The organism is Microbulbifer sp. ABM4_008, assembly GCF_056311705.1.
Genome location: NZ_CM149970.1, coordinates 2175415 through 2233085, shown reverse-complemented (window position 1 = coordinate 2233085; position 57671 = coordinate 2175415). Strand labels below are relative to the sequence as shown.

Genomic DNA, 57671 nt, shown 5'->3' with positions numbered 1-57671 from the left:
GCCGGGATTAACCAAAACCAATGCCTGCTGGTGGTGAACACCAACCGCTTCTTGCCGCCTGCCCCGCCAACCAGCGCGATCAATTAGCCAGCCCGCCGCCAGCTTCCAACCTTCACCGCTGGCATAAGCTACTAAATCGGGATGTTCCGATTTTAGGTTTTGGTAAATGTCCGCATTCACCACAGGGTTTTTGAAGAAGCTCCCCGCGTTGGGAATTTGATCGGGGAGCGGCAATTTACTGTTGCGAATATCGATAACCGCAGCGGCAATTTGCGCGGGTGTTAAGGAGCCACAATCCCATCCTTGCTGGTCAATAAATTGCTGCAGTGCCGGGTAAGCTACCTTGGGCTGCCAATCTTGCGCAAGGCGAAGATTAACCTGGGTAATAATAAATTGATCGCGCAACTGCCCTTTAAACACACTGTCCCGGTAATCAAACTCACAGTCCGACACGGAAAAGTTATGTAGTGCACCGGTAGAAATTTCCATGGCCTGCAAACTGTAAAAACAGTCGCGCAACTCTACACCATAGGCGCCTATATTTTGGATTGGGGCTGCACCCACTTTACCTGGAATCAGCGCGAGGTTTTCCAAGCCTCCAATACCCTGCTCGACAGTAGACATAACCAGCTGGTGCCACCCCTCGCCGGCCGCCGCCTCGATCGTACCGCCACAACCATTGGGAGCAATTGTTAGCCCTCGCAGCCCCACCTGAATGGCAAGCCCGGGAAAGTCTCCCGTTAATACGATATTACTGCCCCCACCCAACGGCAGAATCGGCAAACGCTTCTGCCGCGCAAAACTCAAAGCCTCACGCAATTCATCCAGGGTTTCCACACGCGCAAAGTAAGCGGTGTTTGCTGAAATTGCGAGAGTATTGTGGGGCTGTAAATCGATATTGGCTTCAATCATTAGGTTCTACATCAGGCCAGGGTTTCTCGCATACGCTGAAGATCCTGCTCAGTATCTACGCCACCGGGCACTTCTGCGCAGGCATCTGCTACGTGAATCTCTTGGTCGTGGTAAAGAAAACGCAGCTGCTCCAGAGCCTCGAACTTTTCTAGCGGGGCCATAGGCCAGGAGACAAACTGGCGCAATAGCGCAACACGGTAAGCATAGATACCAATATGGCGACGGGGTTCCAAGCCCTCTGGTAGTTCACTGCTATCCAACGCGAAGGCATCTCTGGGCCATGGGATTGGCGCTCGGGAAAAATACCTGGCCAACCCGGACTCTGTTGTCACTACCTTGACGACATTCGGGTTGCGAAAATCCTCCACTGAGGTGATGGGTTCCGCCAGGGTTGCAACTCCGGCTCGCTTTGTAGCTGCCAGGTTTTCAGCCACTTGATTTATTACCTCAGCGGGTATCAAGGGTTCATCGCCCTGCACATTAACCAAAATGCGGTCCTCTGCAAGGCCCAGGTTCTGAGCCACCTCCTGTAGTCGGTCAGTTCCCGAAGCATGCTCGGCAGATGTCATACACACCTCCGCGCCGAAGCCGTGGGCCACCTCTGCTACACGCATATCATCGGTGGCGATAACCACCCTCTCAGCATCGCTCTCACGGGCACGCAAATAAACATGCTCCACCATCGGCTTGCCACCGATATCAGCCAGGGGCTTGCCTGGCAGGCGGCTGGAACCATAACGCGCGGGAATAATCACATCAAAAGAAGAGTTATTTTTCATTTTCACTAAACTGTTGCAGGTGCTTGTGCACCTTTTGGTAAAAAAGATCTGGCAACTTGGCCCGCACCTCGAGCGCCCACCAGTGACTCTCCCAGAAATCGCGACATTTCACCGCATCTTTCATGGTCATGATCACGGGGGTTTCCCCATCGAAGTGCAGTTCCTGGGGGCTGAATTGATGATGATCGTCAAAAGGTTGCTCTGTCACCTCGAACCCCAGCGCTTGCAGTGAACGGAAAAACCGCTTGGGGTTACCGATCGCTGCCACCCCGTGGCAAGGCCCGACTTCAGGCCCTGACGGCAGGCGCAATGTGGAGGTTTGGTCGAGGTTAAACTGGTGCCAGCAGGAAGGCTCGAGCGTCATTTCAAACTCTAAAAGCCCTCCGCACTGATCCCTGACCTTGGCTTCTGGCTCTCCATTACTTACCAGCATGTCGACGCTTTGCAGGCGTGTCACCGGTTCCCTCAAAGGCCCTCTGGGCAGCATATGACCATTGCCCAAACCGCGATGACCATCAACCACACAAATTTCGTAGCTCCGCCACAAACTATAGTGCTGCAGCCCATCGTCAGACAAAATAACATCGCACTGGTGATAGTCGATCAGGGCCTGCGCCGCCTCGGTGCGATTGGGAGAAACCATCACCGGCACACCAGTGATCAAGTGCAGCATCAGCGGCTCATCCCCGGACTCCAGGGGGTGGGATTGGGCAGTCACCTGATAGGGATATTTTTCTGCGCGACCACCATAGCCACGGCTGATAATCCCCGGATTGCGACCCCGCTCCTTTAGCCAGCGAGCCAGCTCCGCCACCAATGGCGTTTTACCCGCACCGCCAACGGTGATGTTACCAATGACGATGACAGGAACTGATAAGGGCTCCGGTGGAGTGCGAGAACTCATTACCCGGCGCCGCTTGCTCACCCCCCCATAAAGTAATTCCAACGGGGTAAGCAGGGAGAGCGAGCGACCTTCACCCTTTTCGGGGTACCAGCGCTTGTTAAACCAGTCTTCCAGTGACATCCAGGTGCCCTACCCCATTGTTTGCTGCTGTAACAGAGATGCGTATCGACCACCCTGGGCGAGCAGCTCTGCGTGATTCCCGCTCTCTACAATTCGACCTTTCTCCATCACCAGAATGCGATCGGCATTCTCGATCGTACTCAGGCGATGGGCGATAACAAACGTAGTGCGGTTTTTCATGACTTCAGCCAGAGCCGCCTGAATATGGCGCTCCGATTCATTATCCAGTGCTGAGGTAGCCTCATCCAAGATCAGTATGGGCGCATCCTTAAGCAGGGCACGGGCAATAGACAAGCGCTGGCGCTGGCCGCCGGAGAGCATCTGCGCATTATCCCCCAGAACCGTATTCGCCCCCTCAGGTAGCTCTTCAATAAATTGAGCTGCATGTGCCTGCTCCATAGCACGCAGAACATTTTCCTTGGGTGCATGCTCTAATTCACCGTAGGCAATATTGCGATATACAGTGTCGTTAAACAGCACGATATTTTGGGAAACCATACTGATATGGCGGCGCAACTCTTTAAGAGGCACCTTGGAAATATCAGCCCCATCGACCAGGATACGTCCACCTGTCGGCTCGTAAAACCTAGCCAGCAGACTTACCAGCGTGCTCTTGCCGGAGCCAGATGCACCCACCAGGGCCACCGTTTCTCCCGGACTTACCGCGAAACTGATGTCGGAGAGTACTTTGGGTGCTGCCGGGTCATAGCTAAACTCAAGCCCTTCAAAAGCTACTGTGCCATTCACAGGCTTAGGTAGCTGAGCTTCACCATCCTGGGGCTCTCTGGGAGCATCCATTACTTCAAAGATACTCTCCGCTGCCGCAATACCCTTCTGGATATCGGCAAAAATTTCGGAAAGGCTGCGCACCGGCTTGGCCAGGGATGCAGCCGCACCAATATAGGCGGCAAAAACCCCAGCAGTCATGGACTCAACCATACCCGGTGCCAGAGCCAGCCAGACAATAGTTGCGGTAGACAAACCAACCAGTATCTGAATCACAGAAACACTGGCATTGTTTGCTACTACGAGCTTCATAAACTGCCGACGGTTATTGTCACTGGCAGAGAGGAAGCGGGATTTCTCGTAATCCTGCCCCCCATACATCCGCACCACTTGATAGCCATTGATCGCCTCCTGAGTGACATGGGTAACGTCGCCCATGGAATTCTGGATGCGATGGCTTAATTTGCGGAAACGCTTACCCACGATGCGCACAATAAAGGCGATCAAGGGGGCAAAAAGGAAGAAGGTTAAAGTCAGCTTCCAGTTCACCAGTAACAGGTAGGTCAAGAGACCGATTACCGTAAACGACTCGCGGAAGAGTACCTTCACCGCCTTGGTGATGGAGTTGGTTACCTGCTCAACATTGTATGAAACCTTTGAGATCAGGTAGGCGCCGGTATAGCGGTCAAAATAGGAGCTGGGGAGCTGGCCAATTCTCTCGAATAGCTGTGTTCGCAACTCATGGATCACTGCGCGGCCCACATAGGCTAAACCATAGCTGCCGACAAAATTGCCAATAGCCCTAAGGACAATAATCAGCAACATTGCGAGCGGTACAAGCCAACGAGCAGTCTCCTGGGGCATTACTCCGTCGGGGTAATAGGATGCTACAAACTTTGAGAGAAACCCGCGACTCTCTTGGATACCAGCTCCCACTGCATCGAGCAACAGCTCGGTCACAGCAATCAGGCTGACGCCCATGATCGAAAACAGGAAGAAGCCCAGTACCGCAACCCCGAAAATCGCCATGTGCGGGCGGGCATAAGTGAGCAATCGACGGTAAGTTTCCGCCCCATTTTGCGGTTTGCTGGGGGGCGCTTTTACTTTCTTCATACAGACCAATGAATGGACTCGCCCCACCTGGGGCGAGTGGGCACAGAAACCGAAGGTAAGTCAGCTCCCTACAGGGTTCCGCGCTAGTTTTCTTCCGGCTGCCGTGTAGTAATGCTTAGGTTGACAAAGCCTAGCTGTCCAGCGGCATCCATTGCCCGAACCACGGCTTGGTGATGAGCGGTGGCGTCGGCGGTTATCACAAGCGGGCGATTGTACTCGCCTGCGGAAACTTCCGACAGCGCAGATTTGAGGGTGTTGATCTTCTTATTGATCAAAGCTTGTCCATCTACTGAATAAGAACCATCAGCACTGATCAAAATCTCTACAGATTTTGGTTGATCAACAGACTGAGGACCTGCTGCTTCAGGCAGGTTCAGCTTAAGATGGCTTTCCTTGGTGAAGGTTGTAGACACCATAAAGAAAATCAACAGCAGGAATACCACATCGATAAGTGGTGTCAGGTTAACCCCTTCCTGCTCTGTGGCTTGGCGGCGGAATTGCATCGCTTGCTACCCCGCTCAGGCCGCATCTTCGATTTTACGATCGCTGTGCAGAGCATCCACAAGCTTGACAGCTTCCTGCTCCATTGCCACAACAATCGTGTCAACGCGACGCTGGAAGTATCTGTGCGCCATTAACGCTGGGATAGCGACAGTCAGGCCAGCGGCAGTAGTGATCAATGCCTGGCTAATACCACCGGCCAGTACGCCTGCATTACCGGTACCTTCCACCATAATCGCGGTAAAGACCTGGATCATACCGATCACAGTACCCAGCAAACCAATCAGCGGTGCTACGGCAGCAATCGTGCCCAGAGCACCCAGGAATCGCTCCAGTTCATGCACAACCTGGCTGGCAGTTTCCTCGATGCTATCTTTCATTACTTCGCGACCGTGGCGGGAATTGGACAGGCCCGCAGCAAAAATTTTTCCCAGTGGGCTGGAGTCGCGCAGCTCCTTCAATTTTTCCGCATTGACCTGGTTATTTTTAAGCCAGCCCCATACCTCACCTAATAAAGTACGTGGTGCAATATGCTGCGAGTGCAAAGTCCAGAAACGCTCGACACAAATAGCAATAACCGCTACAGAGCAAAACAGGATTGGCCACATCAGCAGGCCGCCGGATTTTATTATCTCAAACACTTTCTTAGCCCCAGAAAACCAGAGGGAATTTTTGGAAAATTATTACTGCGTCCTCGACGCAGAGCAGCACTTTATCACAGCTGGTGCCGGCGGCTAAGTCCTCCCACGCATCCTTATTCCCTGTTGTGACTCGCATACCAAAACCGTGGTGCCAAACGAGCCTGTAAAATTTGCGGCTCTTGATCTCCAGCTCGCCAGAAAAATTCTACCGCTCCGCTCTCCGCAGTACTGAAAATACTGGCACCGAAGTTTTGGTAGCGCTTCACAACATCGGTGTGAGGGTGGCCAAAGTGGTGACGGAAACCGGCACTAAATACAACCCGTTTAGGCCTGGCCCACTCGAGCAAAGCGGCCGATGAGGAAGAGCGGGAACCGTGATGAGGCGCAATCAGTACGTCAACAGCGGGAAATTGTGGATACATTTTAGACAGTTGATATTCAACCTTACGACTGATATCCCCAGTAAGCAGTAAACGCACCCCCTGCCATTCAGCCAAAATTACACAGCTGTGATCGTTCTCCTCACCATCCAGTAATTCCTCTCCCTGTGCCGTTAAGGAAGGCCATAACCATCGAAATGATATATCTCCCAGTTGCTCTTCCGTTCCTGCCCGACACTGCTCAGTAATCGTGGTTGCCGATAGTGGTAAATTGCTAGCTAAAATCCCTGGGGCATAGAGCTTTTTTGCTTCAATGTTTCTAAGTAAACCCGCCACGCCGCCGGCATGATCCCTATCTCCATGACTGACGATTAGTACATCGAGTTCACTACCCCCGCTACTCATCAAGTAGGGAGCCACTATCGAACCTCCCGCGCTCCAGCCCGAGGGGATTGAAGGCCCTGCGTCGTAAACAATACGACTTTTTCCAGTGCTGATAACTACTGACAACCCCTGACCAACATCCAGCACTGATAACTTCAAACGCTCATCTGCCGGCGCCAATGTAGAAAGCCAGGGCTGAGCAACTGGAAGAAAAAATAACCAGCCTAACTTGCGTCCTGGCAACCCTTTAGGCAGCAAAAGTAGCACCGCGCCAAGCCCAGCGATGACTATCACCAATGCAGTGGAGGCAATCGCAAAACCACGGAACCCCGGTATCGAATGATCGACAATATCGAGCGCAGTCATCAGCAGATCCAATTGCCAACCTGCAAACTGCAGCAGCCAAACACCCAGCTGAGTATCAATAAATACAGCACCTAACATAAGTGATGGCAAAATAGACAGGCCCATCCAGGGAATCGCTACAAGATTGACCAATACACCTGAAAGGCTAAAGCCAGAAAAATATATTATCGATGGGATAAACAGGCCAATTGCAATCAGCCACTGGCTTCGCAACAGCTGCCATAACGATAACTGGGAAAATCGGTGCTGCCATGAGGTTACAGCACCAGGGGCCTCAGCCTTCGGCCTCCATTGCGGCTCTCGACTTAAGCTAATTCGCCCACTGAACCCCAAAAGCAGACTGCCGACGGCCACAAAGGACAACCAAAAACCAGCACTGTAAAAAGCCAGTGGCTGCAGGGTAAGCACTATTGCCAGAGCCAATGAAAAAGCAAAACCCGCTCCCAGTCTGCGCCGCCAGTGCCAACCCAGTAATAGCACCCAGGTCATTACAAGCGCCCGTTGTGCGGATAGAGGAACGCCGGCGATCAAGGTATAAACAAGGCTCGCCACCAAGGCGAGTCCTATCGCAATACCAAAACGGCTGGTGCCCGTAAAAAGCCCAATCCCTTTTGCCAGTACGGTGCCCATCAACAAAATACAACCGGCCACCATGCCCACATGTAAGCCGGATATGGCAATAAGGTGGCCCGTACTTGTCCTTTTAAGCAGGTCGGTATCACCTTCGCTCAACTGACTGCGATCTCCTAGTAATAACGCCGCTATCAGGTCCGGTCGCTGGATCGGTAACTGACTAATTTGGGAGCGCAATTCATCCCTTAGCTCGATAATGCCATTCCCCTGCCCCAGCCACTGAGGAGGATAATCGCGGGGGCGAACATACCCTGTTGCCGTAATTCCCTCTCGCAAAAGCCAGCCTTCATAGTCGAATGTATGTGGATTAACGCTCCCCCTGGGAGTTCTCAATCGCACAGGCAATATCCATTGAGAGCCACCCCGCAGGCGAGCCAGAGCCTCATCGTCAACTCGATACCAGGTTAGGTTGAGAAGGCTTCCGATAGGTAGCTCTGGCGGTGCTAACTGGCCACCCTCTTCACCTAAAGAACTGGAAACAATATCCACAACTCGAGCGCGAAAACGCACCGTTTGTGATTCTGAACTAGCGCCAAACCCTCCCCCCTCAGTTAATTCAGGCAGCGAGACCAGGTTCAACTGAAGTACGAAGTCCGCACCATGTGCACCGAGGGGGAGCCGGCGATCCAGCGATGCTTCATGAGAGTGGAGTGCCCAGGTCGCACCAATAAAGGAGAGAAAGATCAGAGCAAGGGGGCGCCAGCGGCGTATTACCACCCAGGCAAACAAGGCTAGAGAGAGATACAGTGCCCACAGAGTGCTTTCAGCGGGTAATCGGGCAAGACATCCCACTGCGATAATAGATAGCGAATAGACCCAAAGATATGTGCTGGGCCCCATGTAGACGACAATGCCTCTCGCCTTAGCCAGCAGGCGAGAAAGCCCGTGAATTCGCCCCCCCAAATTCGATAACTCCATCCGCAGCGCCATCCCTTACACCGCCCTTTTTGTTCAACTATTGACCACCTCTACTCAAATCAACGATGATTGCGGCCCGCCGCTTGAAGCGCCTAAAACCTCACTACAACTAGCTTACCTGCCATTCGTAGCACCGACCAGTCACATATTTTTAAGAAAAATGCCATTTTTAACATGTTTGTAATATTCAAAACGCAGAATCCGCACCAAATCGAAAGGCAGCCAACTAGGACGACACGGAAGGCACCTTTCACCCAAAACCATAAACTGTGCGAGACGATTATGAATAAGACCGCTCTCTCTCTGGCCATCGTTGCCATGGTACCTGCTCTGGCCAACGCCCAAGATGAAGGCGATGTACTCGACTTTTACGGCAAAGCCAATGTCACTTTCCAGGCAGCCGACGAAGGTGACGATTCCGTCACTGACGTTCAGAGCAACGCTTCCCGCCTGGGCGTTAAGGGCGAAATCGCCCTGACTGAAGGCGTTAAAGGTATCTACCGTATGGAATACGAAGTAGATATGGACGGTGACGCTGACGATACTTTCTCCCAGCGCAACATCTACGCTGGCCTGGAAGGCGGCTTCGGCCAGGTAATCGCTGGTAAATTCGATACTCCCTTGAAGGTTGCCCAGAAGAAAGTTGACCTGTTCAACGACCTCGAAGGCGACATCAAGAGCCTGATCACCAACAGCGATAACCGCGAAGAAGACGCGCTTCAATACACTACCCCTTCTTTCGGTGGCTTCAAAGCTTCCGCTGCTTTCATCAGCAACAAAGAAGAAGTTATTGACGACGTAACGGGTGAAGAGCGCAACAACGGCGTATCCATGTCTGTCGCCTACGATAACAACGGGGTTTACCTGGCCTACGCTATGGACCAGGACGTTGAGGGTCAGGACGTTGACGTTCATCGTTTCGTGGCCCAGTACAACATCGGCCCCGTACAGGTAGGCGCCCTGTTCGAAGAGCAAGACGCTGACGCCGGCGACTCTGTTGATGGCTGGATGAGTTCTGTTGCTTACAAGCTGGACCAATGGACCCTGAAAGCCCAGTATGGCCAGTCTGACATCAAGGAAGAAGGCGGTGAGACTTTCAGCCTGGGCGCAGACTACAAATTCAACAGTGCAGCCAAAATTTTCGGCTTCTACACCGATGAAACTGCTGACGACGACTACGATCGCAGCTACGCCGGTGTTGGTGTTGAATACAAGTTCTAATCATTCCTGAGGTGCGGCGATCCAATTTGGGAAGTGCGACTCTGTCGCATTGGGAAGATTGAGCAGTGAAAAAGGCGGCCTATGGCCGCCTTTTTCACTCTGGAGTTTCCTGAGGAGCCTCTAAATAACCAATAGATCCATAAAGCGATTAACTGACAACTGCTTTAATCCATGAAGATCATTAATAGCTGCAAAAATTTTGTTAGCCCGCCCTTGTGGGAATCGCGTAGCTAAATTATTACGGAACTTATCTTCCAATAACGGAATCCCCTCCCGTCGGCGACGGCGGTGTCCCATCGGATATTCAACTTCAATCTTTTCTGATGCGTCACCACTTTTAAAGAATACTTGTACCGCACTGGCTATAGAACGCTTATCTGGGTCTAAATAATCTTTTGAGTAACCTTTATCTTCTATCACTTCAATCTTGTCCCGCAAGATATCGATCTCTTTGTGCTCACGATGAAAATCATCTTCATAAAAACCTGGCTGTAAATCACCAAAAATGAGCGCCACTGCAACAATATATTGCAAACAGTGATCACGATCTGCCGGATTATTTAATGGACCTGATTTAGTGATGATGCGAAGGGCTGATTCATGTGTGGTCACTACGACCTTAGTAATGTTATCGATACGGTCTACAACCTGTGGGTGTAAAATAATTGCCGCCTCACAAGCTGTTTGACCGTGAAACTCAGCCGGATAAGAAATTTTGAATAGGATATTCTCCATGACATAGGAGCCAAAACTTCTAGGGAACTGAAAACTGCGCTCTGAAGGTGGTTTCAATTGCTGCTCAGCATTCGTCTTGCTAAAAAGGACATCATAAAAACCCCATTGCTGTGCCGTAAGTACTCCGGGCACCCCCATTTCTCCACTTATCGCCAAATCAGCCAAGCGAACCCCACGGGAACTGGCATCACCTGCAGCCCAGGACTTGCGTGATCCAGTATTCGGGGAATGCCTATAGGTCCGCAAAGCTCCACCATCCGCCCACGCCTGAGACACCGCAGCCATTATTTCCTCCCGCCCAGCACCTTTAAGCCAGGCAGCCACAGCGGCAGAAGCAACCCGCACCAGTAGTACATGATCGAGCCCAACCCGGTTGAAACTGTTAGACAATGCCAAGACACCTTGAATTTCGTAGGCCTTGACCATTGCTTCGAGTACCGTGCCCATTTTTATTGGGCTTTCCCCCTTAGCTAATTGGCCTTGCGATAAGTAGTCACAAACAGCCAATATTGCCCCAAGATTGTCAGAGGGGTGCCCCCATTCAGCCGCCAACCAAGTGTCGTTATAATCGAGCCATCGAATTGTACAGCCGATATCCCATGCGGCTTTTATCGGGTCCAAGCGAAACCGGGTGCCAGGTACTCGGACCCCATTCGGCACCCAGGTCCCCTCCACCCAGGGCCCCAACAACTTTGTACATTCAGGAAAGCTCAGCGCCAAAAAGGCACACCCCAAGGAATCCATCAGGCTAAATCGAGCTGTTTCCCAGGCATCACTGGAACCCACTTTGAAATGAAGCACATAATCTGCAATATCCTGTATCACCTGATCGTAATCGGGGCGGATATTCTGAGCGGAGTCAGCAATCATGATTGAATAGCCCGTGAAAGTGTCGGAGGGCAAAACAGATGGAGTAAGGTTAGCTGCTCCCTAAACTTCAAATAGATAAACAAACGACCGAAGAATTCTATATTGTTAGGAATCTCTGAAAGCAGGAATCAACCCACTTGCAACGAACTAGCGACCCAATGAAAAAACTTCGATTCCTCAAAGAAACGGTATTATTCCGACAAGGGGATTCTGGTCCCCAGATTTATTTTATTCATGCCGGCTACGTCCTTATCCAAAAAGTGGACTACTGTGGCAACCTAGCCATTGTCGATCTCTATGGGCCCGGATCATGGTTTGGACCAGGTCTAACTGGGAAAAACCTGGACCTTCAAGCAACCGCCAAATCCGGCAGTGAACTGGAAGTTACTTCCGCTCAACATCTAAGCGCCATGATGGAGCGCCATTCACAGACCCACGATGGGCTGTTGCAACAACTAGCCACAAGGGAGTCTCAACTTCAGCAGCGTCTTTTCCTCCACATCACCGCCCCCTTACCGGTCCGGTTGGCCAACTTGTTAGCTCAGCTATTTAATTACCGGGGGCAAGCCTGTGGCCATGGACATCAACTCGACATCAAGTTGACCCAATCCGAATTGGCCGCCATGGCCGGTGGAAGCAGGCAAACGGTCAGCCAGCTCCTTAAACAATGGAAGTCTGATGGAGTTATCGACTATACGCGCCAATATATCTGCCTTCTCGATCAAACCGCGTTAAACAGCCTGGCAGAAAACCAAATATATGCGCCAGTGTCAGCCAGCTGACAGTTTTACCCTTCCCGCCTTCATATACTTTCCAGCAGCTGAAACCCGGGGATAGCTCTCCCACATCAACAGCAATGGAAAAGGATTATGCGCAGCGCCTACTTATTTACCTCTTTAGTTCTGACACTCGTATTGGGTATTTCTGCAAAGGCCGATGAAAACCTCAATTTAACCTATAAAAGTATGGTTGATAGCCAGGGGAATATTACTTTGCCGGATAATTACCGTCGGGAATGGGTCTTCCTGGGCTCCTATCAGGTAAAGTCCTCGAGTGGCGATGGATGGGATACTCATAATGTCTATACCCAACCCCAGGCAGTCGAAGGGTATCGCAAAAATGGGAAGTTTCCCGATGGGACAGTTTTGGTAAAGGATGTTAATAGCACCCAATCGGAGCCCTTAACCACAGGGTTGGCTTATTACTCCTCAGACCTTCAATTCACTTTTATGATGGTAAAGGACGATAAAAACCGCTTCCCAGAAAACCCGGCTTGGGCCGAAGGCTGGGGATGGGCTCTATTTAAGCCAGGAATAGCTAAAAGTGAAACCAAAACCTGGAAAGGCAGCGGGCTTAACAACTGTTTTGGATGCCACCTACCAGCCAAGAATAATGACTGGGTATACACACAAGGTTATCAACAGGTCCTACAGAACTAAAAAGTAAACAGCAAAAATCAGAGGTTAGAGGTCTATTATTCGGCTAGAGTAACAGCATAGATTCCCTCCATAACAGCTTATCACCCCCACCCCAGCGCTAATTGATTTATATCAATTAGCGCGATCTTGAATACCGTTAACATGCGGCCGCGTCCGACTATTCCACTATGAGTTTTTCCGTGTTTAAACCTGAGTTACTGTCCCCCGCAGGGACTTTAAAAAATATGCGATATGCGTTCGCCTATGGTGCCGATGCCGTTTATGCTGGCCAGCCCCGCTACAGCTTGCGTGTGCGCAATAATGAATTTAAAAATATTGAAACCCTGCGCCTAGGCATAGAAGAAGCACACCAGCAGGGAAAACAGTTCTATATCGCCTCTAATATCGCCGCTCACAACGACAAAGTTCGCAGTTACCTGCGGGACCTGGAAGAAATTGTCGAAATGGGGCCTGACGCCCTGATTATGTCCGACCCAGGTCTGATAATGATGGTAAGGGAGCGTTGGCCTGATCTGCCAGTTCACCTATCCGTACAGGCCAATGCGGTAAACTACGCAACCGTAAAGTTCTGGCATCGCCAGGGGTTATCTCGGGTGATACTTTCCCGGGAATTGTCCCTGGATGAGATTGAAGAAATTCGCCAGAAAGTGCCTGAGATGGAGTTGGAAGTCTTTGTCCACGGTGCACTCTGTATCGCCTACTCCGGGCGCTGCTTGCTGTCCGGTTATATGACCCATAGAGATGCCAATCAGGGCGCCTGCACCAACTCCTGCCGCTGGCAATACCAAGCTCATGAAGCCAAAGAGAATGAAGTTGGCGAATTGATTCATGTGCAAACCCAGGAACCTATCCAGGAGTCCACCCAGCAACCCACCTCCACCAGTGACAGTACTTCACAGGCCTTTTTATTACAGGAAGAAGGTCGCCCTGGCGAATATATGCCGGCCTATGAAGATGAGCACGGTACCTACATCATGAATTCCAAAGATCTGCGGGCCGTACAGCACGTCAAGCGCCTCACGGAAATGGGGGTTCACTCTTTAAAAATCGAAGGTCGCACCAAATCCCACTACTATGTAGCTCGTACAGCTCAGATCTATCGTCGCGCGATAGACGATGCAGCAGCAGGAAAAGACTTTGACATGAAGATGATGGACGAATTGGAAACCCTCTCGAACAGAGGCTACACGGAAGGTTTCTACCGTCGCCATCCACCAGCAGAATACCAGCAATATGAAAAGGGGTTGATATCAACTCCGGGCCAACAGTTCGTAGGCGAGCTTATTGACGGCAGTCCTGAGTATTTGACGATTGATGTAAAAAATCGCTTTGAACGCGGTGATCAATTGGAGTTAATGACTCCCAGCGGTAGCTTGTTCTTCCCCTTGGAGCAAATGGAGAATACGGAAGGCAAAGCGATCGATGTAGCTCCGGGATCCGGGCATATCGTGCAAATACCCCGACCAGAGGGGGTTGATGACGATCAACTTCAACAGGCGCTATTGGTCAAAGCTCTGGGATAACCCTCGGCCTGTAATTTGCACTATGGCTTATCAAGCTCTTCGTTTTGCAAATATATTTTGTTAAAGGTGTAGTGGTTTAGACAATCTACCGGATTCACTAAGCCACGACACCTTTATTCCCACTACATCTCCACAATTTTACTTGTGAACCTATCCTCAAAATGCATTGGGTAATCGTTAAACCTCTCAAGTTACTGCCCACCTCATAATATTCAAACCGTCCTGTATTTCCCCACCATTCACCGCAAGCAACTGGTTCTTGTACCAATTTTCCTGCATTTTCAGCCTCACCTACAACCCTTTTAAAGCCCTGAGTTTTGATCACAAAAATATGCTCGACAGTACTAATTACAAGATAAAAACCCGCCCTCCCTCGGAGTTCCAACAGGAATACACCCGTTTTAAATAGTTATGATTTTCCACCTCTAACTCGCCCCCGCATCAAGGTTTCACAGTAGAAAAGCGTGCAACGATTGCTTAACCAAGGAAATGCCGCAATATGGATATTATTAAACCTAAGAAACGCCCCCTGATTAAGCACCCTTTAATGCTAGGTGGTGCTGCTCTTGCTTTTGTGGCATTTACCAGCACCCTCTTGTTACTTCCTGACAGCGCCTACAAGGTTGAGCGGCAACAGCTGATGTTGGGTACCGTCCAACGGGGAGACCTGCAAGTTGTGGTAGATGGCTACGGTAGGCTGCGTTCAGACAAGCAGACTTTAATTACCGCCCTAACCGCAGCGAATGTTGAAAAAATCATGTTGCGTCCCGGTGCAGAAGTACAAAGTGATAGCATCATTATGCAGCTGAGTAATCCAGAGTTAATGCGCGACCTGGATGCAGCCGAAACCTCCCTGGAACAAGAGGAAGCTAATCTGCGCCGGCTTGTTCTGAACAACCAGCGCGATGTTCTCGCGGAGGAAGCCATACTCGCGGAACTGAACTCCAATTACCAAGTGATCAAGTTGCGTCGCGAAGCTGAGGACGAGCTGGTAAAAAGTGGAGTGGTTTCCCAGCTCACCTACCAAACCACCGTCTTACGCCAGGAACAGATGAAAAAACGTGTGGACCTGCAAAAACAGCGTATCAACCACCTTCGTAAAGTCGCTGTCGAATCAGAGCTAATCCAGCGCGAGCAAATCAACCAAGCCCAAACCCAACTGCAAAGTATCCAGCAACGAACAGACCGACTGACCGTACGCGCAGGCCTGGACGGCATACTGCAACGACTACCGGTAGAGCTGGGGCAAGGTGTCGATCCCGGGCAGGAGCTGGCGCTGATCGGCAGTGAGACTGATCTTCTCGCTTTGGTTCAAGTACCGCAATCCAAAGCAGAGCAACTGGAGGTTGGCCAACCCGCTGAAATTGATACCCGCAGAGAAAAAGTCGAAGGTATGGTAACCCGTATTACTCCTGAGGTTCGGGACGGCAATATTGAAGTGGAAATTGCTTTTAGCGCGGGCGCTCCAGAGTCTGCCAGGCCACAGCTCAACGTCGATGCCCGGATCTTCACTGCCACGATGGAAGATACGCTGTTCGTCGAGAGACCTATCAATGTGCAGAGGCACAGTGAGGCCAATCTGTTCCTGATTAACGAAAACGGGGAGGAAGCGGCACTCCAGCCCATCAGCTTCGGCGAGGAGTCGGGTCGATATATCCAGATCACCCAAGGCCTCAATGAAGCGGACCGCATCATCCTCTCGGATATGGCCAATTTTAATGAAGCTGAGCATATCCAGATTATTGACTAAAGCCTGAAACCCAAAGCGAGAACAGGGAGTTCGCTATGTCCAAGCCAATCCTTCATATGGCCGGGATCACTAAGGTGTTCAGCACCGAAGAAATGGAAACTCACGCCCTGCGAGGCGTTGACCTGAGTATTTACCAGGGGGAATTTGTATCTATCTGCGGCCCCTCGGGTTGCGGTAAATCCACACTTCTCTCGATTCTCGGCCTGCTGGACCTCCCCACCAGCGGCAGCTATCAAATTGAAGGTATTGAAGTCGCTCAATTGTCGCTGAGTGAGGCGGCGACTATTCGCAACGAGAAAGTAGGCTTTATCTTCCAATCCTTTAACCTGATTGATGAACTCTCTGTCTACGACAATATCGCCCTGCCCCTGCGATACCGCAGCAATCCCATTCTCAAGTCTGAAGCCGACAAAAAAGTGAAACACTGCCTGGAGAAGGTGGGGATGAGTCACCGGGCCTCTCACAAACCTAACCAGTTATCCGGTGGCCAACAGCAGCGAATCGCCATAGCCCGCGCGCTAGTTGGCAATCCATCCCTGCTACTGGTGGACGAGCCCACCGGCAACCTGGATTCCCACAATGGCGATGCAGTAATGGAAATGCTGCGGCAACTCAATAATGAAGGGACCACCCTGTGCATGGTGACCCATGACCCTCGTTATGCAGACATGGCCTGCCGCCAATTGCATCTGCTGGATGGAAAAATCTCAACGCCGCAGCCCATACTAGAGCCCCATGAGATGGCCCTATGATCACCACAAAGGACCTATCCATTGCCCTCCAGTCCCTCAACCGGGCGCGGAGCTACGCCACCACTATTATTCTGACCCTGGGTATCACCCTCGGCGCCCTGGTAACGCTATTTAATCTCAACTACCAACTGCTAGCCGCACCCCTACCCTACCCGGACGAAGATCGGCTGTATGTCGTGAATGGTAATCTCTACCAGAACAAGCAGCTACGGCTGGAAAACAACAGCCAATACCCCGCCCTGGTTGAAATCTATAAAAACGACAGTTTCTTCGAGTCCAGCGCCCTGGTGTACTTCTGGGAAGATGTGGTCCGCAATTTATCCGGATCACCACGGGTTAATGTTTCCTATGTCTCTCCAGAATATCTCCAGCTGGCTGGAACACCCCTGGCCTTGGGCAGACAATTCAATGCCGATGAAGGGCTCGACAGCCGAGTCCCTGTGGCGGTTATCAGCTATCAAACCTGGGAGCAGATGTTCCGGCGCAACCCAAATGTCTTGGAGCAAAGCCTGCAATTTGGGGAGGTGGACTTTCGCATTGTCGGCGTCACCGCCAAAGACTTCATTGAACCCCAAATCTATAAGCAGGGCCGGCAAACGGCGGTCTGGCTGCCCTGGGACTTTAACGATACACAAGTAGAGCGCAGAAATAATTGGAGAGGCTTCCTGCCTTTCCGCATGCTCACAGGAAAGCTGAAGCCGGGCATTGACCCCGCCAGTGCGGGGCATGAATTGAGCACATTAATGGATGCCCAGTATCAAACGGCCCTAGCGAGAAGGTCCTCTTCGGTAGAAAGGTCCGTTGAATACCGACTCACCCCCTTCGCCAATAAAATACTTGGCGACAGCGCCACGCGAACCTTAATGGTAATGGGCGGTACACTGGTGCTTCTGTTAATTGCCTGCGCCAATGTTACCAACCTGATTCTTTCTCGCGCAGCCAAACAACAACGCAATATGGCGATACAGGTCGCGTTGGGCGCACATAAAAAACATATCTTTTTGGCCCTGCTATGTGAAATCGGCCTACTTATGTTAGGGGCTGCATTACTTTCTCTACTTTTAGCCCTGGGATCGACGGAAGTATTAAAGGTGATGGCTACGGAACAAATTCCTCGCATTCAAGAGCTCACCTTAAACTGGCAGACACTGGTTTTTGCACTGTTGTGTGCCTTACTGCTCGCCCTGTTCTTCTCAGCCATAGTCAGTCGCCAGGTTAATTACCGCGCACTGAATCAAATGCTGCAGAGCAGCGGCAAAGGTTCTGGCGTACAGATCTCGCCTCTAATCCGCAAAATCCTCATCAGCAGCCAAGTGGCGATGACCAGTTTGCTTATCGTCGCCAGCTTGCAGATTTTCCTTCAAGCTAACCGACTGATTAACCAGCCCTTTGGCTTCCCCTTGGACAACGTTCAAGTGATGACTCTGAATATCGGCAATCTTAGGAGTGCCCCCACTGCCGAACGAGAGAGTTATCTGAAGGCCATCAGGCAAAGATTGCTGGAGCACCCTAAAGTACAAAATGCCAGCCTGAGCCTAAACACTCCTATCTCCATCAGCCGGCCACTCTGGACCACATCCCTGAGTCATTATGCCAGCCGACAAAACCCGGTGATGGCCAAGACCACAGTGGTCGACGAAAACTACCTTTCCATTTTGCGTATGCCTTTGATAGCTGGCCGCCATATCAATGCGGCTGAATTTTCCGATAACAATCGCATGATGCTCGTCAACGAAACCCTGGCCCAGCAACTGGAGCCGGATGGAGAAGTATTAGGCAATCGCTACTACTGGCGAGGTGACTTGCCCTACCAAGTGGTCGGTGTAGTACGCAACGCAAGCCTGCCCGGCAAAAAGGAACCCGCCCGCTTATTTGTGCGCGGTATCAACGTGAGCTATCCCCTACTCGTACTTAGACATAAGCCTCACCAACCGCTCAGCACCACAGAGATTAATCGGGAGTTTGCCGAAGTAAACAGGCAGTACAAAGTTTCTGAGCTATTCACCCTGGAGCAGGCGCGAGACCTACTCCTAAGCAATGACCGGGTCTCAGTTTGGGTAACCACCGCCCTGACATTACTGGCACTTAGCCTCGCTGCCATCGGTATCTTTGGAGTGCTCAGTTACAGTGTACAACTGCGGCGTACTGAGCTTGGCGTGCGCATGGCAATCGGCGCCCGCCCAGCGACGATTTTCTATCACACCCTGATCGATAGCCTGATTCCCGTCGTTATCGGTATCGCTGTAGCGACTTTGGTCCTCGTCCCTCTGGCGCTTTGGCTTGAGCAAAGCGAGTTCAGTATTGAAACCAGCCTATGGGGCTGGCTGCTACCACCATTGCTTATTATCGGCCTAACCGCCTCGGTGACCCTGCTTTCAGTATGGAAGATAATCAACAAGCCCGCGATTTACGCATTGCAAGGAACAGGATAATTACTTTCCACCTGTAGCCGCTGCTTGAGGTTGCGCGCTCATCGTGCAATCTTTACAGCAAATACAACAATAAGAAATGGAACAGCCAATGCAGCCTCAGCAGTGGTTATCAAACGGAAAGATTTTTGATTATCAAAACCACCAACTCTTCTATGTCGATAGCAACCCAAGCTGCCGACATAAACCAGTGCTGCTTTTGATTCACGGTTTTCCAACCAGTAGTTATGACTGGCAAAAGGTATGGGCCCAACTGACAGCGCACTATCGCTGTATTGCTATGGATATGCTGGGATTCGGTTACTCAGACAAACCCAAGCAGCATAACTACAGTATCCACGGGCAAGCTGATTTACATGAAGCTCTTCTGCAACATTTAAACATCAACAAGGTCCACCTGCTGGCCCATGACTATGGGGATACCGTTGCCCAGGAGTTACTCGCCAGAGCCAATAGCGGTGGTACCACGAGGTATGCCTCAGCATGCCTGCTAAACGGAGGTCTATTTCCAGAAACTCATCAAGCGCGTTTCGTACAAAAACTGCTGCTCTCTCCCGCAGGCTTCCTGATCAATAAACTGATGAATTACCGGCAGTTTTGCCGCAGCTTCAGTGCCATTTTCGGACCAGAGACACAACCCTCTGACAGAGAGTTGCGAGACTTGTGGCAAATTCTCCAATATAAGAATGGCAACCGGCTCCTTTATAAACTAATCAGCTATATGCGCGACAGGCGCCAACATCGTCAGCGCTGGGTCGACGCCCTAAAGCAATACCCCGGCCCCCTATTACTAATCAATGGCTCATTAGACCCAGTTTCAGGGAAGCATATGGTGGATCGATTTCGGCAACTGATAGATCGGCCAACGGATATTGTTGAGCTGGGAACGATTGGGCATTATCCGCAGTGGGAGGCTCCTGAAAATGTTGGGAATGAATATCTAAAATTCCTAAAAATACACCAGAACAACCCTTTCTTACTTTCTACACTATCGGAGTAAAGTAAACTACTAGGGTAATGAGAGCTAATCATAGTAGCAATGCCGACACACTAGCCACTAGTAGTAATAACTAAGACTGGAATCTTCCTGTTTTAATTTAGTAAATCACCCAATTACAGAGCACAAAAGTAGATAGAATGATCGAAAGGATAAACTACCAAGACCTTCCCCAAGCTGCAGGCCCTTATGTACACGCAACAAAGCACAACAACACCCTATACATATCTGGCCTTACAGCGTATGAAACCGAAGTACAATCTTCTAGCTTGATTGCTCAGACTACTGAAATACTTTCCCAGCTTTCAATAATCCTTGATTGCGAGGGACTGGTAAAAAATAATTTAGTCAAACTAACAATCTTTGTTCGCGATATTGGCAGTCTAACATCCATTCGAGAGCTACTTTTTCAATTTTACGAAGAAAGTTTACCCGCTTGTTCATTGGTGGAAGTTTCAAAACTAATACACCCAGATTTACTAGTAGAAATAGAAGCTATAGCAGCCCTTTAGCGATGAAACTTACAAAATTTCACAACATTTATCTTACACTTCACGCACGAAAAGCGAGACCCAACATTTGAGTATGAGACACTTAACGACAAAAGCCATTACTATTCTATATTGCATTTCGGCCCAATATTCTATTGCCAGTAATGAAGTAACAATACATAAAATACCAAAGGAGAAGGTTGCACAGGAAAATAAACTGCTCACTGATTTATTCACCCAAGACCAAAGCGCGCGCATTGCCCCCCACCGTGACATTGACTGGGAATCACTAAATCATGAAGACAAAACCCGGCGGATAAAAGTCTTAAAAATGCTTGAGAATGGGCATATTAGAACGTCAAAGGACTACTATCATGCAGCACTTATCTTCCAGCATGGTAATAAATCAGAAGATATAAGACTGGCCCATGCTCTTGCCACTATTGCAGCAACCCTGGCAGAGGATAAGAATAAAGCTAATTGGCTAAAAGCGGCCACTTGGGATCGCTTAATGATGAATCTTGGTCGGCCACAGTGGTACGGCACTCAGTTTGTTAAAGATGACTCTGGAAACTGGAGCCTTTATAACATTGATTCTGATATAGTCTCTGATCAGCAGCGAATAGATTGGTCCGTTCGTACACTAGAAGAATCAAAGGCCATGGAAAAGTCGCTAAATAGTAAAAAGAAAAGTTAGCATTGATAAAGCTTTACAGAGCCAGCCAGCGGGTATCTGGCTAGTCAGTTCACCACCAATCTCTGGCCAATGCTATCAAACATAGGGAGAGACAACAGTATGATACGAGCAGTTAAAGCTTCTGACTCTGCTGGGATTGCTAAAATCTACAATTACTATGTGGAGAATACCTGTATCACTTTTGAGGTAGAGCCAGTTTCTGCAGAAATTATCGCCGACCGAGTCGAAGAATGCTCAAAAAACAATCTTCCCTGGTTAGTTGCTGAGAATGAGGGCCGTTTAATTGGCTATTGTTATGCCAGTAAATGGAAAGGACGCTGTGCTTACCAGTATTCGGTGGAGGCTACCGTGTACTTGGACACGAACTATTCCTCTAAAGGCTGGGGCTCGAAGCTCTATAATGAACTGTTTAAACAGTTAAGTGAACTCAATGTCCACGCGGTAATCTGCGGTATAGCTCTACCAAATGCAGGCAGCGTAGCACTTCATGAGAAGTTTGGAATGGAAAAAGTTGCTCATTTCAAAGAGGTCGGCCGAAAATTTAACCAGTGGATAGATGTTGGTTATTGGCAGTGCTTACTCCCCTTAAGAAAGGAGAAAGCATGAAATAAGTACTTCATGAAGGAGTACATTTTAAGCAACTTTTATGTACCCACATTAACCCCACTAGGGAATTTTAACCTAAATTTTACCAAATCCTCTCTAATCTAGGGTCATAACTGCGCGCTTTTGCGCAGCAAGGGCTATTACATTGAGTAGCCGAGACTTTATTGAGGGCACTGATTCCCCCCCCCATTATACCAAAATAAAAGTGGACAACTTACTATAGAGAAAGTTGCAGCAATTACTGGATTGCTTTTAATTTAGCTCATATTCCATCAAAAGTTACTGGCCTATATGATCATTACACTTTTCACCCCGGAACCCTACCTCATTTAATGTAAGATAAAAGCTAAAACCCAGAAAAGGTACGGTAGCTAAAAACAAACATTCGACCACCATAAAACAATTAAATATATTCGCATAACGGATCCAGGTTAGGGTAAGATCACCAAAAGAGCCAAAAATATAGGTAATTATAATTAAGGGAGTGATATGATTTTTTCAACTACAGAAACAGTACCAGGAAGAGAAATATCGGAGGTACTGGATATCGTTACGGGCAACGTTGTTCAATCAAAACATATCGGCCGTGACTTAATGGCAGGTATAAAGAGTATTGTCGGTGGAGAGATACGAGGCTATACGGAAATGCTGACCGAAGCGAGAAACAAAGCTTTTCAAAGATTAAGTGACAGTGCCCGGCAAAAAGGCGCTGATGCCGTGGTAGGAATTCGTTTTACTACAAGTGCAATTATGGATGGCTCCTCAGAAATTCTTGTTTTTGGTACAGCTGTAAAACTAAAAAAATAGGTTGGAATGCCCCTAAAGTTCTACCGCAAACTGCCCCAGTTTTCTCCGCACCGCAGGAATAGAACTGGCGGCAGCGATTAACGCTCGAAATTCAAATCTTGCTTTCAGGGATTGTCCAGTGATCATTTTCCGGCCACGCTCAGTAACCTCAATAACCTTTTTATCTTCTTGGTGGCGCAAATCAGAGTAGCCTAGGAGCTGCCCCTCAGTGATCCGTTTTGCCAATTCGGCTGCATCAGCTATCCCAAGGTTCATACCACGACCTCCAACCGGAGAGTGGCAATGGGCAGCATCCCCAGCTAGATGTATCCTGCCCTTTGAGTAAGTTTCCGCTTGCCGAATTGAGATTTTAAAGGTTCCCTCCCGCCGAACCCTCTTAACATCCACCGCCATCGGAAATGCTTTAATTGCATTATCACAGCTAGCTACCAGACGGTGTCGGCCTTCTCCCAATGGCACGGCAACAGCGACCACGCCAGATTCCATTTTGACCAAGGTAAACTTTCTTTTAGGAGGCCAATCCCCTGTATCAACATCCGCGATTGACCACACTTCTTCCAAGTCAAATCCAGGATAACTGATACCTGCAGCTTCACGAACAGTACTGCGAATACCATCCGCTCCTACGACCAGGTCAAATTGCTCCTCTTCACCATTATCAAAAAAAGCCACTACCCCACTCTTTTCCTCGGTAAGGGTTTTGAGTTCTTTCCTATATTCAACTTCGACTCCCATACCAAATAAAACCTGAGCCATGAGAGCTTCAGTTCTGTCTTGAGGAAGTCCAAGAATGGCGGGGAAATAAGTCCGATCGGAATGAAGGGGGAACTCTAGTGCTAAATGCGTATTTAGGTAAATGCATGCGCTCTGAACAGCGATCCCCTCAGCAATCAACTTTTCAGAAACGCCAGAGTGAGAAAGCAACTCAAGGCTGCGAGAAGTAACTCCCACTGCTCGACTAAGGGTTGACGCGCTATCCCGGCGGTCCACAATTCTTGGCAGTAGCCCTCGCCGAGCAAGCTCGACCGCTGTTGTAAGGCCCGTGGGCCCAGCCCCAACAATCAGTACTTTCACAGGCTACCTCAAATAACCCCACCTAACAGTAAGATAGTACATATGAAAGAGTAAGGGTGACTAGCTGGTCTGAGGCTCTTCATAAAAAACCTCGGCCGCTATCTGTGATCTCTTCACAGCAATACCAGTCACCGCTTGGTGAGTACGTGCTTAAACTTGCGAAGTCGAAACCTCTAATATCTGGCAACGATCTACAGAAGACTCGTCTTGCCAATAAGTACCCACTGTTATATCGATATTTTTTATGTTTCAGCTCTTGGGTATAATTTCTAAATGATTACACCACTTTACGATGATGTACATGGACTCGCACTTGAGATAGTCAATAAATCCGCCTCTGGGGATAAAGCTGGGTGCCAAGACTCCCTCAACTCGCTAGAGAGACTATGCGCAAAATATGCCGGAGGCGAGCTAGACCATCCCCTACAGTGGGAGGCTCTGGGTGATTTTTCAGAAAGCTGTGAGGATGCAATACAGGCATACACCCAGGGACTTAACTGCTCCATAAAATTAGATCTCCCTTTGTATTCAGCTTCAATTGCCCTGGAAATGGCTGAATGTTTTTTGAGACTAAACAATCAAGATAAAGCCTTGAAATTTGCCCATAAAGCACGTATCTATTCTGTCAGTACAGAGGATTATGAACTACAAGAATCCATTAACAATTTCCTTAGAAATCTTATACAGGTTTAGTTTACCCTTAAAGACCATCCAAGCTGAGTTATCATAGTTAACTAAAACAATGATTCTAAGATCACTGATTACTTCTATATTAGTCAGCCTAAGTTACACTCTGGCTGCACATTACATTTACGATAACTCTTTTGGTGAAGGTGAAATTCTGAAGATCCAGGCCTCCATATTGATGTTTCAAGCTTTAGTCGTTTTCATACCTACATTCACTGCCTGCTTACTAATCACACTCTGGCTAAGCAAGATCAATAGAAAGACAAAATAAGACATTCTGTATGCCCCCAACTTCAAGCATCATGGCTACCGCTTCAAAAATCAGCCTTTGCCTTATAGCAAGTTCAATAGCAACTCTTATTTCCATTATGGAGTACTGGCGAGGGCTTAATGGTAACGAACTTCTTTTAGCCAGAAGTGTCTCCGCTGTAACAACTGCCGGGAAAAACGGCCCCAAGTATATAGAACCGACGCTAGCTGCCGGAAATGATGGCATTACTGAAGTTCAAGTCATCTTAATGGCTCTAGGCTTATCGGCACTTTTGGCCTTAAGTTCGCTGATAGTGGTGACGATTTACAGGGTCAGGCACGGCCATCACAAACTCTATCTGCCTTTAGCTTTCTGTTCTACAGTTCTATGCTTGGGCATTATTTATGTTGGGTTTAAGTCCGGTATTCAGTATAGTCTTTGAAGTAGGACAAGCTTAGGCTAGTACTGAGGCATAACAAAGGAATATCAAAGTGAAAAGAATTGCCACCGCACTGCTATTTTTATTTGCGGCGATTGTCTGCTACGCTTTCGGAGTCCCTGTGGGAGGAGTAATCTTCCTTGCTCTTGGCATTATCTTTGAAGGAATCTTCTGGATTAAGCTATTTAAACGTAAAAAGAAGCCAACATAGGTGTAGTAATACAACGTTACTTCGGCTAGATTCAATTGAACTAGTGATTATCGAATAAACTACACGCCTCAACCTGGCACCATAGAACAGGAAGGTCGCTTACTCCCTAAGCCACCTAATTGCCATCCCATCATTCTATAAATTTATTTTCCAGCCATCAGTAATCCCCACCTCACTATTGGTACACACTTGCATCAGGAATAGATACCGAGCACGGAAACTATGGAGGAAACTTGAGACATATTTAAAGACGGACTAAATTGTGCGCCGTTAAATGGATTCTATAAGGAAATACCCATGTCCCTTCACCGCTCACCACGCTGGATTGCGGTCATTCTTCTTTGTCTTATTGCTATGGCTTGCTCACAAGAAAAGTCAGAGAAGAAACTCGCTGACACCCCCAAGCTTGCGGAAGGCGGGAGCGTTGAAGAGGGTAACAACCAGGCACAAGCTCTCAGCCCCACTGAGAAAGTGCATAAAAAAGAAGCGGCCTCTTCTAGTGAAGCAATCTCGAAAGCTGATGAAGCCCAGCGCACTTCTGAAAGAAATTCTACTGATCTGACAGAGAATGATGCTACCCCTTCACAAGTCACAGTCAATGCCAGCACTCAAATCTCCGGGGATCACTTCCTAAAGGTCCTCCACATTGGGGAGCGGACATTTAAAGATGCAAGGGCCATCGCAGTTATCTTTTCTGAACCTTTGCTGGGCAATGCCCATTTTGGCTCCTACTTGAATCTATCCCGTGACGATGGCGAGCGTGTAGATGGTGGTTGGGTTCTCTCCGATAACCAGAAAATTCTCTATTTTCCTCATATTGAACCAGATACTCGCTATAAACTCACCGTGCTCCCGGGTCTGCCCGGCGAAAACGGCTTGGAGTTACAGGAAGAGAAACAGGAGAGGATTCGCACCCGACGGATTGAGCCCAGTATCAGCTTTGCCAGCAATGGAAGTATTTTTCCCACGACGGTAACTCCCGGCCTACCTGTTACTGCAGTCAGTGTTGAGGCTGCACAGATTCACTTCCATAGAGTGAAACCTGAGCATTATTCCGAGTTCTTCAGGCTGATCAAAAGCCAGTCACTAAAATACTACTATCGCTTAAAGTCCCTCAATCAAGTGGCCGATTTTGTCTATAGTGCCCAGTTCGATCTCACCAAGGAGAAATACGTCCAGCGAGATTTCGACCTCTCTATCGGGCATATAAAGCCCCTGCAACAACCAGGAATCTATGTTGCAGTTATGCAGCCGGCAGGCGTGTATGACACTAACCTCTATGATGTCACCCACTTCTCCATCTCCAACTTAGGCCTTCATGCGAGGTACTATCCAAACAGTGTTGACCTCTATGTTTCATCTCTGGATGAAGGGCAGGCTCTTAAGGGCATTGAGGTTGAGCTGCTCAACAACAAAGGGGAGCTAATCCAGCAATACACAACCGACCAAGACGGCCAGGTGCGCTTTGCTCTGACGCAGGAACAGGAAGACTCACAGCGCTTCTTCATCGCAAGAGATCCTGATACCGGTCACTTCTCCATACTCGACCTGCGTGAACCTGCATTGGACCTTTCGGATTTTCAGTTGGGCCAGCGCCCTTCGAGACCGATGGAGTTTTTCATGTATGGCCCGCGAGATCTGTATCGCCCCAATGAATCGATCCAGGTGAGCGGGCTGCTGCGCAATTATGATGGTCGCTATATCAAAGACCTGCCGATCAAGGCAGAACTCATAAAGCCGGACAATACCAGCGCGCGCGCATTCACATGGCACGCCAGCGCGCCCGGATACTACGAAAAGCTTATTCCACTTCCACAAAATGCACCTACCGGTGACTGGCGCCTGGATGTTGAGCTAGCCGATGGGCGCAAAGTGAAATATCCATTTAAGGTAGAAGAATTCTTGCCAGAGCGAATGAAGCTGGTTTTGCAAGACGGTGAAGAGCGCAGTCTGGTAGAGGGCCATAAAGAATCTTTCGAACTTCAAGTAGAAGGTAGTTATCTCTATGGTGCGCCAGCGGCAAAGAACCGCCTGGAAACTCTGGTGCAAATTAGCCACTATCGCGAGCCCTTCCCCCAGTGGAAAGGGTTCGTATTTGGGAACACTAATGAATCTTTGCCCACGCGACAGTTTCATGCCCCAACGATTGAGCTCAATGAGGAAGGGTTGAGCAATCTGACCTTGCGCTCCCGTTGGAAACGAGCAAAGAGCCCGCTGAAAATCAACTTGGTTTCCAGCCTGTTCGAATCCGGCGGCCGCCCGGTAACTCGCCAACATCCAGTCCTGGTATGGCCCACACACCCGGTGGTAGGTATTCGCCCAAATTTTGGAGAGGAAAACCCATCGGCCAACAGCAGGCCTGAATTTGAAATAGTGGTTGCCGACGCACAGGGCGAGCCTGTTATCGGACGGGATCTCAAAGCGGTGTTAATTTCCGAAGACCGCCAGTACTTTTGGGAGTACTCTTCAAATCGGGGCTGGCACTATGAATACTCAAGTGCTGAATTTGAAACTTTCAGTCGCCAGCTCCAATTCACCGAAGAGCAACCACTGAAGCTCACAGTCCCAGTGGAACATGGCCACTACCGCTTAGAAGTCACTGATACCAATACGGGGGCAACCAGCAGCTTACGCTTCCACGCCGGCCGGGACTGGTATTACTGGTGGCGTAAGGACCAAGTAGCCAAAGGCCAGGCTGCGCGTCCAGATACCGTGGCCCTGTCACTGGATAAACCAAGGTACTCTTCTGGAGATCTGGCGCAACTCACCATAGTACCGCCCGCTGACGGAGAGGCGTTGGTGTTGGTGGAGAGCGACCAACTATTGTGGTCCAAACGACTACCTGTAGAAAAGTCGGGCACCAATATCGAAATCCCAATCTCTCCTGAGTGGGATCGCCACGACACCTATATTTCTGTTACTGCTCTGCGCCCTGCGGACAAGAATGAGCGTATCGCCCCCAATCGCGCTTTTGGTCTCGCCCACCTGCCCCTGGATCGCGATCCTCGGCGCCTGCCCATTTCACTCGAAGCGCCCACGAATGCCCTCCCCGGCTCGGAAATTGAAGTTACCATTTCTGCCGACGAAAATTCTATCGAACAAAACGGAGACAAAGCCTGGGCTACCCTGGCCGCCGTCGATGTCGGTGTGCTCAATATCACCCGCTTCGAAACTCCGGATCCCTTCGAGGCCTTTTTTGGCCAGCGCCGTTACGGTGTGGATGTAAGGGATATTTATCATCGCATTATTGAATCCAACAGTGGCAAACTGGTGGAGCAACGTTTTGGCGGCGATGCGGAACTGGCCCGAGGCGGCGACGAGCCCAACTCCGACGTTCAAATAGTATCTTTATTCTCAGGACCCGTTGAATTTGATACTCAGGGCCAAGCAAAGGTCGCGCTACAATTACCGGAGTTTAACGGACAGCTACGCCTGATGGCGGTTTCTTTCAGCAAAGACCGATTCGGTAGCACCGACGGAGAAGTAACAGTCGCCTCACCGGTTGTCACCCAAGCCGCCTTGCCTCGCTTTATGGCCCCTGGTGATAGCAGCACACTGGCCCTTGACCTCAATAACTTAAGTGGCCGCTCCCAAAAACTCAGTGTAAATATGCAATCAGTGGGCGCGGTAGATTTGGAAATGGGTGAGCGGTTGCTGGAACTGGCGGATGGTGAACGCAAAACTTTGCGCTTCCCAATCACCGCCAAAGATGCCACCGGAGATGCAGAGTTCAAACTGGTCGTGCAGGGTGCCGCCGATAAAGATGGAAATGATATCGATATCGAACAGCAGTGGCGCCTGGGCGTGCGCCCCGCTTGGCCGGCAACCACACGCAACCAGCGCAGACTCCTGTCCCAGGGCGAGAGCTTCAGTGTCGATAGCAGCTTCCTGGATTCCCTAATGCCTGGAACCGTTCAAACCCTGGTATCCCTGGACAGCCGACCGCAACTCCAGTTACAGGATCACCTATCTAACCTGCTGCAATACCCCTACGGCTGCCTGGAACAAACCTCCAGCCGGACCTTCCCGCTAGTCATGGCAACGCCGCAACGACAGCAAAAACTGGGCCTTGAACCTCTGGATGAGAATGATCGGGCCGAACGTATCGACGCAGGTATTGAACGCATTTTCAGCATGCAAAAAGGGAACGGCAGCTTTGGCCTATGGAGTTCCGAGTCTTCCGAAAGCCAGTGGCTAACCGCCTATGTAGTCGATCTTATATTGCGGGCCCGGGACCAGGGAATCGTATTTGACGATAACCGCCTGGAATCCGCACTCAAGCGCCTGCAGGATTACGCCCGTGAGCGCGGTGCTTTCTATCAGCAACGCTATAGCTATAGTCCCGATTTCTATGCTTATGCCGCAAGAGCTTACGCAGCCTATGTGCTCTCACGAGTACAGAAAGTGTCTCTCGGGCAACTGCGTACCCTTTATGAAAGCGGCTCGAGCCTGACCCAATCTCCCTTACCAAACCTGCATATGGCAATCGCTTTGCACACCATGGGCGATGCCACCCTGGCCCAGGAGGCCCTGCAAAAAGCGCTTAAAATCGAGCGCAAACGCCGCAGCTACTATGGCGATTATGGGTCAGACCTACGGGATACGGCCCAAATGATCTCCCTGCTCCTAGAGCACAATTTCGCAGGTGATAAAACGGAATCCCTGGTGTTCGAGCTGGCCGATCTTCTCCACGGTCGCCAATATCTCAGCACCCAGGAGCGCAATAGTGTGTTTATGGCTGGAGCACAGTTGCAACTCAATAGCAGCGCAAACTGGTCTGCGACTTTGGCCAGTATTGATGGCTTGCGCGAGCTCAATAGCGATAACCCGCACAGCGCATTATTCCGCGGGCGCGAAGCCGCCAGCGCACTTGAGGTAACTGCACAGATAGAAAAGCTCTATGCAGCAATCACTATCAATGGTTACAGCAAGAAGTCACCTGAGGCGGAGATGGATAAAGGTGTCAGAATTAAACGCAGCTACCACAATTTGGATGGCACGGAAGTCATTCCCAATCAAGTTCGTGAGGGCGAGCTTTACCTGGTGCGTTTGCAAATTGATGCGGACCAACGCCTGCCCGACCTACTTGCAGTGGACCTATTGCCCGCAGGTTTTGAGCTGGAGAATCAAAACCTGGCCGACAGTGTCAAAGTGGATGAACTCGAGTTCGATGGCAAAAGTATTGCCCAGTGGCAGGACACCCAGGACAATATCCAACACACTGAATATCGCGATGACCGCTTTGTGGCGGCACTGGATCAGCTGAGATACAAAACCACCAATCTCTTCTATATCGCCCGCGCAGTAACCCCAGGCAACTATCAGGTGCCCCCACCCTACGTAGAGGATATGTACAAACCGGAACGCTTCGCTATCGGTGAAAATCCCCTAACGCAATTGCGGGTAATCGGTAAACAGTGAAGCTGTTGGCCACTATCCGGAGAGCCTGGCAAAGCAGCAGTCGCAGAGTTCGCGCACTGCTGCTTGCGCCCGCCGCCCTCACAGCGGTACTGCTACTGCTCGACTTTGCTTTCCCTCCACCTCTTCCCGAAACTCAAGATTTTGCACGGGTCGTTGCAGATCGTTACGGCAAACCACTACGCTTCTTTGCCGACAGTCGCGGAGTTTGGAGATATCCAATATCTCGGGAAAATGTATCACCGCGCTTTATCGAAGCTCTTCTCACCTACGAAGACCGACACTTTTATCGGCACCCCGGAGTAAATCCGCTAGCTCTATTGCGAGCTTCAGTCCAATACCTTCGCAATGGACGAGTCGTTTCCGGCGGCTCCACTCTCACCATGCAGGTAGCGCGACTACTGGACCCACACCGCAAAACTCTGCCGGGCAAAACCAAGCAGATATTGCGTGCATTGCAATTGGAGTGGCACTTCAGCAAGAATGAAATTCTCGATCTGTACCTGAACCTCGCACCTTACGGCGGCAATATTGAAGGCGTGGAAGCAGCCAGCCGTCTATACCTGCGTAAATCAGCCTCTGACCTTACCCATGCGGAAGCTGCACTGCTAGCTGTACTGCCTCAGGCTCCGAGCCGCCTGCGACCAGATCGGCATCCTCTAAAGGCACAAAAAGCCCGGGACAAAGTTCTGGATAGGCTGCAGTCATTTTCCGTCTGGAGCGCAGAGGATGTTGAGCGCGCTCAACTTGAGCAGGTCTATGCGGAACGCTTGGAATTCCCGCAAAACGCCCCGCACCTAGCCCGCAGACTGGTGAATACCATCAGCGATCAGGAAGTTATTCGCACCACAATCGACGGCAACATCCAGCGCGGACTGGAAGATTTCCTGCGCGATCATATGGATAGCTATCCAGCCAAGACATCTGCAGCTGTTGTAGTTTTGGAGAATTCCGATTTATCCGTGCGCGCCTACGTAGGAGCTTCTCATTTTGGTAACAGACGCCGCTATGGCTATATCGATATGGCCGGGGCTGTGCGCTCACCGGGCTCTACGCTCAAGCCCTTTTTGTACGGACTTGCCATTGATGAGGACCTGATCCACAGCGCCTCCCTGCTCAGCGATGCGCCCCGTATATACGGCGATTACCGCCCTGAGAATTTCCATCGAGGCTTCGCCGGCCCTGTCACCGCCACCGCCGCCCTTCAGAAATCTCTCAATGTTCCTGCAGTTCAGCTACTGGAACATTACGGCCCCGGTCGATTGGCCGCAGCCCTGGAAAATGCCGGACTAGCACTAGAGTTTCCCAGTGGCGGTAGACCCAGTTTGGCCATGATTTTGGGGGGAGTAGGTGCTCGTCTTGACCAGCTGGCAGGCATTTATGCCGCACTGGCACGGGGAGGCCAGACTGCAGCTCCCCGCTATTTACCCGAGGAGCCCGTACGTGAAAGGCATCTGATGTCTCCTGAGGCAGCTTGGATTACATTTGAAATGCTCGCTTCCAATCGCGGAGGTTCCCGCCGTTGGCGCAATCTGGTGCGGCAAAACAAGGCAGATATCGCCTGGAAGACAGGCACCAGCTACGGCTACCGGGATGCCTGGGCGATTGGCGTAACTCCCGGCTACACCGTCGGCATTTGGGTAGGCCGACCGGATGGCACTCCCCTACCCGGTTACTATGGCTCCATTAGCGCCACACCTCTGTTGAACGCAGTTATCGCCGCATTACCAGACAACAAACAACAGCACCTGAAAAAGCCCGACTTAGTAACTCAAGAGACTATTTGTTGGCCGCTTGGGGGCCAGAAGACGCTCACACAAACCAGCCACTGCCATCTGCAACACAACGCCTGGTTAATCCAAGGGCGCACACCCAGAACACTATCGCCGCAAGGTGAGCCTCTGCGGGCAGCACAAACCTTTAGTTTCTTTGCAAACCGGCAAGGTATGCGGGTAAAGCCCAGTTGTATGGATTCTTCTACTCAAAGGCATAGCTTAGCCCTTTGGCCAAAAGAACTGGAATCCTGGCTACCTGAAAACCAGACCCGGGCCCAACAAATTCCTCCGACGGCTCCCGAGTGTTACACCCCGACTGCAACAACAGGGACTCCACTAAAGATTATCGGAGCTGGAGATGGTAACCAGTATCGACCTACCGGCAAAAATGCCCCACTTCCGCGTTTAACTCTGAGCGCGATTGGCGGACAGGGAAAGCGCTATTGGTTCCTGAATGGACAACCCCGGGGTGAAACCTTAGGAAATCAAAATCTGGAACTGCTCCCGAAAATTGGCAAACACCAAATTGCCGTGCTGGATACTAGTGGGAATGTGGATCGGATTGAGGTATTTGTGGGGACAGGATATTGATTACCTCTAACTTACCTAATCCAACATGAGCTGTTAGCGTTAACTGCACAGGTTGAATCATCAAGGGTCTACGCAAGCCCCATTTGAAGTATCAAACATATTGCCTACCCAAGTATTCAGGCAAGGTGCAGAGTTCAGGTCTTGCAGATCATAATCAAGGTTATTCTCCGCTAGATTCCCTACGATTGTGTTACCTGATTGACCTAAAGCAGGCATATCAATACCTGCTCCCCCGGGGCCATTATGTTCTATAAAATTTTGTGCAATTAAGTTGTCTGATGAATTAACTACTATGCCTGAGAATGAACTGGAATAAATATGGTTTAGCAAAACCACAGAGCCATTAGCTATGCCCTCCAAACGAATTCCTTCAGATTCATTTTGCCCGATTTCATTAGATGAGATCGTATTGTTACTGCCTATTACAACGACACCCACGTTCGCATTACTCATAATAACTGAATGAAGCAAGCTATTGTTGTCTCCAGGGATTACGAGCCCCAGGTTCATATTATCTGTAATATTCACACCGAAAATACTATGGAATTCCCCGAGTACAACCATACCCGCACCACAGTTAGTGATCACACCATCCTGTAAGGCTCCGCCTGTCACGCTTGCAGCTATACCCTCAATCCTGATGCCTACGCCACTTCCACCGCAACTTACTGAAAAGCCGTTCATATCCAGACTGCCTGGCCCTACTATTGTTACAGCAGGGTTTGTTGCACAGTTGAGATTCTGATCCAGCACCTCAGCCAAGGTGACAGTGTCGCCGCAATCGACAGCTTTAGTAGCAATGGGTGCAACTGCAATAATGGCAGTTAATAAAATGGCAATTCCATCGTTTAGCCACTGCCCTAGTATTTTCATATCCAAAATCCCCTCCCCTTTAAAGCCATAATTAGGCCATGTACTCAGATCTGTCTAAGCTTGGGCCAGGCTTCAAAAAGCACCATGAGAAATTATTCCTAATTGGCCAAAAAGAAAAAACTAATAATTAAATATACCAACAGTTAAACACCAAGGATCGCGATTTAATCTCAACGGGAAGTAGTCCAGCAGGGGCACACAATATATAACTTCAACAAATCAATATGTTTAGCTAGGGAGCCTCTGAATAACTCCGTAATGCCTCTGCGGGCCTTGAAGGTTGCAGATGTTAGGCGCAGCTCGCCGCGAATGGCCGTAGCCCTTGGCAAGAGCGGCAACGCAGCAGGTGCGGCCTTCAAGGCCCGCCCTTCGGGGCTTGCAGAGCGATTCACACTCCGCGTTGCGACTTCTTGAAAGGTCTAGACATTCCTGCGAAGCCGCGCCTTTATTGTGAACCGCTCTGCATGCCAGAGGTATCACGGAGTTATTCAGAGGCTCCCTAGGTTAATCCAGCTAAACAATCATCGTAATTGCACTTATTTACATTAGTCATTGGCCAATTTTGAATTATTCGTATACTAATCCAGCCTATTAATCGTTTCCTAAAAAGCTATTTTCAAACAAGACCTCATTTATCGACAGCTGTCCACCACGCCTATTCGCAACTTTTGCCGCTTTTCCAATCACTATCATCATCCCGATCAAATAACCTTCGGGCAAATTGATTAGCTCAGCGACTCTCTCTGGGTCAAACCCAACCATTGCACCTGTGTCATATCCCATCGACTTTGCCGCTAACATCATGGTTTGTGCTGCCAATCCGCAGCTTCGAATAGCCTCGTCCCGCTGTAGTTGCTGCTTACCCTTGTAGAACTCAGTTAGCATTGGCACTAACACATCCCTAGCCTCTTTCGGCGCTTCGGCCCAGTACCGCTCCGGCCGGTCGCTCCAGGCATTAATATCTGCACAAAGTATGATCAACTCAGAAGCATCTTCTACTTGCTGTTGCCCCCAGGCTGCATCTTTAAGCTGGCTACGGAGGGAAATGTCAGTGATGCGCAGGAAACGCCAGTGCTGAATATTGTAAGAAGTCGGCGACAACATAGTCGCCTGGACCAGACGGGTGAAGTCCTCGGCAGGCATCTCTGCAGTGACATCGAAATGCTTAACCGAGCGGCGGGATTCAACAGCTTTAAACAATTCCATAAGTTTCTCTCTGACTATCGTTCGTTGATTGAATGTCGATGAGAAGAAGCTTATTTGGTTTCCCTATTGTTGACAATGGGGCTCGGCGGAGACTTACTGTTGACAAAAAGTTAACAGTTTACTGATCCCAGTAAGGTGTATCGCCGCCAAAGTACTCTATTGCAAAGTCTATAAACGCGCGGACTTTGGCTGGCATAAACTGCCGCTCAGGGAAAACCGCGTAGATAGACTTGGCAGGCATCTGGTACTCCTCAAATAGAGGAATTAGCTTTCCAGCCTCAATGTCTGGTCCTGCCACGAAGGTGGGTAAGCGGCCTATCCCTACACCCTGAAGAAGAGCTTCCCTCAGTGCCTCGCTATTATTTACTTGATAGTTACCCTTCACTTCGATGGTATGTAAGTGATTGTCTTTGATAAAACCCCACTCTTTCACATCCCTGGAATAAGTAAAAATCAGGCAATTATGGGCACTCAACTGTTCCAGTTCTGTGGGCTCTCCAAATTCCTTCAAGTAGGCTGGTGACGCACAAAGTACACTTTTCAGGGGTGCAAGTTTGCGGGCAATCAGGCTGGTATCGGGAAGGTCACCTCCGCGAATAGCGATATCAAAGCCCTCCCCCACTAAATCGACAACTTTATCGTCCAGTACCATGTCGATACTAATCTCGGGGTAACGCTTCATAAATACGGGAATTAAGGGAGCCAGATGCAATCTACCAAAGGACATAGGAGCATTGATCCGCAAGCGCCCCCGAGGCTCCCCCTGTAGCTGCAGAACTGCGTCTTGTGCATCTTTGGCCGATTTATAAGCAATGCGTGCGTGCTCATAAAAATGCTCCCCAGCCTCCGTCAGGCTCAACTTTCGCGTAGTTCTGTGCAAAAGCTTCACCCCAAGCTGCAGCTCCAACTGGGTAACCCGCTTGCTTACCGCTGATTTTGAGATGCCAAGTAACTTTGCCGCCGGGGAAAAGCCACCGGTTTCTGCCACAGTCACAAATATTGGAATTGCTGCAATTGTCTCCATAGGCGACTGTTTCCTTCTCCTCAACAGTGAGTGTCTATAATGCTGGATTATCAGTTTACCAGAAACGACATACACTTATCTCTCGCTAATAGAGGGAAGAAGCATGAGTGAGCTTTCCAGGGACATAACCCCATCAACTACAAGCCCCAACACCTCGCTCTGGTGGGTTCACTGCCTGATGATACTTTGTACACTACTGGTCGCAGGATCATTTCCTGTTGGGGAGTTAATCGCCGATTCACTCCCGGCGGATTCCATGATGTTGATTCGATTCTTAATTGCGGCGGGACTATTTGCACCCTTCATATTTTTAAAGCACGGGATTCAGCTTCCAGAGCCAAAAAAACTGCTGGGGTATGCACTACTCAGTATCCCATTGGTTATCTTTTTCTGGTGTATGTTTGAAGCACTCAAATACACCACCGCAGTAAATACCGGCGCTCTTTTTACAACCGTTCCGGCGATGACTGCCATCTTTACTTTGATCATCAATGGCGATCGGAGCAGCACCCGCAAAGTTATTGGCCTAACCCTTGGGACTCTGGGTGCAGCCTGGATTGTATTCAAGGGGAGTATCTCAACAGCGATGACGCTAGACCTAAACAAAGGGGATTGGATATTCACCCTAGGTGCTATATCACTCAGTTTATATAACCCGCTTATCAAGAAGGTTCACACAGGGGAGCCTACAGAGGTCATGACATTCTGGGTTATTCTATTTGGCGCACTCTGGTTACTATTGCTCTCTTTTCCAAATTTGAATCAGATAGAATGGAAAAATATACCCACCGAGACTTACGGCGGGCTAATCTATTTAGCCCTATTCTCAACTTTAATTAGTTTTTTCCTGCTGCAATTCAGCACGTTAAAGATCGGGGCAACCAAAGTTGCGGCGTATAGCTTCTTGAATCCGATATTTGTACTAATAGTGGCCATAGTATTGGAAATGGCAAACTTTAATATCAGTTTCACACCTGGAATAGTGTTGGTTTTTGTAGCTATGCTATTTATCCAGGCGGAAAAACCTAAGGAATAATATCTCTGAACAGCTTATAAGAGATAGAATCGCACTGCCATCAACAGGTGCAATAATTCTAGTCGACAGGCTTTTCTATCTCATAAATTGCATCAGAAATATCCTCCAACTTGGAGGACACTATTACTTGAGCATCATGTAAACCCTGATTATAAAAGCCGGCCCCCATCTCCTTTGCAAGGAAATCAATAAAGAACTCCGCTTCAAAACCGCCAATTTCCAGCTCAAATTCTTTAGACAGATAACCTCTAACCTTTTCGATTAGCTCTAACTTCCGTCTTTCTTCCAACTGTATTTCAGACATACCGCCACCCCCAATAGAGAAAGTGTGCAAGTATGACACAGATGCAGCAATCCTAGCCCCAGACTTCTTACCGAACCACCATATGGTGGTATCTGAGGCGGCATCTAATATCAAAACTTTGCCGGCTATTTACTGCGACAATATTTAATCCACTATTTTAATTTTTGATGTCCCATACTCACTGATAATATCTCCGTAAGTATCAGCGCTCGGGCCATTTTTAGATCTCACGGTATCATAGAGTCGCCAGCGGCCGGTAAATTGATCACTCTCAAATTTACTAATTAAGTAACCCGCCCTATTCCCCTTACGGAACTTCATATGAGGATTTTTCTTTAGCGTAGTCTCAGTGCTCCGGTTGTCTGCAATTTCGTACCATATAGCACCACCATCTCCACGAGTGAGGGAGGGAGCCGTTATTTCAATCGCGACATTATCTCTACCTGCATTGTAATCATCAGCAAAAGGATCTAAAGCTAGCCCTGAGGCCATTGCTTTATGTAATCCCCCGGATAAAACCACAATATTATCTTCAAGCTCACTAAACAGATTCAACAACCATTTATGGGATTGGGGGTATCCTCTCCAGGCGCTCGGTGAATAATTATTCCACCATTCAAAAACCGGCGCTCCAGAACAGACAATTCGCCAACGCGCATTAGACTGCTTTATAGTCTGCTCAAACCAAGCAGCCTGTTCCTGACCAATAATACTCCGGCCAATGTAATCAAGCTCTGCAAAAATAGGTTGGCGCTTCTCAAGGTTATCTGGCATATCATTGATTGGCTCATCCCGATCATAGAAGCACATGTCCAGGAAAAAGATATCGGCCATATCACCATAAGGTATAGAGCGCCATACGCGCCGCGGTGCAATGTAACGGATTGGCATCCAAAGGAAAAAAGTTTCCATAGCAGCCTCCATCACTTCCTCGAAGTCTGCCCCATTGATTTCCGGGCCTTCTCTCCAGACACCATTTCTCAGGTCGCCATCATCCCAAATCACCATCCAGGTGTGCATTTGATGAGCTTGCTGTAGAAATGTATCCCTTCTGATTTCAGAATATCTTGCTCGGTAACTCTCCCGATCAAACTTAAAGTCAGAGTGCTCAAACTTACGGTAGTCACCAGAATTTGAGGATGCATAGGAGTAATCCCCGAGGTGGATAACGGCATCTATATTCTGTTCCCGCTCCACCATATCTCGGTAACCCACAAACTCTCCATGCTCAAAGTGTGAGCAGGAAGTGACCACAAACTTAAGAAAAGGAGCTTCCTCACCAGAGGCTGGAGCTAGCTTTATACGACCTACAGAAGAGACCTGATCCCTGTACTTAAATCGATAGACATAATCTCTACCATAATTTAACTCTGTAACATCCAGCTTAACCGTAAAATCTTTTGACTCATCCGTTTGTAGATACCCGGATGAAACAACCTGACTAAATGCCTCATCTAGTGCCACTTCCCAATAGACAAGGGGGAAAACCTCCTCAGTGGTTACCCTTGTCCAAATAATAACCGAATTGGCTGTTGGGTCTCCGGAGGCTACGCCATGCATAAAGTGGCTCGAGGTACTAGCGAACCCATCATACTCATAATCGAGCACATCACTACTGGCCCTCAGCGATGGCGCCATAGCGCTAACGGTTAACAGCCCACCCCATTTTAAAAGCGTCCGTCGATCAAATCTGTTCATTGTAAGCAACCTTGCCCTTGCCCTTGCCCTTGCCCTTGCCACGGTATAAATGTTGACGCGCAAGTGAAGCAAACGATGATGACAAACAGGTTAAAGCTAGACTCCCTTTAAAACGCGAGCCCCTATTTCATCGGAAATCTAAAATACCCATGTAAGTATTTACACTCACAGTTGCCTCCAAATAGCTTACAACGCATATTTTGGGGTAATTTCAGCAACAGATTATTTATTGCTCTAGATAGCTCACAATATTATTTTTTTCAAAACAGCTGAATTAATTACATCATTAGATCTGCGACATCATGTAATTAGTATATTGGTAAGCGAGAGGTTCATAAGGCAATAAAAAAGCCGGACTGCACAATACAGTCCGGCTTTTTTCATACTCGCTTAGTAAAAACTACTTAGAAGTTGTAGTTAAAGCGCACACCGTAGCTCATTGGGGTAGAGAATGGACCGGATACGAGGCCATCACTTCCATCTGCATAGTACGGAACAACTTCGTCAGTCAGGTTGTTACCAAAAGCTTCAACATTCCACTGATCGTCGGGGCTTACATACTTCACAGAAGCATTTACCACCCAGAAAGAATCACGGCTGTCATCAAAAGCAGAAGTATCACCAGTGGGGAAATCGTGCTTATCAACATTCCAGTAAGTCAGGTAAGACTCATCTTCCCAGTGAATACCAACAAATGGAATAATCGCTCCACCGTGGGCTAACTCAAAGGTGTGGTCATAATTGATAGTAAAGCTGAACTCAGGTGATGCCGGAAGCTCATTACCTTTCAGGTTACGGTAGAGTTCTTCGTTGCTGTTATCGTGAGCTGCACCCCAGTCATCAATCTCAAACAGAGACTGGTTATTGAAGTTCCAGCGGTTCCAGAAATCAGAGGTAATTTCTGTTTTCATCCAAGTGGCAAAACCACTAATTCGGCCATTTGGATATGGAGCCCAGTCAAACTCAAACTCCATTCCCATTATTTCGGCTCTGGCGGCATTTTTTGTGAGATAAATTACGGCAGGCTCTGTCGTAACTTCTCCCGTCAAATTGCCTTCATCATCAACCTCTTTAACATAAAAAGTATACGCAGTATCCGGCGCGGCCAGCTGCATATCTTTATACTTGGAGAAGAAGAAAGTATTGGCAAGGTTCAAGCGACCATCCAGGAAAGTCCCTTTGGCACCAAGCTCCAAAGTGACCACAGTCTCTTCATCGTAGTTGGTATCAAAAGTCGCAGCTACAACACGGTTGCCATCATCATCATAAATGTATTCGGCAGTATCTGGGTCCTGCTCATATTGGGTAATTACATCACCTAGACCACCAGATTTAAACCCGGATGCAACGTAAGAGTAGAGCATCACATCATCAGTCAGGTCGTAATCAAGGCCGATACGGAAATCCGCATTTTCCCAGTCATCACTAACGTCATTGTATGTGGATACGGTATAAATTGAGTCATCAGCAAAGTAACCGGTAGACAATTCATTAAAGAGCGCCTGACTGTATGCAGGGAAACAGCCGTATTCACCAGTTGCATCAGTATCAAGTGACCAGTCACGTGTACAACTTAAGTTATTGCCACCCTCATCACTTTTTTCATCATATGTATAACGGCCACCAAGTGTCAGGTGCAGAGTATCAGTGAGGCTATAAGTTGCCTGGGCAAACGCCCCAAGCGCATCGACATTTCTCTCTGGCTGACGCCAGAACACGGCGTTATCCAGTGAAGCCAGGAAGTAACCATTGAGGTCATTGGACTCATGGAAGTAGAACAGGCCTGTAATCCATTGAAGCGGAGCATCATCTGTAGATTGGAGTTGAAGCTCATGGGAATATGAAACATTCTCTGCATCTGTGATGCTCATGCTCATATCCCAAGTATTGCGGCCGGCATCAACATCGATCAGGTTGCTGCGGTTTTGTACTGCATAGCCAGTGTTGTACACAAATGCCATGCTATCGCTAAAGTCCCAGCGGAAGTTGGAACGGAATGCACTCATGGTAAGATCAAGTTCACCAGGAACATTCACAGCTACAGTGTATTCATCCGCGCCGGAACCGTAATAAGTTTCGCAATTTACGCCATCATCGCGCTCATCAGCTTTATCACAGTCAATGGTATTAATACCACCGGCACTTTTGTCCTCATAATGCTCAACTACGGCATACCAGGAAATATCTTCAGTTGGTTCCCACAGGGCACCAATACGTACGGCTTGCTGATCAACATTCCCATAGAAGTCATCTGCATCAGCCCTTACCAGGGAAACATCCTCAGATGCCCACCAGTTTCCATTTTGGGTAAAAGTGCGTTCTGCATCGTCGGAAAGAGTAGATGCACCAAGGCTATCAGCATCAATGTAGCGATTATCGTACTGGTTAGCATCATAATAACCAGTCAGGTAGGAATCACGCGTTTCATCCATAAAGGATGCGCGAAGTGCGAAGGTGTCAGAAACCGGAATATTGATAACACCCTTAACCAGCTCTTGATTCCAGCGGCCAAGTTCAACACCGACAGAACCTTCAAATTCGTCAATTACCGGTCTTTTGGAGATGACGTTGATGGCACCTACTGTGGAGTTGCGTCCATACAGGGTACCCTGCGGCCCACGCATGGCTTCAACCCTTTCGGAGTCAAACATCATTGCCATTGCGGACTGAGGACGTGCAGAGTAAATACCGTCAAAGTGCAAGCCTACCGCCGGATCGCCAAGTTCACTAGTATTTGTGGAGCGCACGCCGCGCATAGAAATTACTGGGGAGGACTGGGAAGCATCGTAGCCAATATCCACGTTGGGGATAGTGTTGCCCAGATCTTTTACATTCTTGATACCCTGGCGATCGAGCTCTTCTTGCGTAAATGCACTGATCGCTACGGGGGTGTCCATCAAATTGGTTTCGCGTTTGGTTGCGGTAACCGTTACTTCTTCCAGCGCCCAATCGTCATCCTGTTGGCTATCTTCCTGAGCCCAAGCCGACACTACCGCGACATTTGCCATTGCAATTGCAAAGGTAAGTGGTTTTTTAATTCTCATTGATGTCTCTCCAATCTGCTGCAAAAGGAAAGCCACATTTATTTTTTAATGAATGGCCATCCCATAGGGCCGTCGGCAGTACGGCGGCTAGGCTAAAATCTCAAAAAGAAGGGACGTAAGAAACTCAGATACGATAGAGCGGATCGCGACTAGGACAAAGAGGACTAGTTCACAATTTGTTGTCACTAGCTGCGACCAGCAAGTCAAGTAAGTACTGAAACCGTAGGATTCATACACCAGCTTTCTACGAATGTTGGGAGTTTTTTAGAGTCTATCTGCTTGCTCACCCAACGCCTCGCATCCCAACAGCAGGCCTTAAATATACGTACGCTGAGCAATAAAGGCTATATCTAAACAGATCTAGATGTGACTATTAAGGCAAGCCCTGTCTCACAATGATAAAAACACAGCTTTTTTCTCAGATAAAAACCTACCGGAAAACACAGGAAAACCGGAAGAAAAGTTATTGTCAGGATTACTGAGATTAATATTCGCCTATTAATTTAAATATATACGGAATATTAAATTTGATTGGAGTAAAAATTTAAAACCGATTCCTAATAATTTTTACAGTAGGAAAATAAAAAGGGGCCAAAAGGCCCCCTGTAAAGAAATCACCAAAGTCCTAAAAGCTATCGCCAGGTATTCGCACCCAACCTTCCATTAGGATTCGAGCGCTACGACTCATAATAGCCTTGGTAGCAGCCCACTGACCTTCGACCTCTTTGGCTTCAGCACCCACACGCAAGGTACCCGATGGGTGGCCGAAGCAAACAGAGCTGCGCTCACCCCCGCCAGCTGCAAGGTTAACCAAAGTGCCCGGGATCGCTGCAGCGGTGCCAATGGCTACTGCTGCCGTGCCCATCATGGCGTGGTGCAACTTGCCCATAGATAAGGCACGCACGAGGAGGTTGACCTCAGAAGATGCCACTGCCTTGCCACTGGATGCAGTGTAATCCTGCGGTTTAGCGACAAAAGCAACCTTAGGGGTATGGTGGCGATTGGCAGCTTCTTCAATGTTAGGAACCAATCCCATCTTTACCGCACCGTGAACGCGAATGCTCTCAAACATCGCCAGTGCTTTGCTGTCACCATTAATGGCATCCTGCAATTCAGTGCCGGTGTAGCCAATATCTTCTGCATTGACGAAAATTGTCGGAATGCCAGCATTGATCATGGTGGCCTTGAGCACACCTACATCGGGCACTTCCAGATCATCGACCAGGTTACCGGTAGGAAACATGGCACCCTCACCGTCGGCAGGGTCCATAAATTCCACTTCCACTTCAGCCGCCGGAAAAGTCACTCCGTCCAGCTCAAAGTCCCCGGTTTCCTGAACTTCACCATTGGTCATAGGTACATGGGCAACAATGGTCTTGCCAATATTGGCCTGCCAGATGCGCACGGTGCAGATGCCATTTTCTGGCACTCTGGCGGGCTCTACAAAACCGCTATTGATGGCAAAGGCACCCACGGCGGCAGTGAGATTGCCGCAGTTACCACTCCAATCAACAAACGGCTTATCGATGGAAACCTGACCAAACAGGTAGTTCACATCGTGATCGGCTTTATCGCTGGGCGATAAAATTACCGTTTTGCTGGTGCTTGAAGTAGCGCCACCCATACCGTCGGTTTGCTTACCGTAGGGGTCTGGACTACCAATCACGCGCAGCAGCAAGTTGTCACGGGCCTGCCCCGGCACTTGTGCAACTTCAGGCAGATCTTGTAAGCGGAAGAAAACACCCTTGCTGGTTCCCCCGCGCATATAAGTCGCGGGGATTTTTACTTGAGGAGCAAACTTCATAACTCAGGCCGTCGCTTCTGCTTCGAGGAAGTCTTTAGCAAAGCGCTGCAAAACACCTCCAGCCTCATAAATGGAAACTTCTTCTGCGGTATCCAGGCGACAGGTAACAGGAGCCTCAATCGTCTCACCATTAGCGCGGTGGATAAGCAAGGTCAGCGTGGCATGGGGAGTGCGCTCACCGATAACGTCAAAACTCTCGGTACCGTCGATACCCAGGGTTTCACGAGTAGTGCTCGACTTAAACTCCAACGGCAATACCCCCATACCGATCAGGTTGGTGCGGTGAATTCGCTCGAAGCCTTCGGCCACAATCGCTTCCACACCGGCAAGGCGCACACCTTTCGCAGCCCAGTCACGGGAGGAGCCCTGCCCGTAATCGGCACCAGCAATGATAATCAGCGGCTGCTTGCGATCCATGTAGGTCTCGATGGCTTCCCACATACGGGTAACCTGCCCTTCCGGTTCGACTCGAGCCAGGGAGCCCTGACGGACCTCGCCGTTATCATCGCGCACCATTTCGTTGAGTAGCTTCGGGTTGGCGAAAGTTGCACGCTGGGCAGTGAGGTGGTCGCCACGGTGAGTCGCGTAGGAGTTAAAGTCCTCCTCAGGCAGCCCCATTTTCGCCAGATATTCACCGGCAGCACTGCTGGCCAAAATCGCATTGGACGGAGACAAGTGGTCGGTAGTGATATTGTCACCCAGCACCGCCAGCGGGCGCATGCCCTTCAAGCTGCGCTCGCCTGCCAGGGCACCTTCCCAATAAGGTGGGCGGCGGATATAGGTGCTCATCGGGCGCCAGTCGTAGAGTGCGTGGCCCTGCTCTTCTGCGGCATCCCGCTCTTCGAACATGGGAATATACACATCACGGAACTGCTGTGGCTTCACGCTCTGACGTACGATCGCATCGATCTCTTCATCGCTGGGCCAGATATCTTTCAGGGTAATCGAGTTGCCATCGGCATCGTATCCCAGCGCATCTTTTTCAATATCGAACCGGATGGTGCCGGCAATAGCGTAGGCAACGACCAGCGGCGGTGAAGCCAGGAAAGCCTGCTTGGCATAGGGGTGGATACGACCGTCGAAGTTGCGGTTTCCGGACAGGACCGCAGTAGCATACAGATCGCGATCAATCACTTCCTGCTGAATTTTCGGGTCCAGGGCACCGCTCATACCGTTACAGGTGGTGCAGGCGAAAGCCACTACGCCGAAGCCCATCTGCTCCAGATCCGGTAGCAGGTCGGCCTCTTCCAGATACATTTTTACCGTTTTGGAACCCGGTGCCAGGGAGGACTTGACCCAGGGCTTGCGGGTCAGGCCGAGCTTGTTCGCATTGCGGGCAATCAGGCCTGCGGCAATCATATTGCGCGGGTTGCTGGTATTGGTGCAGCTGGTAATCGCGGCAATAATCACAGCACCATCGGGCATCTCACCGGCTTTCTCTTCCCAGGCTTTAGCGATTCCACGATTAGCCAGTTCTGAGGCCGGCAGCAGCGCGTGGGGGTTGGAGGGGCCAGCAAGGTTGCGACCTACTGTATCCAGGTCAAACTTCAGTACGCGCTCGTATTCGGCATCCTTCAAGGTGTCAGACCAGAGGCCAGTCTCTTTGGCAAACTTCTCTACCAAAGCTACCTGCTCATCATCGCGGCCGGTGAGTTTGAGGTAGTCGATGGTTTGCTCATCGATAGAGAACATGGCCGCAGTAGCGCCATACTCTGGAGTCATATTGGAAATAGTGGCGCGATCGCCCAGGGTCAGGTTGGAAGCCCCCTCACCGTAAAACTCCAGGTAGGCGCCGACCACGCGCTCGCGGCGCAGGAATTCAGTGAGAGCCAATACCAAGTCGGTACCAGTAATACCCGGCTGCAACTTTCCGGTGAGTTCCACTCCAACAATATGCGGCAGACGCATATAAGAGGCGCGGCCAAGCATCACGCTCTCAGCTTCCAGGCCGCCAACACCCACAGAAATCACACCCAGAGCGTCTACCATCGGCGTGTGGCTATCGGTACCGACACAGGTATCCGGGAAGGCCACGCCCTCGCGCACCTGCACCACCGGAGACATTTTCTCCAGATTGATCTGGTGCATGATGCCGTTACCGGGGGGAATCACATCGACGTTTTCAAATGCGGTTTTGGTCCAATTGATAAAGTGGAAGCGATCTTCGTTACGACGCTCCTCTACTGCACGATTTTTTTCAAAAGCATCCTTCTCAAATCCGGGGTGCTCTACCGCGAGGGAGTGATCCACAATCAACTGGGTGGGAACAACTGGATTTACCTTGGCGGGATCACCGCCTTTATCGGCAATGGCATCGCGCAGACCAGCCAGGTCTACCAGCGCGGTTTGGCCGAGGATGTCGTGGCACACCACTCGGGCTGGAAACCAAGGGAAGTCCAACTCGCGCTTGCGCTCAATAATCTGTTTCAGGGAGTCGGTCAGTTTTGCCGGCTCGCAGCGACGCACCAGGTTTTCCGCCAGAATACGTGAGGTATACGGCAGTTTGGCATAGGCTCCGGGCTGGATCGCGTCAACAGCGGCTCGGGTATCGAAATAATCGAGGTCTGTACCGGGCAGTGATTTGCGGTAATCAGTATTCATAGCAGGTAAATCAGTCGAATCTTTTTTTAAAATCGTGTCTCTTCTGAGGGTGGCTCCAGGCCGCTCACCAAAGGCGACCTGGAGCCGGCACACCGGGTGTGCCTCATTTCAAAAGTGAAATGAAAATTAACCGCGCTCAGCGATTGGAGTTACTGTACGAGGCTCAACACCTACGTACTCTGCACTCGGGCGAATAATGCGGTTATCAGCGCGCTGCTCGAAAACATGTGCAGCCCAGCCGGTAACGCGGGACATTACAAAAATCGGGGTAAACAATTTTGTGGGAATACCCATAAAGTGATACGCGGAAGCGTGGAAGAAGTCTGCATTACAGAACAATTTTTTCTCACGCCACATCACTTCTTCACAGCGAACAGATACCGGGTACAACACGGTATCACCAACATCTTCAGCCAACTTTTCAGACCAGCCTTTGATGATCTCATTGCGCGGGTCGGACTCGCGGTAAATGGCGTGGCCGAAGCCCATAATCTTCTCTTTGCGCTCCAGCATGCCCAACAGTTCTTTCTCTGCTTCGTCTGGATTGGAGAAACGCTCGATCAGTTCCATTGCCGCTTCGTTGGCACCACCATGCAGAGGACCACGCAGGGTGCCGATAGCACCGGTGATGCAGCTGAACAGATCGGACAAAGTGGAGGCACAAACGCGAGCGGTAAAAGTAGATGCGTTAAATTCGTGCTCTGCATACAGAATCAGGGAAACATTCATGACCTGCTCGTGCAGTTCATTGGGCTTCTCATCGCGCAACATATGCAGGAAGTGGCCGCCAATGCTGTCGTCATCGGTTTCAGTTTCGATGCGCACATTGTCGTGGGTGAAACGGTACCAATAGCAGATTATGGAGGGGAATGCGGCCAGCAGGCGATTGGCTTTATCCAACTGCTGGGCGAAGGATTCTTCACCTTCCAGGTTACCCAACATGGAACAACCGGTGCGCATTACATCCATAGGATGGGCATCAGCCGGAATGCGCTCAAGCACTTCTTTTAATGCCTGCGGCAGGCCACGCTTGGCTTTCAGCAGCGCCTTGTATTCCGCCAGCTCTCCCTCAGTGGGTAATTCCCCATAGAAAATCAGGTAGGCAACTTCTTCAAACTCACAGTGCTGGGCCAGATCTTTAATATCGTAACCGCGGTAAGTCAGGCCGGAACCGGATTTACCCACTGTGGAAAGTGCAGTTTTACCTGCTACCTGGCCGCGCAGACCAGCACCGCCCAATGCTTTCTCTACCATCTTCTTATTTCCCCTGTTGTATACACATTTGCTGTATTCATCCAATTGAAAGCGCAGCGCCCGGCTTTCGCACCGGGCAGCTTGGGAGCCTCTGAATAACTCCGTAATGCCTACTTATTGAAAAGTTCGTCCAGCTTCTGCTCAAACTCGTGATAATTCAGGTAATCGTACAGCTCCTCACGGGTCTGCATGGTGTCGACAACCGCTTGCTGATCGCCATTTTGCAGGATGCTGGTATAAACGTTTTCCGCCGCGCGGTTCATCGCACGGAACGCCGACAGTGGATACAGTACGATATCTGCGCCCGCTTCGCCCAAATCTTTGGTGTTATACAGCTTGGTTTTACCAAACTCGGTAATATTCGCCAAAATCGGCACATTTAGCGCGTCTTTAAAGGCACGATAGTGCTCCAGCTCAGTAACCGCTTCCGCGAAAATGCCGTCGGCGCCAGCCTCAATACAAGCCTGGGCGCGTTCAATAGCCGCATCGAGCCCTTCCTGCGCAAAGGCATCGGTGCGGGCCATTACAAAGAAATCATCATCGGTACGGGCATCTACTGCCGCTTTGATACGGTCGACCATCTCCTGCTTGGAAACAATCTCTTTATTCGGGCGATGGCCACAGCGCTTCTGAGCTACCTGATCTTCGATGTGTACCGCAGCGGCACCAGCGCGGATCATCTCTTTAATGGTGCGGGAAATGTTGAAAGCGCCGCCCCAACCAGTATCGACATCCACTAAAAGCGGCAACTCACTGGCAGCAGTTATACGGCGCACATCCTCCAGTACATTATCGAGACTGGTCATACCCAAGTCCGGCAGACCGTAGGAGGCGTTGGCAACACCGGCGCCAGACAGGTAAATCGCCTTGTGACCAATACGTTCGGCCATAATGGCGGAATAGGCGTTGATGGTACCAACCACTTGCAGCGGTTGATTCTCGGCGAGTGCAGCGCGGAAACGCGCGCCAGCAGAAGGCTTTTGGCTCATGCTCTACCTCAGTTTCTTTTCAATGTTTATTCTCGAGGCGCGGATATGCCGGCGCATTAACAGCTCCGCCAGCTCACCATCCCCGGCCTCAATGGCCTCAATAATATGGTTGTGCTCGCGGAAAGCCCGCTGGGCCCGGGGACTGGCCATCCCCAACTGGTAGCGATACATACGAACACGGTAATAAAGTCGATTGCACAGGGTATCGATCAGAAGATCATTCTTTGATGCCTGCACGATACGGAAATGAAAATCAAAATCCCCTTCCGGCTGGAAGTACGCCTTACCGGCCTGCAGCTCTTCCTGCTGCTCATGGTGATAGAGCATTTGGCGCAGCTCGACCAGGTCTTCCTCGGTGCGCTGTTCCGCTGCCAGACGGCAAGCCATACCCTCGAGGGCTTCGCGAACTTCATAGAGTTCCAGTAAGCCGCGCTCACTTAACTCTACAACCCGGGCTCCGACATTGACCTTACGTTCCAGCAGTCCCAAAGACTCCAGGCGCATTACTGCTTCGCGCAAACTCCCGCGACTGGCATTAAAGCGGCGCGCCAGTTCCGGCTCGCTAATTTTGCTGCCAGAGGCGATTTGCCCCTCCACAATTTCAGCGCGCAAAGTCAGAAATAAGCGTTCAGCAAGGCTTTGGCGCTCCTCTGAAGCTGAACCGGTAGTACCAACTACAGTCATGCAAGACCTGGATTGTCGACAATCTTAATGGGGCATGACATTAAATCACCAGCATTCTCTCGTCAACTGCAGGCATCCTCGATTAAACATTGAGGATTGTTGACAATAGGGCAAAATAGGTGACTTTCAACAGAGCAGTAGTCTTGCCATGTTTAAGTGGGCATAATAGCGCCCGCGCCAGATGAGCCTGTTCGACTAACGCGAGCGCTCTATGCTTTATTTGGGGCTTAGGGAAAATCCCACAGAAAGAATATCCAGGCCTCGGAACAGCGCTTGTTTTAGGCTGCCACCACCCAGGTTACAGACAGAGTTATGCCGAAGAGTATTATCAGGCGATGGCTGCCAAGCCCCGAAGAAGTTAGAGCCAACAATGGCCTCAAATTTCTGGGGACTCTTCTCCACGACCCCAACCTTTTTCATTTGAACCGACACTCAGTCTCGGTCGCATTTGCGGTTGGCGTATTTACCAGCTTCCTCCCTTTGCCAGGACAAATGGTTATTGCCGCTCTGCTCGCACTTTGGCTGCGCTGCAATCTACCTTTGTCGATGATTCTTGTATGGATCAGTAACCCGATCACCATGCCGGCTATTTTCTTTAGCACTTACAAGCTCGGCGCCTGGGTTCTGGGGGCGCCACCGGTGGATTTCAGCATCGAACTGTCGTGGGAATGGTTGACCAGTGAAGTCGGGAAGATCTGGCTGCCACTATTTACCGGCTCTCTGATTGCCGGGGCATTCTTTGCGACAGTGGCCTATTTTGCCATGCGTGCCCTCTGGCGCTGGCACGTTGTGAAAAGATGGAAGTTGCGAATCCAAAGGCGGTCTGTTATCGGTTAGCTTTCTCACAGATTTTATCTACCACCCAGTACGCAAAGCCTCCTGCGATAATTGCCAGCAGCGCGGGAAAAACGTAATTAGTGACCAACCCTAGAAAAAGAGCTAGTAGAGACCCCACTAAAAAAGTCCACAGTGCTACCAATGAGCGATTTTCGGCGGCCGCCAATGCCGCCGCCCAGACAGACATAAGTGCAGAAAATATGGCGCCTCCAGAAACAATCCAAGTAGGCCATAAATCCCACCCTTCTCCATAACATATTGACCCGCCAAGCAGATCGCCAGGGCAAAAAATGAACTTGAACCATTCATCAAAAAGTAAAGTCAGGTAAGCCGATATACACCAGGCAGCAATGGCTGCTGGAATTGGCAGACACTTGCGCAAGATTCGAGAGATCTTGACCATCCCAGAAACTCCCTACTCATTGCGCAAGGCCGCTGCCGGCTGAACCCGACTGGCCTTAAAGGCCGGATACAAAGTTGCCAGCAAGCTAAGCAGAAAGCCCGCCGCCACAACCAGTGCCACGTCTCCCCATACCAACTGGGACGGCAAATAATCCACGGGATAGACATCAGACTTTAGGAACTGGATGCCGAGCATTGATTCCAGCCCCGCTACCAATTTGGTCACCGTCAGGGAGCCCAACACCCCCAACGCACCGCCAACTACAGCCCCCACAAGCCCGACCAGCGCCCCCTGACTCACAAAAGTCAGCAAAATCTGTCGGGTACTGGCACCCATAGTACGGAGGATGGCGATATCAGTATGCTTATCAATAACCACCATCACCAAAGTGGAAACCACATTAAAAGCGGCAATCGCAATAATCAGGAAAACCAGTAACCCCACCAGGTTGCGGGACATCTGAATAGCCTGGTAGAGGTTGCCGTGGGTTCGACTCCAATCAGCGCCGTAGAAATTGCCCCGAGGTAGGTCTTGCAGAAGACGCCGCATAATCCAGTTGGCCTCGAGCATTTCATTGACCCGTAACTGGACCCCTGCCCCACCGCTACCTCCAGCCAGAGTCCTGGCCTGCTGCCAGGCAACCAGGGCGAGAGATTGGTCCAATACAGTGCCAGAGTGAAAAACCTGCGCCACTTTAAATCCAGCAACCCTGGCTGCCTTGCGTGCACCGGTGGCACTATCGTTATTTGGCACAATCAGGGAAAGGTAATCACCCGCCTCAACCCCCAACTTTTCAGCGAGCCCTTTACCTAGAACTACACCCGGTTCAGACGGGTCAAGCAAGGCATCGAAGGATGAGGATTCAAGGAAGTCCCCGATATTGGAGACTTCGGTAATTGTCTCCGGGTTGACCCCCTGCACCAACAGCGGCGTCACTTCAGCCCCACGCCTGGCAAGCGCATTGACCTGCCACACTTCTGCCGCGGAGAGAACCGCAGGGTCGGAAACCAATTGTTGGCGCAACTGGGCCCAATCCACATCAGGGCTCCCGTTGTAAATAGTGACATGGGGCATGATTCCCAGGATTCGCTCGCGCAACTCCCGGTCAAAACCATTCATCACCGACATCACCACAATCATCAAGGCGACACCGAGGATCAAACCAATCATCGATAAACCGGAAATGAATGAGACCAAACCGGCCGAATCGTCATTTCTGCGCTGGGCACCGGCATAGCGAAGCCCAATATAGGCGGGAAGAGGCTTAAACATGATCACCCTGGTGCCAGTCAGCAGTCAGCCGCCCATCGATCAGATGCAGACAGCGATCCAGGGCCGCCGCTAGATCCGGGTCATGGGTAACGATCACAAAGCTAATTCCCATCTCCTGATTCAAGCGATCCATCAATTTGTGGATCTCTGCCCCCGTAGCCCGATCCAGATTGCCGGTAGGTTCATCCATCAAAACACAGGCGGGCCTTGTCACCAGCGCCCGGGCAATAGCCACCCGTTGCCGTTCACCGCCAGAAAGCTGTGATGGCTTGTGCCCCATGCGCTCACCCAGGCCTACCGCTGTGAGCATCGCCTCGGCCTCTTTGCGGGCTTCGGCAACGGAACGTTTGCCTATCAGTAATGGCATGGCGACATTTTCCAGGGCGGAAAACTCGTTAAGCAAATGGTGAAACTGGTATACAAAACCGAGACTGCTATTTCTCAACCAGCCCCGCTCATTGGCGTTGAGTTCAGCGAGATTCTTACCCGCAACCCAGACCTCACCGGAACTTGGGGTATCGAGACCACCAAGCAAGTTGAGCAGTGTCGACTTACCAGAGCCGGAAGCGCCGACGATGGCCAATTTCTCGCCCCGCTTTACCTCGAGCTCAACACCACTCAGAACCTCCAGGTCTCGGCCCCCCTGGCGGTAATGTTTGCGCAATTGCCGACAAGCCAAAACAGCACCATCCGGGGCCGGAGCTGGCTGCGCTTTTTCCGTATCTATTTCCACTCGACTGTTCATCAAATTATTCGCTGTCTCTCAACATCTATAAATCACACCAAAACAGGCCGACTTATATAAATTATTCGTAACGCAAAGCTTCCGCCGGCTCAATCTGTGCCGCTCGCCAGGCAGGAAATATCGTTGCCAGCAGGCTCATACAAATTGCCGCCGTTAACACCACCACTGCATCGCCGACACGGAATTCAGAAGGCAGGTAACTAACAAAGAAAACACGGGGATCAAATATCTTGGCGCCTACTACCGACTCAATCCAGCTCACCATTTCAGTCAGGTTCATCGCTATCACGATGCCTAAAACAGCACCGGCAAAAGCGCCGATAATGCCAATGGCACTGCCCTGAATCACAAATACCGCCATAATCTGACGGGACGTAAGCCCCAATGTTCGCAACACCGCTATATCGGAACGCTTGTCCGCAACCATCAATACTAGTGCTGAGACAATATTGAATGCGGCCACGGCGACAATGATCATCAGCATCAACGTGACAACGGTCTTTTCCATTTTAACTGCCTGGAAAAGACTTCCCTGGGAATCCCCCCAGTCTTCACCCTGAAAACCCTCGCCCAGCTCATCTGCATAAACAGAAACAAGCCCCAGCGCATTGTCCATATCGTCAAAGCGCAACTGCAGCCCCTGGACCTTGCCCGTCATCCGGGTCAGGCGCGCAGCATCTTCAATATTGATCAGCGCGACATTCTGATCCACCTGCGCCCCCACAGAGAAAACACCGGCAACCGTGAAACGCTTTGTTCTGGGGAATATACCAGCAGGGGTCACGCTGACTTCTGGCAGGGTCAGTATTACCGAATCTCCGGGAATCACATTGAGCTGATGGGCAAGGATTCGCCCCAGAACCACCCCATAGCTGCGGGGCTCGAGCAAATCCAGGTTACCCATTACCATATGCTCACCGACGGTAGACACCTTGCGCAGCGCTTGCGGTTCCACACCTTGGAACTGGGCACCGTGACTGCTGCCATGAGCACTCAAGAGGGCGTAGCCATTCACAAAAGGGCTGGTCGCTTCGACATGTGGCTGAGCTTCCAACTGCCGTGCAGGTGTCTCCCAGTCCACAAGACCGCCTTCCCGCTCGACAAAGCCGTGAGGTACAACACTTAGTATTCGGGTTTTAAGCTCACGATCGAAGCCGTTCATAACAGAAGCGACAACAATCAACGCAAAAACACCAAGGGCCATTCCCAGTAGAGAAAAGCCATTGATAAAGGAAATAAACTGCTGCCTGCGGCGGGCAGCCACGTAGCGCAGACCAATAAATAGGGGGACAGGTTTTAACATAGGGTCGATTTAAACGGAAAAACGTCAGGAAATCCAAAGATTTAGGCAAGTTTACCGAACGTTGTAAGTCTTGAGCTGGGCCTTCAGGCGCTTCAACGCCTCTTCATCCCACTCCTCTGGCTCTGTAAGGGCGAGCCACGCCAAGGTGTACCCCCACGGGGTATACCGATGGCCAAAAGATAACGGAGCGAGCCCTACATTTAAGTCTGCCAGCAGCTGCAAGCCGGTAACTAGAGGGTACCACTGGAGATCCGGCGATACATCAGGTCCTCTGGGATGGTTCAACCAGTCGGGCCTTTCCAGCGCCCAGCGCACACTAAAGAATACTATCGGGTCACTGGCGTGCTGCAAAAATGCAATCCTGAACTCACCCCATGGCTCACGACCAATATAGCCTCCGTACTGATTACCAAAGCGCACCACCTCCCCCCCTTTGAACTCTGGCAGCCAGGCGGGAGTGCCCGGATCTCGATTTCTGACAACCCGGCTCCACATGCCTACACCGAGGGGCGGCCCAGCCCAAAGGGCTCCATCAATCGGGTCATCGATAATGTCATAGAAGTCGAAGGAGTCTTCGGAAAGTTGAGCGCCAAGACTGAGGCCAAACAAGTAAACTCGGGGCCGCTCATCTTCTGGCAACTCAGCCCAATAATCATAAATGACCTTAAACAGTGCTCGCGCCGACTCGAGCCCCTCAGAATCATCCGCCATCAGCGCTATCGGGCTGGATAAATAGGAATACTGCGCCGCAACAGTGGCGGTATTACCTCGATACAAAAACTCTAAAGAATTTACAGCACCGGGATCAACCCAGCCGGCGCCGGTTGGAGTTGCCACCAATAAGATCTCACGCCTGAATGCACCAACCCTCTTTAATTCCTCCAGCGCCAACTGAGCGCGCTTCATAGGCGTCGAAGCACTATCAAGCCCAACGAAAACCCTAATAGGCTGTACTGCAGAACCAGCTACCTCTCTTATCTCCTCCACTGTCGGCCCCAGCGTTAAGAACCGGCGCCCCTGATTGCCAATGTCATCCCACTTGATCAGCGAATTGGCGCCGCCAGGAAGGTTGGGGTCGGCCGGTGGAGAAATACTTTTTGCATAAGAATTATCTAACCGCTGATAGGTCGATGAAATTACATGCAATCCTGCTTTTAACAGCACACCATTAAAAACAGCCCAGTAAAGAAGCACAGCCGCTAATACACCCACAAGCATCGCCACTCGCTCGGGCACATGCTGCTCTACATAGCAGGCCACCAGGAGGACTATTCGCTGAAACCCTTTTCCCAGGCACCACAAAACCAGGAACATGAGTAGTGCGGTCATAGCTACAGTAATCGGTCCTACGGACCCCACCTGCTCCATGCTCATAAGAGCACGGATCGAGTTCTGCCACCTCACTCCCTGCCAAAGAGATAAAAGGATAACCAAGAGACATACAGCCAATACGCTCCGATCAAATAAGCGCCTCTGCCATGGAGAAACCGCCAGATTTGGAATACCCAGGTATTTCCAGAGCCAACTAAGAAAGACGCCGAAAGCATAGCCAACAAAGAACGCAACGCCGGCCAATATTCCTTGCATAAAGTCACTGCGAGGAACAAGGGAGGGGGTAAGGGAAAGCGCAAAGCAGATGGAGCCGATCAGAAGGCCGAGAATTGAAAAGGTTTTAACCAGCCTCATTCTTGTCCGCTCGACAAGCCAAGCATAACTAATAGCCTAGCATAGGCCCCTGGCCAACCAGCCATGCCCTCTTCTGCTCCGTCAATTCAAAACTCGAAGTAGCAACGCTGCAAGAATGTAGGCGTCAATCCATGACACCAAACATCCCAAAGAGGCGCATTTATTTCTATTCTTGGCGCGAAAACGTGAAGAAGAACAGGAGCATTGGCGGAAATTCTGTTTTAATGGGACGGCTAATGGAACATCTACATCGGAGAACAAAAAATGTTCAGCAGACTCCGCAGCGGATTGAATTGTCTCGCTGGCTCAATGGCACTACTTCTTACTTTTGGCGCCCAGGCGACAACCATTGAAGTACCCGTAGGCACCCAGGGTGGGGAGCTCACCATTGAAGAAGTCCGTGGGCTTAAAAAACATGATGTGACCTCACGCCTGGGGGAACCCCTTGGTATTGAGGGGCCAATTGGCGAACCCGCTATCACGCGCTGGGAATACGGCGAGTTCTACGTTTTCTTTGAACAGGACACCGTCCTACACACAGTGAAAAAACCCAGCGGCTGATCTAGCACATCCTGGCAGGCGCTCAACTGAAGCTGCCTGCCTCACCCAAAGTGAAGCACCCCACTCTAGCTGCAGCTGCAAGATAATTCAGCCCCGCCCTTTTGCTGATTCGGAAAATTTATATCACAGTAACCTGAAGCAACCACCTCCAACTGGAGTTACAAGCTGTGCGCTACATCGCCATTCTGCTTTTTACATTAACCACCATTGCCCAGGCTGAAGTCACCCTGGTGGAAGTGATTAAGTCCGAAAACAAAATGCACTTGCTCGATGGTGACAAGGTTATAAAGAGCTACCATGTAGCCTTCGGCGGGCAACCCCAAGGACACAAGCAGCAGGAAGGCGATGAAAAAACCCCCGAGGGACACTACACGCTGGATTACAAAAAAGAAGACTCCTCTTATTACCGGGCAATGCATATCTCCTACCCCAATGCCGAAGACCGCGCTCAAGCTGAGGCTCGGGGAGTCTCGCCAGGTGGCTTCATTATGGTCCATGGCCAGCGCAATCGACTGGGCTGGCTCGCTCCAATCACCCAACGCCTTAACTGGACTGATGGTTGTATTGCCCTTACCAATGACGAGATGGATGAGTTTATGGCTCTCGTAAAAATCGGCACTCCCATTGCAATCCGCTGGTGAGACATCACCAATATACAGGCCATAACAGCTCTTCAAAGTCCTTAGGGAGATTTTGAAGAGCTGCCCGATAGCCAAGGGACTGGATTTCCCCTCTACAACCAGTCAATATGCCCGCCGTAACTTCACCTTGGTGGGGTGGTCAACTTTTAGGCAAGCTGACAGAACACCACCTTCCGGACTAATGAGAAACCGATAGAAAATGACAGTAAAAGTCGAATCCGTAGATAGCCTATTGAAATCCAGCGGTCGCGAGGGCGAAGAAGTCCGCGTTCAAGGCTGGATCAGAACCCGCCGCGACTCCAAAGCCGGCCTCTCTTTCCTGGCCGTACATGACGGCAGCTGCTTTGATCCGATCCAGGTCGTTGCTGAGAATCACCTGCACAATTACCAGTCAGAAGTGCAGCGCCTGACTACCGGCTGCGCGGTAGATATCCTCGGTACCATCAAACCATCCGAAGGCAAGGGACAGTCTATCGAACTGCTCGCCACCGAAGTCCAGGTTGTCGGCTGGGTGGAAGACCCGGATACCTATCCCATGTCCCCCAAGCGCCACACTATGGAGCACTT

The 57671-nt window shown here is 50.2% G+C and carries 47 protein-coding genes (2 of these 47 only partly in view); 22 read left to right on the top strand and 25 right to left on the bottom strand.

Annotated features, from left to right (window positions below; genetic code table 11):
- From murB to ACYX4J_RS09630, 7 genes are all read right to left on the bottom strand, one after another.
- Window positions 1-912, bottom strand: partial view of a UDP-N-acetylmuramate dehydrogenase gene (gene murB, locus ACYX4J_RS09660; RefSeq protein ID WP_475710089.1) — the 5' portion only. It extends 105 nt beyond the left edge of the window; only the first 912 of its 1017 coding nucleotides appear in the window; its start codon is at window positions 910-912; its stop codon lies beyond the left edge, outside the window.
- 11 nt (window positions 913-923) lie between these two features.
- Window positions 924-1691: a 3-deoxy-manno-octulosonate cytidylyltransferase gene (gene kdsB / locus ACYX4J_RS09655; protein ID WP_475710088.1), complete on the bottom strand. Its 768-nt coding sequence runs from the start codon at window positions 1689-1691 to the stop codon at window positions 924-926.
- The gene (gene lpxK / locus ACYX4J_RS09650) at window positions 1681-2715 is read right to left on the bottom strand and encodes a tetraacyldisaccharide 4'-kinase (protein WP_444912975.1); all 1035 of its coding nucleotides are present in this window, start codon (window positions 2713-2715) and stop codon (window positions 1681-1683) included. Before lpxK ends, kdsB begins: the two co-directional genes overlap by 11 nt.
- A 9-nt stretch (window positions 2716-2724) precedes the next feature.
- Window positions 2725-4554 (bottom strand): lipid A export permease/ATP-binding protein MsbA, encoded by a 1830-nt coding sequence (gene msbA / locus ACYX4J_RS09645; RefSeq protein ID WP_476178476.1) that lies wholly within the window; start codon window positions 4552-4554, stop codon window positions 2725-2727.
- An 83-nt stretch (window positions 4555-4637) separates the two neighbouring features.
- Complete coding sequence (locus ACYX4J_RS09640; RefSeq protein ID WP_444897173.1) at window positions 4638-5057, bottom strand: ExbD/TolR family protein; 420 nt, start codon at window positions 5055-5057, stop codon at window positions 4638-4640.
- 15 nt (window positions 5058-5072) lie between these two features.
- Window positions 5073-5696: a MotA/TolQ/ExbB proton channel family protein gene (locus ACYX4J_RS09635; protein ID WP_413665667.1), complete on the bottom strand. Its 624-nt coding sequence runs from the start codon at window positions 5694-5696 to the stop codon at window positions 5073-5075.
- 113 nt (window positions 5697-5809) lie between these two features.
- Window positions 5810-8389 (bottom strand): DNA internalization-related competence protein ComEC/Rec2, encoded by a 2580-nt coding sequence (locus ACYX4J_RS09630; protein WP_476178475.1) that lies wholly within the window; start codon window positions 8387-8389, stop codon window positions 5810-5812.
- Between the two features lie 270 nt (window positions 8390-8659).
- Between ACYX4J_RS09630 and ACYX4J_RS09625 the strand changes: the two genes are divergently transcribed.
- A complete protein-coding gene (locus tag ACYX4J_RS09625; protein ID WP_444905367.1) occupies window positions 8660-9598 on the top strand; it encodes a porin in 939 nt (312 codons plus the stop codon).
- Window positions 9599-9718: 120 nt separating this feature from the next.
- Here ACYX4J_RS09625 and ACYX4J_RS09620 read toward each other — a convergent pair whose 3' ends face one another.
- The gene (locus ACYX4J_RS09620) at window positions 9719-11203 is read right to left on the bottom strand and encodes a bifunctional 2-methylcitrate dehydratase/aconitate hydratase (RefSeq protein ID WP_445358440.1); all 1485 of its coding nucleotides are present in this window, start codon (window positions 11201-11203) and stop codon (window positions 9719-9721) included.
- A gap of 158 nt (window positions 11204-11361) precedes the next feature.
- On the opposite strand from ACYX4J_RS09620, the gene ACYX4J_RS09615 reads away from it, so the two are divergent.
- From ACYX4J_RS09615 to ACYX4J_RS09565, 11 genes are all read left to right on the top strand, one after another.
- A complete protein-coding gene (locus tag ACYX4J_RS09615) occupies window positions 11362-11985 on the top strand; it encodes a Crp/Fnr family transcriptional regulator (RefSeq protein ID WP_444897170.1) in 624 nt (207 codons plus the stop codon).
- An 87-nt stretch (window positions 11986-12072) separates the two neighbouring features.
- Window positions 12073-12642 (top strand): cytochrome P460 family protein, encoded by a 570-nt coding sequence (locus ACYX4J_RS09610; RefSeq protein WP_444905369.1) that lies wholly within the window; start codon window positions 12073-12075, stop codon window positions 12640-12642.
- A 167-nt stretch (window positions 12643-12809) separates the two neighbouring features.
- The gene (gene trhP / locus ACYX4J_RS09605; RefSeq protein ID WP_476178474.1) at window positions 12810-14165 is read left to right on the top strand and encodes a prephenate-dependent tRNA uridine(34) hydroxylase TrhP; all 1356 of its coding nucleotides are present in this window, start codon (window positions 12810-12812) and stop codon (window positions 14163-14165) included.
- Between the two features lie 499 nt (window positions 14166-14664).
- Window positions 14665-15915 carry an efflux RND transporter periplasmic adaptor subunit gene (locus ACYX4J_RS09600; RefSeq protein ID WP_476178473.1) on the top strand — a complete coding sequence of 417 codons (1251 nt, stop codon included), beginning with the start codon at window positions 14665-14667 and terminating at the stop codon, window positions 15913-15915.
- Window positions 15916-15950: 35 nt separating this feature from the next.
- Window positions 15951-16667 carry an ABC transporter ATP-binding protein gene (locus ACYX4J_RS09595; RefSeq protein ID WP_476178472.1) on the top strand — a complete coding sequence of 239 codons (717 nt, stop codon included), beginning with the start codon at window positions 15951-15953 and terminating at the stop codon, window positions 16665-16667.
- Window positions 16664-19099, top strand: coding sequence for an ABC transporter permease (locus tag ACYX4J_RS09590; protein ID WP_476178471.1), 2436 nt, complete (start codon window positions 16664-16666; stop codon window positions 19097-19099). The genes ACYX4J_RS09595 and ACYX4J_RS09590 overlap by 4 nt, the downstream gene beginning before the upstream one ends.
- A gap of 88 nt (window positions 19100-19187) precedes the next feature.
- Window positions 19188-20096 carry an alpha/beta fold hydrolase gene (locus tag ACYX4J_RS09585; RefSeq protein ID WP_445354345.1) on the top strand — a complete coding sequence of 303 codons (909 nt, stop codon included), beginning with the start codon at window positions 19188-19190 and terminating at the stop codon, window positions 20094-20096.
- A 137-nt stretch (window positions 20097-20233) separates the two neighbouring features.
- Window positions 20234-20605: a RidA family protein gene (locus ACYX4J_RS09580; protein ID WP_444897162.1), complete on the top strand. Its 372-nt coding sequence runs from the start codon at window positions 20234-20236 to the stop codon at window positions 20603-20605.
- A 73-nt stretch (window positions 20606-20678) separates the two neighbouring features.
- A complete protein-coding gene (locus tag ACYX4J_RS09575; protein WP_444905376.1) occupies window positions 20679-21281 on the top strand; it encodes a hypothetical protein in 603 nt (200 codons plus the stop codon).
- A 99-nt stretch (window positions 21282-21380) separates the two neighbouring features.
- Complete coding sequence (locus ACYX4J_RS09570; protein WP_444905377.1) at window positions 21381-21887, top strand: arsinothricin resistance N-acetyltransferase ArsN1 family B; 507 nt, start codon at window positions 21381-21383, stop codon at window positions 21885-21887.
- A 489-nt stretch (window positions 21888-22376) separates the two neighbouring features.
- Entirely contained in the window at window positions 22377-22694 is a 318-nt protein-coding gene (locus ACYX4J_RS09565; protein WP_413665654.1) for a heavy metal-binding domain-containing protein, read from the top strand.
- Window positions 22695-22706: 12 nt separating this feature from the next.
- Here ACYX4J_RS09565 and ACYX4J_RS09560 read toward each other — a convergent pair whose 3' ends face one another.
- A complete protein-coding gene (locus tag ACYX4J_RS09560) occupies window positions 22707-23768 on the bottom strand; it encodes an FAD-dependent oxidoreductase (RefSeq protein ID WP_413665653.1) in 1062 nt (353 codons plus the stop codon).
- 273 nt (window positions 23769-24041) lie between these two features.
- Here ACYX4J_RS09560 and ACYX4J_RS09555 point away from each other — a divergent pair, with 273 nt between their 5' ends.
- The 5 genes from ACYX4J_RS09555 to pbpC all read left to right on the top strand — a co-directional run bounded on the left by ACYX4J_RS09555 (window position 24042) and on the right by pbpC (window position 33139).
- Window positions 24042-24461, top strand: a complete 420-nt coding sequence (locus ACYX4J_RS09555; RefSeq protein ID WP_413665652.1) for a hypothetical protein — start codon at window positions 24042-24044, stop codon at window positions 24459-24461.
- Window positions 24462-24736: 275 nt separating this feature from the next.
- On the top strand, window positions 24737-25147 hold the full coding sequence (locus ACYX4J_RS09550) for a hypothetical protein (protein ID WP_413665651.1): 411 nt from the start codon (window positions 24737-24739) through the stop codon (window positions 25145-25147).
- A gap of 49 nt (window positions 25148-25196) precedes the next feature.
- Entirely contained in the window at window positions 25197-25355 is a 159-nt protein-coding gene (locus ACYX4J_RS09545) for a hypothetical protein (RefSeq protein WP_476178470.1), read from the top strand.
- 297 nt (window positions 25356-25652) lie between these two features.
- Window positions 25653-30776, top strand: coding sequence for an alpha-2-macroglobulin family protein (locus tag ACYX4J_RS09540; RefSeq protein ID WP_476178469.1), 5124 nt, complete (start codon window positions 25653-25655; stop codon window positions 30774-30776).
- Window positions 30773-33139, top strand: a complete 2367-nt coding sequence (gene pbpC, locus ACYX4J_RS09535; RefSeq protein ID WP_476178468.1) for a penicillin-binding protein 1C — start codon at window positions 30773-30775, stop codon at window positions 33137-33139. Before ACYX4J_RS09540 ends, pbpC begins: the two co-directional genes overlap by 4 nt.
- Before the next feature lie 60 nt (window positions 33140-33199).
- On the opposite strand, the gene ACYX4J_RS09530 is transcribed toward pbpC, so the two are convergent.
- The 3 genes from ACYX4J_RS09530 to ACYX4J_RS09520 all read right to left on the bottom strand — a co-directional run bounded on the left by ACYX4J_RS09530 (window position 33200) and on the right by ACYX4J_RS09520 (window position 36242).
- A complete protein-coding gene (locus tag ACYX4J_RS09530; RefSeq protein WP_444898230.1) occupies window positions 33200-34012 on the bottom strand; it encodes a NosD domain-containing protein in 813 nt (270 codons plus the stop codon).
- A gap of 591 nt (window positions 34013-34603) precedes the next feature.
- Entirely contained in the window at window positions 34604-35218 is a 615-nt protein-coding gene (locus tag ACYX4J_RS09525) for a nitroreductase family protein (protein ID WP_476178467.1), read from the bottom strand.
- 118 nt (window positions 35219-35336) lie between these two features.
- Complete coding sequence (locus tag ACYX4J_RS09520; protein ID WP_444893754.1) at window positions 35337-36242, bottom strand: LysR family transcriptional regulator; 906 nt, start codon at window positions 36240-36242, stop codon at window positions 35337-35339.
- 103 nt (window positions 36243-36345) lie between these two features.
- Here ACYX4J_RS09520 and ACYX4J_RS09515 point away from each other — a divergent pair, with 103 nt between their 5' ends.
- Window positions 36346-37278 carry a DMT family transporter gene (locus ACYX4J_RS09515; protein WP_476178466.1) on the top strand — a complete coding sequence of 311 codons (933 nt, stop codon included), beginning with the start codon at window positions 36346-36348 and terminating at the stop codon, window positions 37276-37278.
- A 58-nt stretch (window positions 37279-37336) separates the two neighbouring features.
- On the opposite strand, the gene ACYX4J_RS09510 is transcribed toward ACYX4J_RS09515, so the two are convergent.
- The 8 genes from ACYX4J_RS09510 to ACYX4J_RS09475 all read right to left on the bottom strand — a co-directional run bounded on the left by ACYX4J_RS09510 (window position 37337) and on the right by ACYX4J_RS09475 (window position 49656).
- A complete protein-coding gene (locus tag ACYX4J_RS09510) occupies window positions 37337-37582 on the bottom strand; it encodes a DUF2164 domain-containing protein (protein ID WP_444912950.1) in 246 nt (81 codons plus the stop codon).
- Window positions 37583-37726: 144 nt separating this feature from the next.
- On the bottom strand, window positions 37727-39280 hold the full coding sequence (locus ACYX4J_RS09505; RefSeq protein WP_476178465.1) for an alkaline phosphatase D family protein: 1554 nt from the start codon (window positions 39278-39280) through the stop codon (window positions 37727-37729).
- Window positions 39281-39684: 404 nt separating this feature from the next.
- Window positions 39685-42324: a TonB-dependent receptor gene (locus ACYX4J_RS09500; RefSeq protein ID WP_476178464.1), complete on the bottom strand. Its 2640-nt coding sequence runs from the start codon at window positions 42322-42324 to the stop codon at window positions 39685-39687.
- A gap of 625 nt (window positions 42325-42949) precedes the next feature.
- A complete protein-coding gene (gene prpF / locus ACYX4J_RS09495; RefSeq protein WP_476178463.1) occupies window positions 42950-44128 on the bottom strand; it encodes a 2-methylaconitate cis-trans isomerase PrpF in 1179 nt (392 codons plus the stop codon).
- Window positions 44129-44131: 3 nt separating this feature from the next.
- Complete coding sequence (acnD, locus tag ACYX4J_RS09490) at window positions 44132-46729, bottom strand: Fe/S-dependent 2-methylisocitrate dehydratase AcnD (protein ID WP_476178462.1); 2598 nt, start codon at window positions 46727-46729, stop codon at window positions 44132-44134.
- Window positions 46730-46855: 126 nt separating this feature from the next.
- Window positions 46856-47983 carry a bifunctional 2-methylcitrate synthase/citrate synthase gene (prpC, locus tag ACYX4J_RS09485; protein ID WP_444905390.1) on the bottom strand — a complete coding sequence of 376 codons (1128 nt, stop codon included), beginning with the start codon at window positions 47981-47983 and terminating at the stop codon, window positions 46856-46858.
- A gap of 110 nt (window positions 47984-48093) precedes the next feature.
- Window positions 48094-48972 carry a methylisocitrate lyase gene (gene prpB / locus ACYX4J_RS09480; protein WP_476178461.1) on the bottom strand — a complete coding sequence of 293 codons (879 nt, stop codon included), beginning with the start codon at window positions 48970-48972 and terminating at the stop codon, window positions 48094-48096.
- Window positions 48973-48975: 3 nt separating this feature from the next.
- A complete protein-coding gene (locus ACYX4J_RS09475; RefSeq protein ID WP_476178460.1) occupies window positions 48976-49656 on the bottom strand; it encodes a GntR family transcriptional regulator in 681 nt (226 codons plus the stop codon).
- Window positions 49657-49968: 312 nt separating this feature from the next.
- On the opposite strand from ACYX4J_RS09475, the gene ACYX4J_RS09470 reads away from it, so the two are divergent.
- Window positions 49969-50493, top strand: coding sequence for a DUF2062 domain-containing protein (locus tag ACYX4J_RS09470; RefSeq protein WP_476178459.1), 525 nt, complete (start codon window positions 49969-49971; stop codon window positions 50491-50493).
- Here the strand turns inward: ACYX4J_RS09470 and ACYX4J_RS09465 are convergent.
- From ACYX4J_RS09465 to ACYX4J_RS09445, 5 genes are all read right to left on the bottom strand, one after another.
- Window positions 50483-50896: a hypothetical protein gene (locus ACYX4J_RS09465; protein ID WP_476178458.1), complete on the bottom strand. Its 414-nt coding sequence runs from the start codon at window positions 50894-50896 to the stop codon at window positions 50483-50485. The genes ACYX4J_RS09470 and ACYX4J_RS09465 overlap by 11 nt on opposite strands.
- Before the next feature lie 12 nt (window positions 50897-50908).
- Complete coding sequence (locus ACYX4J_RS09460; protein ID WP_476178457.1) at window positions 50909-52168, bottom strand: lipoprotein-releasing ABC transporter permease subunit; 1260 nt, start codon at window positions 52166-52168, stop codon at window positions 50909-50911.
- The gene (gene lolD, locus ACYX4J_RS09455) at window positions 52161-52913 is read right to left on the bottom strand and encodes a lipoprotein-releasing ABC transporter ATP-binding protein LolD (protein ID WP_413665861.1); all 753 of its coding nucleotides are present in this window, start codon (window positions 52911-52913) and stop codon (window positions 52161-52163) included. The genes ACYX4J_RS09460 and lolD overlap by 8 nt, the downstream gene beginning before the upstream one ends.
- Before the next feature lie 61 nt (window positions 52914-52974).
- Window positions 52975-54216: a lipoprotein-releasing ABC transporter permease subunit gene (locus tag ACYX4J_RS09450; RefSeq protein ID WP_476178456.1), complete on the bottom strand. Its 1242-nt coding sequence runs from the start codon at window positions 54214-54216 to the stop codon at window positions 52975-52977.
- A gap of 51 nt (window positions 54217-54267) precedes the next feature.
- A complete protein-coding gene (locus tag ACYX4J_RS09445) occupies window positions 54268-55902 on the bottom strand; it encodes an alpha/beta hydrolase (protein WP_476178455.1) in 1635 nt (544 codons plus the stop codon).
- A 264-nt stretch (window positions 55903-56166) separates the two neighbouring features.
- On the opposite strand from ACYX4J_RS09445, the gene ACYX4J_RS09440 reads away from it, so the two are divergent.
- The 3 genes from ACYX4J_RS09440 to asnS all read left to right on the top strand — a co-directional run.
- Complete coding sequence (locus ACYX4J_RS09440; protein WP_282932628.1) at window positions 56167-56463, top strand: hypothetical protein; 297 nt, start codon at window positions 56167-56169, stop codon at window positions 56461-56463.
- A gap of 167 nt (window positions 56464-56630) precedes the next feature.
- Window positions 56631-57104, top strand: coding sequence for a L,D-transpeptidase family protein (locus tag ACYX4J_RS09435; RefSeq protein ID WP_476178454.1), 474 nt, complete (start codon window positions 56631-56633; stop codon window positions 57102-57104).
- 199 nt (window positions 57105-57303) lie between these two features.
- Window positions 57304-57671, top strand: the 5' portion of a protein-coding gene (gene asnS, locus ACYX4J_RS09430) for an asparagine--tRNA ligase (RefSeq protein ID WP_444897139.1). Its footprint extends 1039 nt past the window's final position; only the first 368 of its 1407 coding nucleotides appear in the window; it begins with the start codon at window positions 57304-57306; its stop codon lies off the right edge, out of view.

What these genes read in the sequence shown, in the direction of transcription:
- ACYX4J_RS09530 (WP_444898230.1), bottom strand. Translation starts at nt 34,012, where the DNA reads ATGAAAATACTAGGGCAGTGGCTAAACGATGGAATTGCCATTTTATTA.
- msbA (WP_476178476.1), bottom strand. Translation starts at nt 4,554, where the DNA reads ATGAAGAAAGTAAAAGCGCCCCCCAGCAAACCGCAAAATGGGGCGGAA.
- ACYX4J_RS09595 (WP_476178472.1), top strand. Translation starts at nt 15,951, where the DNA reads ATGTCCAAGCCAATCCTTCATATGGCCGGGATCACTAAGGTGTTCAGC.
- kdsB (WP_475710088.1), bottom strand. Translation starts at nt 1,691, where the DNA reads ATGAAAAATAACTCTTCTTTTGATGTGATTATTCCCGCGCGTTATGGT.
- ACYX4J_RS09470 (WP_476178459.1), top strand. Translation starts at nt 49,969, where the DNA reads ATGCCGAAGAGTATTATCAGGCGATGGCTGCCAAGCCCCGAAGAAGTT.
- ACYX4J_RS09520 (WP_444893754.1), bottom strand. Translation starts at nt 36,242, where the DNA reads ATGGAGACAATTGCAGCAATTCCAATATTTGTGACTGTGGCAGAAACC.
- ACYX4J_RS09440 (WP_282932628.1), top strand. Translation starts at nt 56,167, where the DNA reads ATGTTCAGCAGACTCCGCAGCGGATTGAATTGTCTCGCTGGCTCAATG.
- ACYX4J_RS09515 (WP_476178466.1), top strand. Translation starts at nt 36,346, where the DNA reads ATGAGTGAGCTTTCCAGGGACATAACCCCATCAACTACAAGCCCCAAC.
- acnD (WP_476178462.1), bottom strand. Translation starts at nt 46,729, where the DNA reads ATGAATACTGATTACCGCAAATCACTGCCCGGTACAGACCTCGATTAT.
- ACYX4J_RS09525 (WP_476178467.1), bottom strand. Translation starts at nt 35,218, where the DNA reads ATGGAATTGTTTAAAGCTGTTGAATCCCGCCGCTCGGTTAAGCATTTC.
- ACYX4J_RS09570 (WP_444905377.1), top strand. Translation starts at nt 21,381, where the DNA reads ATGATACGAGCAGTTAAAGCTTCTGACTCTGCTGGGATTGCTAAAATC.
- ACYX4J_RS09465 (WP_476178458.1), bottom strand. Translation starts at nt 50,896, where the DNA reads ATGGTCAAGATCTCTCGAATCTTGCGCAAGTGTCTGCCAATTCCAGCA.
- ACYX4J_RS09510 (WP_444912950.1), bottom strand. Translation starts at nt 37,582, where the DNA reads ATGTCTGAAATACAGTTGGAAGAAAGACGGAAGTTAGAGCTAATCGAA.
- ACYX4J_RS09540 (WP_476178469.1), top strand. Translation starts at nt 25,653, where the DNA reads ATGTCCCTTCACCGCTCACCACGCTGGATTGCGGTCATTCTTCTTTGT.
- ACYX4J_RS09500 (WP_476178464.1), bottom strand. Translation starts at nt 42,324, where the DNA reads ATGAGAATTAAAAAACCACTTACCTTTGCAATTGCAATGGCAAATGTC.
- ACYX4J_RS09610 (WP_444905369.1), top strand. Translation starts at nt 12,073, where the DNA reads ATGCGCAGCGCCTACTTATTTACCTCTTTAGTTCTGACACTCGTATTG.
- ACYX4J_RS09620 (WP_445358440.1), bottom strand. Translation starts at nt 11,203, where the DNA reads ATGATTGCTGACTCCGCTCAGAATATCCGCCCCGATTACGATCAGGTG.
- ACYX4J_RS09600 (WP_476178473.1), top strand. Translation starts at nt 14,665, where the DNA reads ATGGATATTATTAAACCTAAGAAACGCCCCCTGATTAAGCACCCTTTA.
- ACYX4J_RS09630 (WP_476178475.1), bottom strand. Translation starts at nt 8,389, where the DNA reads ATGGCGCTGCGGATGGAGTTATCGAATTTGGGGGGGCGAATTCACGGG.
- ACYX4J_RS09590 (WP_476178471.1), top strand. Translation starts at nt 16,664, where the DNA reads ATGATCACCACAAAGGACCTATCCATTGCCCTCCAGTCCCTCAACCGG.
- ACYX4J_RS09565 (WP_413665654.1), top strand. Translation starts at nt 22,377, where the DNA reads ATGATTTTTTCAACTACAGAAACAGTACCAGGAAGAGAAATATCGGAG.
- lolD (WP_413665861.1), bottom strand. Translation starts at nt 52,913, where the DNA reads ATGAACAGTCGAGTGGAAATAGATACGGAAAAAGCGCAGCCAGCTCCG.
- ACYX4J_RS09550 (WP_413665651.1), top strand. Translation starts at nt 24,737, where the DNA reads ATGCCCCCAACTTCAAGCATCATGGCTACCGCTTCAAAAATCAGCCTT.
- ACYX4J_RS09615 (WP_444897170.1), top strand. Translation starts at nt 11,362, where the DNA reads ATGAAAAAACTTCGATTCCTCAAAGAAACGGTATTATTCCGACAAGGG.
- prpF (WP_476178463.1), bottom strand. Translation starts at nt 44,128, where the DNA reads ATGAAGTTTGCTCCTCAAGTAAAAATCCCCGCGACTTATATGCGCGGG.
- ACYX4J_RS09445 (WP_476178455.1), bottom strand. Translation starts at nt 55,902, where the DNA reads ATGAGGCTGGTTAAAACCTTTTCAATTCTCGGCCTTCTGATCGGCTCC.
- ACYX4J_RS09640 (WP_444897173.1), bottom strand. Translation starts at nt 5,057, where the DNA reads ATGCAATTCCGCCGCCAAGCCACAGAGCAGGAAGGGGTTAACCTGACA.
- ACYX4J_RS09575 (WP_444905376.1), top strand. Translation starts at nt 20,679, where the DNA reads ATGAGACACTTAACGACAAAAGCCATTACTATTCTATATTGCATTTCG.
- ACYX4J_RS09580 (WP_444897162.1), top strand. Translation starts at nt 20,234, where the DNA reads ATGATCGAAAGGATAAACTACCAAGACCTTCCCCAAGCTGCAGGCCCT.
- ACYX4J_RS09555 (WP_413665652.1), top strand. Translation starts at nt 24,042, where the DNA reads ATGATTACACCACTTTACGATGATGTACATGGACTCGCACTTGAGATA.
- trhP (WP_476178474.1), top strand. Translation starts at nt 12,810, where the DNA reads ATGAGTTTTTCCGTGTTTAAACCTGAGTTACTGTCCCCCGCAGGGACT.
- ACYX4J_RS09475 (WP_476178460.1), bottom strand. Translation starts at nt 49,656, where the DNA reads ATGACTGTAGTTGGTACTACCGGTTCAGCTTCAGAGGAGCGCCAAAGC.
- ACYX4J_RS09460 (WP_476178457.1), bottom strand. Translation starts at nt 52,168, where the DNA reads ATGTTTAAGCCTCTTCCCGCCTATATTGGGCTTCGCTATGCCGGTGCC.
- ACYX4J_RS09625 (WP_444905367.1), top strand. Translation starts at nt 8,660, where the DNA reads ATGAATAAGACCGCTCTCTCTCTGGCCATCGTTGCCATGGTACCTGCT.
- prpC (WP_444905390.1), bottom strand. Translation starts at nt 47,983, where the DNA reads ATGGTAGAGAAAGCATTGGGCGGTGCTGGTCTGCGCGGCCAGGTAGCA.
- ACYX4J_RS09505 (WP_476178465.1), bottom strand. Translation starts at nt 39,280, where the DNA reads ATGAACAGATTTGATCGACGGACGCTTTTAAAATGGGGTGGGCTGTTA.
- prpB (WP_476178461.1), bottom strand. Translation starts at nt 48,972, where the DNA reads ATGAGCCAAAAGCCTTCTGCTGGCGCGCGTTTCCGCGCTGCACTCGCC.
- ACYX4J_RS09450 (WP_476178456.1), bottom strand. Translation starts at nt 54,216, where the DNA reads ATGTTAAAACCTGTCCCCCTATTTATTGGTCTGCGCTACGTGGCTGCC.
- lpxK (WP_444912975.1), bottom strand. Translation starts at nt 2,715, where the DNA reads ATGTCACTGGAAGACTGGTTTAACAAGCGCTGGTACCCCGAAAAGGGT.
- ACYX4J_RS09585 (WP_445354345.1), top strand. Translation starts at nt 19,188, where the DNA reads ATGCAGCCTCAGCAGTGGTTATCAAACGGAAAGATTTTTGATTATCAA.